We start from the raw sequence: 46,032 nt of genomic DNA, 5'->3' as shown, positions 1-46,032 counted from the left end.
TGCCGCAATCCTCAATGCTGCACACGTTCAAACGGACGAACCGCGCGGCGCGATCTTCCTGCAATAGGCCTTCCGGCCATCCAGTGGAGCATATATGCTATTGAACGAAACTCAGAGCGCGATCAGGGACGCGGTGCGGGCATTCGCACAGGACCGGATCAGGCCCAACAGCTTCGCATTCGAATCGGCCAAAGCCTATCCCGACAGCCTCTTTGAAGAAATGGCGACCCTGGGCCTGATGGGCATGACCGCGCCCGAAGCCGTGGGCGGGGCAGGGGCCGACTATATATCCTATGCACTGGCGCTGATGGAGATCGCTGCGGCTGACGGCGCTCTCTCGACCATCGTCAGCATCCAGAACAGCCTGATCGTCGCGGGTTTGCTGAAGGACGGCACGCCGGCGCAGCAGGCGCGCTTCCTTCCTGACTTGATCGCCGGCCGCCTGATCGGCGCATTTGCCCTCACGGAGACCGACGCGGGTTCCGATGCGTCGGCGATCCGGACGCGGGCCGTGAAGGTGGAGGGCGGCTATGTCCTCAACGGCGGGAAACAGTTCATCACGTCCGGCCGCATCGCCGGTATTGCCATGGTCTATGCCGTGACCGATCCGGCGGCAGGCAAGCGCGGCATCACCGCCTTCATCGTGCCTACGGACAGCAAGGGATATGCGGTCGACAAGGTCGAACATAAATTGGGCCAGGCCGCGTCCGATACATGCGCGATCCGCTTCGATGATCTGTTCGTGCCCGATGACCTGCGGCTGGGTGCGGAAGGCGCGGGCTATGGCATCGCGCTGGCCAATCTGGAAGCGGGCAGGATAGGGATTGCCGCGCAATGCATCGGCATGGCGCAGGCCGCTCTCGACATCGCGATCGGCTATGCCAAGGAACGCAAGAGTTTCGGCAAGCCGATCATAGATCATCAGGCCGTCGGTTTCAGGCTGGCCGACCTGGCCGCGAAGCTGGAGGCGGCCAGGCAGCTGGTCCTGCATGCCGCCTCGATGAAAGATGGACATCTGCCATGCCTTGCCGAGGCGTCGATGGCGAAGCTGGTCGCGTCGGAGACCGCCGAAACCGTCGTTTCCGGCGCGCTCCAGACCTTGGGCGGCTACGGCTATCTTGAGGAATTCGGCGTCGCAAAAATCTATCGCGATGTCCGCGTATGCCAGATTTACGAGGGAACGTCCGATATTCAGCGGATGGTCATCGCCCGCTCACTCTAGGAGGTACAAAACATGACCGACGACCCCGTCGTGATCCTTGGCTATGCGCGCACGCCGATGGGCGGCTTCCAGGGCGCGTTGTCCGGGATGAAGGCCACGGAACTGGGCGCTGCCGCGATCAGGGCTGCGGTCGAGCGATCCGGCATGGAACGCTCCATGATCGATCGGGTCTATATGGGCTGCGTCCTTCCCGCGGGCCTGGGGCAGGCTCCGGCGCGACAGGCGGCGCTTGGCGCCGGATTGCCCCAGTCAGCGGAGGCGACGACAGTCAACAAGATGTGCGGCTCAGGCATGCAGGCGGTCATCATGGCGGCGGAGGCGCTTGCCTCGGGCGCAGCGGCAGCGATCGTTGCGGGCGGCATGGAAAGCATGAGCAACGCGCCCTATGCGCTGCCAAAACATCGCGCCGGTGCACGCATCGGTCATGATCGCGTCATTGACACGATGATGATGGACGGCCTTGAGGACGCTTATGCGCCGGGCAAGCCCATGGGCGCCTTTGCGGAGGACGCCGTCCGCGAATATCAGTTTTCGCGTGCCGAGCAGGACGATTATGCGCTGCGTTCGCTCAGCCGCGCGACCGATGCCATCGCAAGCGGCGCTTTCGCGCATGAGATCGAGCCCGTCCGCGTGCCCGGCCGGGGCGGCGACGTCATTGTCGATACGGACGAACAGCCCGGCAAGGCCCGACCCGACAAGATTCCTTCACTAAAGCCGGCCTTTCTCGAAGGCGGCACGATCACCGCCGCCAATGCCTCGTCCATTTCCGACGGTGCGGCTGCCCTGTTGTTGACCCGTGCCAGCGTCGCGGTGAAGCACGGTCTGCCCGCCATCGCCAGGATCGTCGCGACCGCCGCACATGCCCACGATCCTGCAAAGTTCACCACGGCCCCGGTCCCGGCGATCCGCAAGCTGCTGGAGAAAACGGGCTGGTCCATCGGGGATGTCGATCTGTTCGAGATCAACGAAGCCTTCGCGGTCGTCGCCATGATCGCCGCCAGGGATCTTTCCATTCCCGCAGACAAGCTAAACGTGAACGGCGGCGCGACTGCCCTCGGCCATCCAATCGGCGCATCGGGTGCCCGCATATTGGCGACGCTGCTCGCAGCATTGCAGAATCGCGGGTTGAAGCGTGGCATAGCTTCATTGTGCATTGGTGGGGGTGAAGCTACCGCGATCGCCGTCGAACTGATGTGACCCGAAGCAGATTGAAGGAGTAGGAATATGGATCTCACGAACATGCCGGCGATTGTCACTGGCGGCGCTTCGGGCCTCGGCAATGCGACGGCCCGGATGCTGGCAGCAGCAGGCGCGAAGGTCGCCATTTTCGATCTGAATGAGGAGGTCGGCCAGAAAGCGGCGCAGGAACTGGGCGGCGCCTTCTTCAAGGTCAACGTGGCCGAGGACGAAAGCGTCGCCGAAGGGCTGCGCCGGGCTGCCGAGAGGCATGGCACGGCGCGCATCCTGGTCAATTGCGCGGGCATCGCGCCCGCGGTGAAGACCGTCGGCAAGGAAAATGTGCCGCACGCGCTGGATATCTATCGCCGGACGATCGAAGTGAACCTGATCGGCACCTTCAACATGATCTCGAAATTTGCCGCGCAGCTTGCCGCCGCGGAGGAAATCGAGGGCGAGCGCGGCGTGATCGTCAACACAGCGTCGGTCGCGGCCTTTGACGGGCAGATCGGGCAAGCCGCCTATTCGTCGTCCAAGGGCGGCGTGGTTGGCATGACGCTTCCGGTGGCGCGCGATCTCGCCCAGTTCAAGATCCGCGTGATGACGATTGCTCCCGGCATCTTCCTGACGCCAATGCTGGAATCCTTTCCGCAGAATGTCCAGGATGCCCTGGGCGCGCAGGTGCCCCATCCCAGCCGGCTCGGCAAACCTTCCGAATATGCGCAGCTCGTCGAAAGCATCATCCGCAATCCGATGCTCAATGGCGAAGTCATCCGGCTGGATGGCGCCATCCGCATGGCCCCGCGATGACCGAGACGCACAATGGCCTGCGGGTCGAGCGGGACGGCGCCGTCATGCGCCTCACGCTCGACCGGCCGGCGGTCGGCAACGCCATCGATATCCCGATGGCGCGCGCCTTCATGGATGCGGCCATCCTCTGTGATGAGGATGACGGCGTGCGGTGCGTTTTGATCAGCGGGGCAGGCCGGCTGTTCTGCGCCGGCGGCGATGTGGCCGCATTTCACGGGGCGGGCGATGCGCTGCCATCATTCCTGAAGGAAATTACCGCCTATCTGCATTCGGGCATCGCCCGGCTTGCACGCATGGACAAGCCGGTCGTGACCGCCATCAATGGTCCCGTGGCGGGTGCGGGCGTCGGCCTTGCCCTTCTGGGCGACATTGTCCTGGCGGAGCCCGCAGCGCACATCACCCTGGCCTACACCGCGATCGGCATGGTGCCCGACGGGGGCACGACCTGGCTTCTTCCTCGGCTGGTCGGCCTGCGAAAGGCGCAGGAAATGATGCTGCGCAACCCCAGGATCTCGGCGGAGAATGCCGCGGCCATGAACCTCATCACTCGCGTGGTCGCGGAAGGAACCCTGGCGACCGAGGCCGATGCCATTGCGCTGGAGCTGAGCAATGCCGCGACGGGCGCGATCGGCGCGACGCGCGCGCTGCTGCTCGATGCCTTCACGCGACCTCTGGAAACACAGATGGAACTGGAAAGCCGCGCGATCGCCGCCCGCGCCCGGACGTTCGAAGGCCGAGAAGGCATTGCCGCGTTCGTCGAAAAACGTCCGCCGAATTTCCATCAGGAGAATAGTAAATGACCGATGCCTTCATTGTCGCAGCGGCGCGAACCGCAGGAGGGCGCCGAAAGGGTGCCTTGGCGGGCGTGCATCCCGCCGATCTGGGCGGCATGGTGCTGGACGCGCTGGTGGAGCGGTCCGGCATTGATCCCGCCGCGATAGAGGATGTGATCGCCGGATGCGTCAGCCAGGCCGGCGAGCAGTCTTTCGCCCTCGGCCGCAACATGGTGCTGGCGTCCGGCCTGCCCGACAGCGTGCCTGCAGTCACGATCGACCGGCAATGCGGCTCCTCCCAACAGGCGCTGCATTTCGCGGCGCAGGCCGTGATGTCAGGCACGCAGGACCTGCTCATCGCCGCTGGTGTCGAGAGCATGACCCGCGTGCCGATGGGATCGAATTATACGCTGCATGCCCAGGCCGGAATGGGCCAGGGGCCCTGGAGCCGCCGGATACTGGACCGTTACGGCGTATCCGAATTCAGTCAGTTTCATGGGGCCCAGGCGATAGCCGACAAATATGGCTTCAGTCGGGAGGATATGGATCGCTACGCGCTGGAGAGCCACAGGCGGGCGGCAGACGCGATCAAGGCTGGTCTCTTCCGCGAAGAGATCGTGCCCGTGCATGTCGATGGCACGATTTTCGACACGGATGAAGGCGTGCGCTTCGATGCCTCGCCAGAGGGCATGGCCGGGGTGAAGCCGATCATCGAGGGCGGCGCCATCACGGCGGCGAACGCCAGCCAGATGACCGATGGCGCATCGGGGGTTCTGGTGGCGAGCGCGCAGGCGGTGAAGGACCATGGGTTGACCCCTATTGCGCGCATTCATTCCCTGGCGGTCACTGCCGGGGACCCGGTCATCATGCTGGAGGAACCCATTCCCGCGACGCGCAAGGCCCTGGCCAGGGCCGGCATGACGCTGGAGGATATCGATCTCTTTGAAGTGAACGAAGCATTTGCTTCCATTCCCATGGCCTGGCTCAAGGCGCTGGGCGCCGATCCCGCGAAACTCAATGCCAGGGGTGGCGCGATTGCGCTGGGCCATCCGCTTGGCGCCAGCGGTACCAAGCTCATGACGACGATGATCCACGCCCTGCGACAGCAGGGCAAGCGGTGGGGCCTTCAGACCATGTGCGAAGGCGGCGGCATGGCCAATGTCACCATCGTGGAGGCGTTGTGATCATGCCCCGCACTTATGAGACCATCCTGGTCGAACGACGCGACGCCGTGACGCTGCTGACATTGAACCGGCCCGATGCGCTGAATGCCCTCAACAGCCAGGTTCTGGCCGACTTCACGGATGCGTTCGCCGAATATGAACGGGATCCCGATCAGAGATGCCTGATCGTGACCGGCAGCGCGAAGGCGTTTGCCGCCGGCGCCGACATCAAGGAAATGGTCGAGAAATCCGGCGCCGATTTCTTCCTCCAGGATTTTTTCGCCGGGTGGCAAAATCATGTCGCCGCGGCGCGCAAGCCATGGTTTGCCGCTGTGGCCGGCTTCGCACTGGGCGGCGGATGCGAACTTGCGATGATGGCGGACTTTATCATTGCGGCCGACACGGCGAAATTCGGACAACCGGAAATCAAGCTGGCCGTGGCGCCTGGCATGGGCGGTTCACAGCGTCTGACACGCGCCGTGGGCAAGGCCAAGGCGATGGACATGTGCCTGACAGGCAGGATGATGGACGCGGCGGAAGCGGAAAGGGCGGGTCTGGTCACCCGTGTCGTGCCCGCCGACCAGCTCATCGACGAAGCGTTCAAGACTGCCGCGGCGATCGCGGCGATGCCGCCCATGGCCGCGATGATCAACAAGGAAATGGTCAATCTCGCCTTCGAGACGACCCTGTCCCAGGCGCTGATTACCGAGCGGCGACTTTTTCAGATCCTGACGGCGACCGAGGACAGGCTGGAAGGCATGCAGGCGTTCGTCGAAAAGCGTGCCGGCAAATGGCGCGGCCGCTGAACGGCAGGGGGTAGGGAGAATATATGCGTACACGTTTCACGGACCTGATCGGCGTTCAATATCCGATCGTGCAGGGCGGCATGATGTGGGTCGGGCGGGCCGAACTCGCCTCGGCGGTGTCGAATGCCGGTGGTTTGGGCATGCTGACGGCGCTGACGCAGCCCACGCCCGACGATCTGCGCCGCGAAATCGATCGGTGCCGGGCCATGACCGACAAGCCGTTCGGCGTGAACCTGACCATCCTGCCGTCCGTGTCCCCGCCCCCCTATGCCGAATATCGCAGGGCGATCATCGACAGCGGCGTGAAGATCGTCGAGACGGCAGGATATAAGCCGCAGGAGCATATAGACGATTTCAAGGGGAACGGGATCAAGGTCATCCACAAATGCACGGCCGTCCGTCACGCATTGTCGGCAGAACGCATGGGAGCGGACGTGATCTCGATCGACGGCTTCGAATGTGCCGGCCATCCGGGGGAGGACGACATTCCGGGCCTCATCCTGATCCCGGCCGCCGCCGACAAGGTCAGGATCCCGATGATCGCGAGCGGTGGTTTCGGCGACGGTCGCGGCCTTGTCGCCGCCCTGGCGCTCGGCGCGGAGGGGATCAACATGGGCACGCGTTTCTGCGCCACCGTGGAGGCGCCGATCCATCCGCGGATCAAGCAGTTCATCGTCGATAATGATGAGCGGTCCACCAATCTGATCTTTCGCAAATTCCACAACACCGGCCGCGTTGCAAAGAACAGCGTGTCCGACGAAGTGGTTTCGATCAGCACGCGCGAAGACGCGGTCTTTGAAGATATCCGTCCCTTGGTATCGGGCGCCAAGGGACGTACCGCACTGGAGACCGGAGACGTCGATGCCGGACTCGTCTGGGCCGGGCAGGTTCAGGGGCTGATCCGCGACATTCCGACCTGCGATGCTCTGATCGCCCGTATCGTCGCAGAGGCCGAAGCGATCATCAGGGACAGGCTCGCCGGTTATCTGCGGCCCTGACCGGCTCTGGCAGGGCGCAGAAGGGGGCGAAGAATCCGGATTGGCTTGGGTCCAATCCGGTTGCCCCTAGTCTCTCCCTAGGCGTCCTTCAGCAAGCCCGCGATCATCGGCGCGATCTTGCCGACGATGATGGTCACCCCGGCAGGATTGGGGTGGATCGAGTCGGCCTGCATCAGCTTCGGATCACCGATCACGCCATCCAGGAAGAAGGGGTAGAGCGGCAGGTCGTAATCCTTCGCCAGCCGGGGATAGATGGCATCGAACTTCGCGCCATAATCCTTGCCCATATTGGGCGCGGCCATCATACCGGTCAGCAGCACGGGAATATGCCGCTGCTTGAGCTGGTCCAATATGGCGCGCAGATTCTTCTCGCTGTCCTCCGGCGGCAAGCCGCGCAGCATGTCGTTGCCGCCCAGGTCGAGCAGCAGCAGGTCGGGCTTGCGCGGCAGCCCGTCCAGCGTGAAGGCAAGGCGCTGCATGCCGCCCAGGGATGTTTCACCGGACACGCCCGCATTGTGGACCTGAACCGCCAGCCCCCCGGCTTTCAGCGCCTGTTCGAGGCGGAAGGGAAAGCTCTCATTCTGGGCCACGCCATAGCCGGCATAGAGGCTGTCTCCGAAGGCGACGACCAGCTTGCCGTCGGCAACCGGGGCAGCGGTGTTCCGGACCTCCGCCGTCTGTGCCGTGCCTTGGTTTCCCGTGGGCTGGCCCGAACAGGCGGTGAGCAATTGCACAATCGCCATGGCGCCCACATATATCGACCATCTTCCCGCCTTCATGGGGTTCCTTTCGCTGATGCACGGCTCGTCCACCCATGTCCATATTGCGATTGAAGCGCGCAATGTCACCCTTTCGCTCGGCACCCGCGAAGCGCCGACCCTGATCTTGAAGGGCGTGGACCTGTCCATTCCCCAGGGCGAAAGCCTGGCGATCCTGGGACCGTCAGGGTCGGGCAAGTCGTCGTTGATGGCGATCCTGTCCGGGCTGGAGCGTGCCAGCGGCGGCGAGGTGCGGGTTGCCGGGATCGATTATGGTCCGCTGGATGAAGACGCGCTGGCGCGGGCAAGGCGCGGGCGCGTGGGCATCGTGTTGCAGAGCTTCCACCTGCTGCCGACGATGACGGCGGTGGAAAATGTCGCCGTGCCGCTGGAACTGGCGGGATTCACGAGCGCCTTCCCTCGCGCGGCGAGCGAATTGGAGGCTGTGGGGCTGGGGCACCGGCTGCATCACTATCCGGCCCAGCTTTCCGGCGGCGAGCAGCAGCGGGTGGCCATCGCCCGCGCCGTCGCGCCGGCGCCGGACATCATCTTCGCCGATGAACCGACCGGCAATCTGGATGGTGTGACCAGCGCCGCCATCGTCGACCTGCTGTTTGCCCGGCGGGCGGCGAACGGCGCCACGCTGGTGATCATCACCCATGATCCGGCGCTGGCGGAGCGGTGCGACCGCATCGTGGAGATGCGCGACGGGCGCATCGTCGCGGATCGGCGCCCATGACGGATTTGGGTTGGGGCGCCTGCTGGCGGATAGCGCGACGCGACCTGCATCGCGGTTTCCGGGGATTGCGGTTGCTGTTCGTCTGCCTGTTTCTGGGCGTGGCGACGCTGGCGACGATCGGCGGCCTGACCGCCGCGATCACCGGCGAGATCGCGAGCAAGGGACAGCTGCTGCTGGGCGGCGACATTGAGGTGGCGATGTCGCAACGCGAGGCGAGCAGGGCGGAGAAGGCGGCCTTCCGGCGTGACGGGGTGGTGAGCGAAACGATCAGGCTGCGCGCCATGGCGCAGCGCGCGGGAGCGCAACGGGCGGAAGGCGCGGGCCCGTCCGCCGTGCTGACCGAACTCAAGGGCGTGGACGCGGCCTATCCTCTTTACGGCGCGCTGATGCTGAAAGGCGGATGGGCCGGGCCGATGCGCGCCGGTGAACTGGTCATCGGACAGGCGCTGGCCGACCGGCTGGACGTTAGGCCGGGCGACCGCTTGCGCTATGGCACGGCGACCTTCCGCATCCGCGACATCATCTCGGACGAGCCGGACCGGGTGGGGGAGGGCTTCACCCTGGGGCCGGTCGCGCTGACGTCGATGGAGGGCATCAGGCGCACTGGACTGATCCAGCCGGGCAGCCTGTATGAGAGCAAATATCGCATCCGCATGGCGCCCGGCGTCGATGCCGGCGCCGCGGCCGACAGGTTGAAGCGCGTCTTTCCCTCTGCCGGGTTCGAGATCAAGGATCGCGACGGCGCAGCGCCGGGAACCAGCCGTTTCCTCGAACGGATGGGGCAATTCCTGTCGCTGATCGGACTTGCCGCGCTCGCCATAGCCGGGATCGGCGTCGGCAATGGTGTCGCGTCCTATCTGGCGATCAAACGGGACGGCATTGCAACGTTGAAAATCCTGGGCGCATCGTCCGCCGACATCGCCCGCATCTACCTGATGCAGGTGGGCGCGGTTGCGCTGCTTGCCATCGCGTGCGGACTGGCGACGGGCATTGTGCTGCCGCTGGCGCTGACAACGGCGATGCGGGACATATTGCCGGTGCAGCCCGGTTTTGCCGTAGCGCCCTGGCCTTTGATCAGCAGCGCGCTTTACGGGTTGCTGATCGCCTTCATCTTCACCGTTCCGCCGCTGGCGCGAGCGCGGACCCTGCCGGCTGCCGCCCTGTTCCGGGATGTGGTGGACCGGCGGCGCGGCCTGGATCGCGCGAGCATGGTTGCGGTTGGCGCGGCGGGGGCTGCGCTCGTTGCGCTGGCCCTCGGCACGGCGAAGGAGCCGTGGTTCGCGGCGGCGATGCTGGGCGCGGTCGCCGCCGTGCTGACGCTGCTGACAGGGATCGGGCTGCTGGTGCGGCGGATCGCCCGCCGCCTGCCCCCGCCACGCCGCCCGCTGGCACGGCTGGCCGTCGCCAATCTGCACAGGCCGGGCGCGCAGACTTCAGCGCTGGTGGTGGCGCTGGGCCTGGGCCTGACGCTGTTCGTGACGCTGGCGGCGATCCAGTCGAGCCTCAGCGCGGAGATACGCAACACCGTTCCCCGGACCGCGCCCGACCAGTTCGTGCTCGACATTCCGATAGCGGCCAGGGATCGGTTCCTGACGCTGGTCGGCAAGGAGGCGCCCGGCGCCAGGGTCAACATGGTGCCGACATTGAGAGGGACCATCGTCGCCTATGGCGGACGGCGGGTCGCGGACCTCAAGCAGTTGCCGGAGGGCGCCTGGTTCCTGCGCGGTGAGCGCGGCGTCACCTATAGCGAGACCTTGCCGGAGGGTTCAGAGCTGGTGAAGGGCGAATGGTGGCCGCGCGATTATGCCGGGCCGCCGCTTGTCTCGCTGGACCGTCAGGCGGCGGAGGTTATGGGCGTCGGCATTGGCGACATGCTCACCGTCTCGGTGCTGGGGCGCGAGATAGAGGCGCGCATCGCCTCCCTGCGGCAGGTCAATTGGCAGACGATGGGTTTCAATTACATCATGGTCTTCTCGCCCCATACACTGCAAAGCGCACCGCACAGCCTGTCCGCGACGATCACGATGAAGGGCGGATCGCAAGGCGTGATGACGCGCGCCTTGCTGGCGGCCTACCCCTCCATATCCATCATCGCGGTGAGCGAGGTGGTGACGCAGGTCACTCTCCTATTGGGACAGATGTCGGCGGCGATCGTGCTGGCGGGATCGGTCGCGATCCTGGCGGGGATCGCCGTGCTGATCGGCGCCATCGCGGCTTCGCGTCAGGCGCGCGCCTATGATGGCGTGATCTTGAAGACGCTGGGCGCGACGCGCTGGCAGATATTGGGCGCACAGGGGATCGAATATGCGCTGCTGGCCGGGACCGTGGCTCTGCTGGCCCTGGCGCTGGGCCTGGCGGCGGGGTGGTTCGTGATCGTGCGGGTATTCGACTTCCACTGGGCGCCGGACTGGTTGCTGATACTCTCCACGCTGGGCGCGGGCGCAATGCTGACGCTGGGCATCGGGTTGCTGGGATCGATCCCGCTGATGTCGGTGCGGCCGGCAAGAGCGCTGCGGGCGCTGTGAGCTTTGGGTCCGGGTACAGCCGCCGCTCCAGCCCCGTGATCGTTCCTCCCTGCCACGGGGTCTTCACAGGGTGGCGAGGCTCCGAGCCAGATCGACCTGCCTGAAGGGCTTGGTCAGCCGCGGCAGCCCTGGTGAGATGCCGGCATTCTCCGCATAGCCCGAAATCAGCAGGGCGCGGATTTCGGGCTTCAGCGCTCGCGCCTGTTCGATAAGGTCGGTGCCGGTGGTGCCCGGCATCAGATGGTCGGTGACCAGTATGTCGATGTCCGGATCGGTCTTCATGATCGCCAGCGCATGTTCGGCCGAACTCGCCTCGAGCACGTCATAGCCCAGTTCGCGCAGCATGTGCACGGTGCTTGCGCGCACCAGATCCTCGTCATCGACCACCAGAGCGGTCCCATGATCGAGCTTGACCGGATCGACGTCGGGACCGGCGATATTCCTGGTCGCCGCGCTCTCGCTGGTCGGCAGCCACAGGCTGACCGTCGTGCCCTGGCCAACGGTGCTGTCGATGGTCAGGCCGCCGCCCAGCTGCGCGGCGAGGCCGTGCACCATCGACAGGCCAAGGCCGGTCCCCTGGCCCACGCCCTTGGTCGTGAAAAAGGGTTCGATCGCCTTTTCGGCGGTCCGCTGATCCATGCCGACGCCGGTATCCTTCACCGACAGCCTGACATATCTTCCTTCCCGGAAGCGGCTGTCGGCGGCGATGCTTTCGCAGCTTACCTCTATACGAAGCTGCCCCCCATCGGGCATGGCGTCGCGCGCATTCACGGTAAGATTCAGCAAAGCCATCTCGATCTGGTTGGCGTCGGCATGGGCCGCCGGCAGATCGTCCGCCACCGCCAGTTCGACCTGCACGCGCGGGCCGGACGTGCTGACGATCAGGTCGCGCATGTCCCGCACCAGATCGCCTATGTCGATGGCGGTGGGCTGCAAAGGCTGCCGGCGCGCGAAGGCCAGCAGCCTTTGCACCAGCATCTTCGCCCGGTCGGCCGATTGCAGCGCCCCCTCGATCAGTCGCCGCTCCCGCTCCGTGCCCAGTCCTCGCCGGTGGAGCAGGTCGAGGCTGCCCACGATCGGCGTCAACAGATTGTTGAAGTCATGGGCGACTCCGCCGGTAAGCTGGCCCATGGATTCCAGCTTCTGCGACTGGCGCAGTGCCTCCTGCGCCAATTCCAGCTCATGCGAGCGCTGCTGCACGCGCTCTTCCAATGTCTCGTTGAGCGCGCGCAACCGCTCTTCGCTCCGCCGCACGGCGGCCTCCATGCGGCGCCGTTCGGTGATGTCGTTGAACAGCACGGCGACAACGGGTGCCTTGGGGTCGCCCACGCGGAATGCGTAGACATCGTACCAATAGCCCCCCAACGCGTCCGCCCCGTCCTCGAAACGTACGGCCTCTCCGGTGCGGGCGACCCGGCCGTAAATGTCGAACCAATGCTGTTCGTGATCGGGCACCAGCGAGCCCATCCTCTTGCCCACCGCGTCGTTTAGGCCGGTCTGGCGCGCAAAGGCGGGATTGGTTTCGATAAAGAGATAGTCGACGGGCTTTCCCGCCTCGTCGAAGATCATCTCTATGATGCAGAAGCCCGCTTCGATCGAATTGAAGAGGGAACGATATTTCTCCGCGCCGTGATGCAGTTCCTCCAGCCGCGCACGGGCATCATATTGCCGGCGCCGGCCGCGCAATGCCGATCGGGCCAGGCTGATCAGCGTGGTGGGGTGAAAGGGTCTCTCCAGGAAATTGACGTTGCCCAGCACCTCCAGATAGCGCGCCGCCGATGGGTTGCGCTCCAGCCCGCCGCCGCGGCGGGTCAGCAGGATGAACGGGAAATCCGACCATTTGGGCTGGTTCTGCAACCAGCCGACCAGGGGATGCAGGTCGCGATTGTGCAAGGCCTCCTCCGTCACCAGCGCGAAGCCGGCGCCATTGTCGATGCCGCTCAACAATGCGCAAAGATCCTGGCAGATCTGGGTCCGCAATCCCGCCTCGGCCAGCACCGAGGCCGCAATGTCGGCGTCACGCCCGACCGGAGCGAGAATGAGCGCCCGTTCGGACAGATGCGGTATCACGCCTTGTCGTCTTCCAGCAGCGCGGGCGCACTGCCGACGAAATGCGGAACCCCGCGCAGCACGCCCTGAAAGCCCACCAGCGGTTCGCCCAGACGGATGCCGTAGGAGCCGATGCGAAATTCGCGGATCGTGTCCTCATGCGACCCGGTGCGCTTCTTGATGATCGACATGGCGCGGCGCACACGTCCCAGCGCTTCGAAATAGCGCAGCAGGATGACCGTGTCGGCCAGATAGGTGACATCGACTGGCGTCTTCATGTCGCCCACCAGCCCGTGCTGCGCGACCGTCAGGAAGGTCGTCGCCCCCTGCCGGTTGAGATATTGCAACAGCTCGTGCATGTGCAGCACGAGCGCATTTTCCTCCGGCATGGCGGACTGATAGCCGTTCAGGCTGTCGAGGACGACGGTCATCACCCCATGTCGTTCCACGCAATTGCGCACGCGTTGGGAGAATTCGCCGGGGGACAGTTCAGCCGCGTCCACCTGCTCGACGATCAGGTCGCCGCTTTCGACCATGGACCGCATGTCGATGCCAAGGCCGAGCGCGCGGTCGAAGAGCAGGCTCAGCTCCTCGTCGAAGACGAACATCGCCGCCTTTTCCCCCCGCGCGACCGCTGCCGTGACGAAGGTGAGGGCGAGCAGCGACTTGCCCGTGCCCGCCGGGCCGAGGACGAGTACGCTCGAACCGCGCTCTATCCCGCCGCCCAGCAGGGCATCGAGCTCGCCGGAATCGCTTTTCAACATGTCCCGGCGGAAGCTGGTCTTGTGCTCAGCCGACACCAGCCGGGGAAAGACGCGGACGCCGCCCTGCGCAATGACGAAATCATGGAAGCCGCCGCGAAAATGCCGACCGCGATATTTGATGACGCGCAACCGACGGCGTTCCGGGCCATAGCCGGGGGACAGTTCCTCCAGCCGGATGACGCCATGGGCGACGCTGTGCACGGTCTTGTCGGAAACCTCCGCCGTCAGGTCGTCCAGCATCAGCACGGTCGCATTTTGCTTGGAGAAGAAATGCTTGAGCGCCAGGATCTGGCGGCGGTAGCGCAGCGAGCTTTGCGCCAGCAGCCGGATTTCCGACAGGCTGTCCAGCACGACGCGGTCGGGCCGGATCCGTTCGAACGCTTCGAAGATCCGGCGGGTCGTTTCGCCCAGTTCCAGGTCCGATGAATAGAGCAGGCTTTGCCGCTGCTGTTCATCCAGCAGGCTTTCGGGCGGCACCAGCTCGAACAGGTCCACCCCTTCCAACGTCCAGCCGTGGGATGCGGCGCTGTCGCGCATTTCATCCTCTGTTTCGGACAAGGTGATGTAAAGACAACGTTCGCCATGCCGCGCGCCTTCGATCATGAACTGCATCGCGATGGTGGTCTTGCCCGTACCTGGACTACCTTCCAGCAGGAAGACGCGCCCGCGGGTCAGTCCGCCCGAAAGGATGTCGTCAAAGCCATCCACGCCGGAAAGAGCCTGTTCGGTCGAATGGGTCTTCACGTCATCTCCTTTCAGATCAGGAGCATCGGCGATTATCACGGGACGCGGCGGCCCTGAATGCGTTGCAGATTGATTTCGATCAAGTCGATCCGTCCGAATCCTCTCATCCGCCGGGCGTGCCGCTCTTCATCTCGCCGATCTGTTCCCGCGCCTCCGATGCTGCGCGAATAAGTTCATGCCCCGTCTCGTCCGCGGCGTCGGGCGTCATGCTGATCGCGACCCCGTCGGGGCCGTCCAGCATCACCTGTCCTTCCTCGGCATAGGCCTTGCCGGATTCATCAAATACGCCGTCGCGGGGCATGCACCATCCTCTTCCTGTTCGGCAGTTCAGGACGCTTCGCAGGCGGATGTTGTTCCCTCAGCCGCCTATGAACAGATAGGATGGATCATAATCGCAAAGCCGCCGCAGCGCGGCGAGATCGAAGATCGTGACCTTGCCGCGTTGCATCTGGAGCAGCTTTCGTTCCCTCAATTCGCGCAGCATCCGGTTGATATGCACCGATGTCATGCCGCAGGCCTCACCCAGATCGGCCTGCGTCAGCGGCAGGGTGAACCGGCTGCCGTCGCTCAGGCCCACCGCGCGCAGCTTCGCTTCCATCTCGCAGAAGAAATGGCCGATCCGCGCCACGGCGTCGAGCCTGCCAAGGCGGAATATCCACTCCCTGTGCATGGCTGCGTCCAGCAGGGTGCTGAACCACAAAAGCTTGGTCAGATTGGGCCGTTCGGGCAGCAAGCGGTCGAGTGTTTCATGCGGCACCAGAGCGATCCTGCAGGCGCCGAGTGTCGCGACATCATGGTCGAGCCGCCTGAGCGGATAGCCATGCAGGTCGACGAAATCGCCGGGTACATGGACGGCGACGAGTTGGCGCAGGCCATTCCTGTCGTCCATATAGCGGCAGATGAAGCCGTCCATCAGATAGGTGCTGCAGGAGATCGGCTCGCCGGCCTGGGCGATGATCTGTCGCGCATGGGCTTTCCGGACCTGGCTCACGCTGGCCTCCAGCGCCGCGAGATCCTGGTCCGATAACTGCTCGCGGCGACGATTGCGAAGGAAGTCGGCGAAGATCATCCGGCATGTCCCAAGGCATGAGGTCGGCCTCAAGACTTAACAGCAGCCAATGTCGGCGGCCAGCTTCTTCTCTTGCGAACAATGGCTCGCTCTAGCAGCGCGCCGCGGCGTACCGCTATCGGTGAGGGAAGAAGGCGCTAGAGCGTTTTCACTATGAGCGGAAACGCTCTGGTCCTTTGATGCCGCATTTTCCGAACCGTCGACCGTAAAGGGTCAACTTTAAAATGCTCTAAAAAGGCTCGTTGAGCCGCTTCAGCGCGCCTTCGAGCATCTGCGCGTGAACCTGGGGATCGCCATGTTCAAGTTGCAGCTTGCCCAGGGCGATGCTGGTTTCGATCACATCGCGGCAACGATCGAACCGCCGTTCCTGATAGGCGTGGAGTGCGGTTTCGACATCGTCGGTCCGCGCCAGTTCCTCGGCCAGGACGATGCCGCTCTCCACCGCCATGCCCGCTCCCGATGCAAGGTGCGGCGTGGTGGCGTGGACAGCGTCCCCCACCAGCACAATGCGGCCGCTGAACCAGTCCCTGGGCTGCAATGCAGCGGCGAGCGGGCGGTAGTTGATCCAGTCGTCGCTGGTCATGTTGTCGCGGATCCACCCTGCATTGCCGCCGAAATCATGCAGCAGGCCGGTGAGCGTCACGAACAGTTCCTCTTTGTCCATGAACCTGTCCCGCTCCATATGGGGCGTCAGCATCCACATGTAGACGCGGTCGGGCGCGCAGGCTGTGATGCCGCAGGGATTGGCGTGGCCAAGGAAGAATTCGCCCATCTGCAGTTCGGGTGGTTTGCGGATCGAAATGCGCCAGCACCCCTGGCCGGTCATCTTGGCCGGTCCCATGTGCGGGAAGGCGATGTCTCGCACGGCGGAAAATATGCTGTCCGCGCCCACGACCAGATCATAGCGGCCCTCGCTCCCGTCGGAGAAGCGGACATTGACCCCACTGCCGTCGTTTTCAAGCGCCGTCACCGTCAGCCCGAGGCGGACCGGGATGCCAAGCTCACCCACGCGCTTTTGCATGATCTGGTGCAGCACCGGACGCATGATACCGCCGGTCGCGGGCAGCCCCTCCTCGATCACTGGTTCGTCGAGATCGAGGATATGCGTTCCGTCATAGCGGAACAGGCGCGTCTTGCTGGTGATCGCTCCCTTCTGCTTGATCTGGTCGAGCAGGCCGAGGCGCTTGTAGGCGCGCAATGTGGGGCCGGTGATCGTGATCCCCGCGCCATAGACGCGCCAGTCGGGATCCAGATCGATCAGCTCTGCCTTCACGCCGCGTTCGGCAAGGCTGATCGCGCTTGCCATTCCGCCGATACCCCCGCCCACGACAAGCGCCGTTGCGATGCTTTTGATTGCCGCTTCAGTCATGCCCTCTGCATGAACGGAGCATGGGCAACAGGCAAATTGGAACAATGGATAGGAACCCATCCACGCGAACGGTGCGATAGAGAGGACGAGGGTGCAAGGGCGCCCTTCTCCGCCACGGTCGGCAAATGACCCGCGTCCAATCCTACCAGGCGGTCGCCCCGGCATCGACCGAAAAGTCGGCCCCGGTGACGTAGCGCGCCTCGTTGCTGGCAAGCCAGGTGGCGCACCAGCCGATGTCGGAGGGCTCTCCGATCAACTTGAGCATGTTCTTGGACAGCACGATGTCGAGGAATTCGGGATGCGCGTCGAGATGGCGCCCGGTTGCTTCGGTCCGGATAAAACCGGGGGCGATGGTGTTGGCGCGGATGTTGTGTGGGGCGCCTTCCATCGCCAACTGGCGCGTCATGGCCAGGACTCCGCCCTTGCCGGCGCAATGGGCGAGGGCGGGCGAGCCTTCGAGTGCCTTCCACGCATTTGCGCTGGCGAAGTTGATCACGCTCGCCGCCCCGCTGGCCTTGAGCCATGGCCAGGCCGCACGGGTGGGAAGAAAGACGATGTCCAGTTCGGCGTCGAGCGTCTTCCTCCAGTCGGCATAGGTCAGGTCCTCGATCCAGGCGAAGACGGCAAAGGCCGCCGCGTTGAGGAGGATGTCCACCTTGCCGAACTCCGACCCGATATCGGCGAACAGCGCGTTGGTTGCCGCTTCGTCGAGAAGGTTGCAGGCGCGATCGGCATCTTTAAGATCGACGCCGATCACCGTCGCGCCTTCCGCGGCGAAGATTTCCGCGCAACCCTTGCCGATGCCGTTGCCGGCGCCCGTGACCACGGCCACCTTGCCTGCCAGACGGTTTGCCAATGTCCTCTCCCTCGATCTGTTCCGCGCCCGTGACGCCCTGATACCATCTGGGTAGCCTAATAGGCTGCAGCTCCGTGGGAAAATTCGAATTGTCGATGGAAAACCATCCATGCGCAAGGTTCGTGCAACCTTCGCCGTGCCGTTGCGGCGCATACATTCGAACCATGGATAGGAATGCATTGATACAAATGGCGGGAGTTTCGGCCTGAAAGCCTCTATCCCGTCTCCAAGCAAAATATCGTGAAAGGGGAGGGGAATCCTTATGCGCACAGCATTTCTGGTCACCACGGCAATGACGGCGATCGCCCTTGCTTCGCCCGCATTCGCCCAGGAGGCGCAATCGGCGGCATCGGACAATGGCGGCATCAGCGAGATCATCGTCACCGCGCAGCGCAAGGAAGAATCGCTGCAGAAGGCCGCTCTGGCGATCGACGCGGTCTCGGGCGACGATCTGGCCCAGCGCGGCATCGCCAGTGCGACCGACATCACCAAGGCTGTTCCGGCAATCTCCTTGCCATCGCCGGGCGGCAACATCTCGTCCATCTTCATTCGCGGCGTCGGCAATGTCACGACCAGCAGCTATAATGATCCGGCAGTGACGCCGAGCTATGACGGCGTGGTGCTGGGTCGCGGCGCCGGCGTTTTCGGCGCGGCCTTCTATGATCTTGCGCGGGTCGAGGTGCTCAAGGGGCCGCAAGGCATTCTCTATGGCCGCAATGCCACCGGCGGCGCGGTGAACATCATCCCGAACCGGCCGGTCATAGGCCGCAATGGCGCCGGGTTCAACGTGAGCGCTGGCAACTACGATGCGGTCGATGCCGATGCCTATGTGAACCTTGGCGTCAGCGATATCAGCGCGCTGCGCCTGGGCGCGGCTTATGCGGTGCGCGACGGTTACAATCGCGATGGAACCGATGACCTGCGCCGCGGATCGCTGCGCGCGCAATTCCTCATCGAGCCTTCCAACGATCTCTCGCTTCGCATCGGTGCGGATTATACGCATCTGGGCGGCAGGGGCGTGGGCGGATCCTATGTCGGCGGCTATGCGCCCGACGGCGCGGGCGGCTATGCCTTCTTCCCGTCGGGTCTGGATGCCAGCGAAGGGTTCAATACGCCCGCCGCCAATGCCTTCCGCAACCAGAATCTTGGCGCCCCGGCATTTGCCTTCCTCAGCGCGATGAACAGCGACCAGCGGCAGGACAGCACCTATTGGGGCGTGAATGCAGAGCTCAACTGGACGACTGGCATCGGCAAGGTCACGATCATCCCCGCCTATCGCGAGAGTGAGGACCACTCGCTGTTCTACGGTCCTGCCTTCAATACGGCGATGACGAACGAAAAAATCCGCCAGACCAGCCTGGAGGCGCGGCTCGCCGGCAAGACCGGCATGTTCGACTATGTGGTGGGCGGGTTCTTCTTCAATGAGAAGATCGATGCCAACAACCAGTATAATCAGGAGTTCGTTCTCCCGATCGTCAATTATCGGCACAAGACCGACAGCTATGCCGGATTTGGCCAGCTGACCGCCAATATATCAGACCGCTTCCGGTTGATCGGCGGCGCGCGCTATACGCATGACAAGAAGTCGATCAATGGCCTGATCAACAACTTCATCACCTTCTGCGGCGGTCCGCCCCCGGCGTTGGTGACGCCGCCTGCCTCCTTCGGCATCGGCTGCGCCACGCCCGGCAACATGCCCTATTATCCGAACTTCCTGAACACCACGGATACGATAAACTGGCTGAGGACCAACAACTGGATCGCGTCGGGCAGCACGGATCAGGCGGGCTATCAGGTCTTCCCGTTGCTGACGGGCGCGGGCGCCATTTTGAAGACCTACAATCCAGTGGTGGACAGCAAGGGTTTCTCGCGCGTGACCTGGAAGGGTTCGGCCGAGTTCGACCTCAGCCCACAGAATCTGCTCTATGCAACGGTCGAGAGCGGCTACCGTGCCGGCGGCCTGCAGATGACGGAAAGCAAGACCAGCTACAAGCCGGAGTTCATCACCGCCTACACGATCGGTTCGAAGAACAGGTTCTTTGACAATCACGTCCAGCTCAACCTCGAAGGCTTCATCTGGAAATATCGTGATCAGCAGATCACCTATTTCACCGTCGATACTTCGGGCACGCTGATCAATTCGAACGAAAACGCCGGTCGGGCCACGATCAAGGGCTTCGACGTGGATCTACTCATAAAGCCGACGGGTCGCACCACACTTAATGCCAAGGTACAGTATCTCGATAGCAGATATGATGACCTTCACCTCTACACTGCCGCGCCGCGTGACAACTTCAATTGCCCGTACACCTTCACCGGCGGCACGGCCGGCGGCGCGCCGGTCAAGGACTTCAACTGTTCGGGCAACCCTCTGCTGTTCTCGCCCAAATGGACGGTCAATCTTGGCGCGGAACAGATCGTGCCGCTGGGCGAAAAACTGGAACTGGTCGCCAATGTCGATACGGCATGGCGCGACCGCCAGTGGGGAGGATTTGAATATCTCGCGTTCGAGAATATTCCCGCCTACTGGACGACGGATGCAGCGCTGACCCTGCGTGATCCCAGCGGTGGATGGTCGCTGACGGCATATGTCCGCAATCTCGAGGACAAGCGCCGCAACCTCGCTCCGCAGGCGTCCCCTCTGGGCATGGCGGTCGGCCACTTCTCGGCACCGCGCACCTACGGCCTGCGTCTTTCCGGCAATTTCTAGGGGCATGCCGACGTGAATATCCTGCTGACCGGGGCCGGCGGATTTGTCGGGCGGGAACTTGGCCGCCTGCTGGTGGGCGCCGATCACGCGCTTGTCGGGATCGACACGGATGCCGGGGGGATTCCCGCCGGCATCCGTGCCGTTGAGGGGGATCTTGCCGATCCTGCGGTTCGGGCCGAAGCGCTCGGCACCGGCTGCGACGCGCTGATCCACCTGGCCACGGTGCCGGGCGGCGCGGCGGAGGCCGACCCGTCCGCTTCGCGCCGCATCAATGTCGACGCGATGTACGACCTGCTGGTCGAGGCTTCGGCGCTGAAGCCCGGTCTTCGCGTGGTCTATGCCAGCTCCATCGCGGTGTTCGGCGATCCCCTGCCAGCCCAGGTCGATGATGCCACGCCGCTTTCACCCAGGATGATCTATGGCGGGCACAAGGCGATGATGGAACATGCCGTGGCCATGTTTTCCAATCGAGGCCTGATCGATGGGGTGACCGTGCGACTGCCCGGTATTCTCGCCCGGCCAAAGGGGCCGTCGGGCATGAAGTCGGCCTTCATGTCGGACCTGTTCCATGCGCTGCGGGCGGGGGAGGGGTATACTTGTCCCGTTTCCGCCGCTGGCAGCATCTGGGCGCAGTCGGTGCGGCAATGCGCGCGCAACTTCCTTCATGCGCTGACGCTGGATTCCGGGCTGATGCCGCCGACCCGCGCGGTAACGCTGCCTGCTCTGCGCATCAGCATGGCGGACCTTGTCGCGGAAATCGCGCGGCAATGCGCCGTGTCGCCGGACCTTGTGCGCTATGCGCCGGACGCGGCACTTGAAGCGGCTTTTGCCGCGCAGCCGCCGCTCGCCACGCCTGCGGCCGAGCGCGCCGGCTTTGCGCATGACGGAGACCTTGCTACACTTGTCTCCAACGCCCTCGCAACGATCTGAGGGCGATTGGAGATGGCGATGCGATTCGGACGGCTCGACCTCAACCTGCTGGTGGCGCTCGACGCGTTGCTGACCGAGCGCAGCGTCAGCCTGGCGGCAGATCGCCTGTGCCTGTCGCAGTCGGCCACGTCCAGCGCGCTTGGGCGATTGCGCGAATATTTCGGCGACGAACTGCTGGTGGTCAAGGGACGCAACATGATCCTGACGGCCCGCGCGGAGGAGTTGATCGACCCCGTTCGCGCCGTGCTGGAACAAATCCGGACCACGGTTGCGGTCGCGCCGCCCTTCGACCCGATGACGACGGACCGCATGATCCGCATCATGGCCTCGGATTATTCGACCGAGGTGCTGTTGGCCGGCGCTCTGGCCGAGCTGGAGAAGGAAGCGCCGCAGATGCGTTTCGAAATTCAGCCGATGAACGACAGTCCGATAGAGGCGATCGAGCGGGGCTATGTCGATCTGCTGCTGACGATCGACTATGCCATTTCGCCCGACCATCCCAGCCAGCTATTGTTCGAGGACGATTATGTCGTGGTCGGTGATCGCAGCAATCCGGCGATGAACGAACCGATGACGCGCGATCTCTATTTCCGGCTTGGCCATGTTTCGCCCCGCTTCGGCAAACAACGGGTTCCGGCATTTGAGGACTGGTTCGTGCGTCGCCAGAAGCAGCAGCGCCGTATCGAGGTGATCGCGCCCACTTTCCTCTCGCTGCCCGGCCTGATCGTCGGCACCAACCGCATCGCGACGATGCATCGGCGCATGGCGGATATCGTCGTGCGGTCGAGGCCGCTGGTCATGCGCGAAATCCCATTTGCCATCCCACCGATCCGCGAAAGCGTGCAGTGGAACATCGCAAACAGCAACGACCGCGCCCTGCGCTGGGTTACCGAGCGGCTTCAGGCCGCGGCAATGCGAGAGGTGCCGGCGCCGGAGGGCAATGTCGTGACGCTCAATGCCGTCAATGAGATTGACCTCAACGAGATCGAGGCCGAATACCGCATGAACCACCCCCAGCGTTAAGCCCGTACGGACTTCCGCGCTGATCCATCTGTAACGTCGATAGCTTGGGTCCGGAAACTTGCGTTTCCGGACTTGCCTCCGCTTGGGCATGGATATGTCCTGAAACAAATTCGGGAGAAACCATGTCCCATCATCTTACCCCCGCAGTGCTAGGTGTCGAAGCCGTCGTCTTCGGTGTCGCCGATCTTGCCGAACACACCCGCTTCTGGACCGATTTCGGCCTGCCATTGGAATCGGCAAGCGAAAGCGAGACCGTGTTCCGACTGCAGTCGGGCAGCCGCATCATCCTGTTGCAGCATGGCGATGAGCGGCTGCCGTCACCTGATCCGTTCCCCGGCGATGGCGTGAAGGAGACCGTGTGGGGAGTGGACACGGCCGAGAATCTCGATCGGATCGCGGCGAGCCTTGCCAGCGAGGTGACGGTCACGCGCGATCCGGACGGCACGGTCCGTTGCGTCTGCCCCGACGGCCAGCCGATCGCGCTGCGCCCGTGGGACAAGCGTCCCGTGGTATCGGAGGCGAGCCCCGTCAACACGCCCTCCAACTGGCCGCGCTTCAACCAGCACCGTATATGGCGCAAACGCGCGATCCCAAAGACCATCAACCATGTCGTGTTCTTCAGCCCGGACTATGTGGGCAGCTTTGAATTCTACGAACGGCACCTGGGCTTCCGCTATGTCGACCATTCGAAGGGGACCGGCATCTTTGCGCGCGCGGGCGGCACGTTCGAGCATCACTCGATCTTCTGGGTCAATTGCGACCTGCCGATCGCGCCGGATCATTTCAGGTTCATGCACATCGCCTTCGGTTGCGACGACATTGACGAGGTCATGCTGGGCGCCAACATCATGGACAACAAGGGCTGGAAGAACACCACGATGAACACCTCCGGCGGTATTTCGCGCCATCGGATTTCCAGCGCCATCTATTATTATTGCGAGATGCCCGGCCATGCGGGCGAGGCTGAATATCATGCCGACACCGACTATCTCGACGACAACTGGGTACCGCGGGCGTGGGACTTCAAGTTCGGTTCGCTGCTGTGGTCGCATAATGCGCCGGCCATTTTCCGCGGCGACAACATTCCCTGGGACATGACCTTCGATGCCGATCGCAGCAGCTTCGAACCGTTTCGCCGTGCACGGCAGGGCAAGCAGCCAATCGAGGGGGATCTCTCCCGCCTCACGGCCGATGACGAGCACGCGATCTGAATGGCAGGAGGGCAACAGCGGCGATCAGCGCCGCCGTTGCCCTCCTGCTTGTGGACCTCAATCCGCTTGTCCTGACCGGCAATCGGTACCGAGCCAGGAAATAGCTCCCGTCTTTTGATGCCGCATTTTCCGAGCCGTTGACCGTAAACGGTCAAGTTGGAAAATGCCCTAGCGCATCTCGGCGAAAGTCTGCGCACACCAGTCGGCGATATAGTCGCGCATGCCGGTGCCGTTGTCGGCGCCGCAATGCTCCACCTCGAAATCATCCTTGGTGAATATCCGCAATGTTCGCTTGGGGCTGTTCACCGCCTGATCGTAGCTCATCTCAGCATTGTAGGCCGGAATCTGCCGGTCGTTTTCGCCATGGGTGATCAGGAACGGAACCTTGATCTTCGCAACCTGCCCATCCAGCGTGATCTGGTCGGCATATTCCAGGAAGGCATCGCGATCATCGATGCCGAATACCCACATCACATGATCCCAATAATGCGGCACCGGGTTCTCGCCCTCATTGGCGACGCGTTCGCGCTGGCGCTGGCCCCAGACATGGTTCGCGCCCATGACCGCGCACAGGGCATAGCGTGGGTCGTTGGCGGCGATGCGCGGCGCGTGATAACCGCCGAAGGACAGGCCGAAAATGCCGATCCTTGAATGGATCACATCGTCGCGGGTCAGCAGATAGTCGAAGGCGGGGCTGCCCCAGCGTTCGGCATCGTAGACGGCGGCCAGATTCCGCTTGCGGATCGCCTCGCCTGTGCCCGGCTGGTCCACGAACAAGGTGTTCATTCCGCGTGCGAGATTGACCGCGCCGTGGCCAGCCATATTGACCTGCTCCTTCATGGAGTCCAGGCCATTGACCGAAACCAGCGCCGGACGTGGCGTGCCCGATCCATCGTGCACGAAGATCGCCGGATAGCTTGTTCCCTCATAGGGGATTTCGACCTTGTCGACATGCAGGCCGCTGAGCGCGCTGCCCCTGTGATAGAGCTCAAGGCCCTTGTTATAGGCTGCCCAGCGTGGGGCATAATCGCGGCTCTGCAGGCGCTCGGCGCCAAGATAATAGCCGGACGCGCGCAGATATTTGGCCCCTGCGGAAAGCAGGAAGCCCTCGGCCTCGTCCCTTTCGGCATTGCGCGCAACCTGATCGGCCACGGCGATCCAACTGTCGAAAAGTTGGGACGATCCGGCATCGGCCCCGGCCTTTGCCGCCTCCCGCACGGGACGGCATACTTCGTCCAGTTCGCCGTGATTGCCCCCGGCGATCAGGGCAAGGTTGATGCCAAGGTTCCAGATGTAATTTCCGGGAAAGGGTTCGAACATTGCGATAAGTCCTGTGCTGTGCTCAGACGGCGGGGGCTAGGATGGCGGTTCCGGTCATCCGGCATGACAACGCCGGTAATCCTGGTGATCGGGCGGCATGTTCACTGAGCTGCGGCAGCATCGGCCGCTTCGCCAGATCGCCATGAATCTCCCCGCGCGGTTGTTTGCAATCATGCTGCCCTTGCAACAGGTCACGGCGCGCGACCATCGCATTATATCGATGGCAGGCTATCGACCAAATGCCTTTGTCCTGTGCACGCAGGCTGCATGACGGTGGTGTTCAGCATCATGTTCCGTCGCTGATCAATGTCCCGCCATCCACCACCAGATTCTGTCCGGTGACGAAAGCGCCGGCGGCCGAAGCCAGGAAAAGGGCTGCCCCGGCAACCTCATGAACTTCCCCCGGTCGGCGCAGCGGGGTCATGGCCATGCGCCGCTGCATGAAGGCAGCGTCGGCCAGCAGCGGCGCCGACAATTCGGTGCGGATGAAGCCCGGTGAGATTGCGTTGACGCGTACGTTGCGCGGCCCCCACTCGACCGCAAGATTGCGGGCCAGTTGCGCCACACCCGCCTTGGCGAGCGCATAGGCGTTGATGGCGCTGTTACCGCGCAGGCTCGAGAGGCTAGAAATAAGGATGGTGCTGCCGCCGCCCCGCGCCGCAATATGAGGCAAGGCAAGGTTGCACAGCGTCACCTGGCTCCGCAGGTTTATCGCCATGACCTGATCGAAATCGTCCATGTCGACCGTGGCGAAAGGGCCGGGGCGACCCGTGATCCCCGCGTTGCAGACCAGAATGTCGATTCCGCCATGATGATCGGCCGTGCCATGGACCAGCTTCTCAAGCTGCCTTGCATCGGTGACATCGGCGGGAATGGCCAGCGTGCCCATCTCCTGGCCGACACGGTCGCAATCGTCCGCATTTTCGCTGGAGATCACCACCTTCGCGCCTTGATCCTGAAGGGCGCGGGCTATCGCCAGGCCAATGCCGCGCGTTGACCCGGTGATGATCGCGACCTTGCCGTGCAGGTCGAACAGGTTCAATGCGCCGCTTCCGGCTTGTCTTCCGGCAAAGGCCGGCCGTCATGAAGATAGGCGGGCGCCTCGATCAGGACGAAAGCGATCCGGCACGGCTTGTCCGAAACGTTGCGCCAAAGATGATTGGTCCCGCGCTGGATGATGATGCCACCTTCGCCTATGCGCGTTTTCCGGCCGTCATCCAGTTCCAGCTCGACCTCGCCCGACATGACGATGCCATAGTCGATGCTGTTGGTGCGATGCATGGGGGACTGCTTTCCGGGCAGCATGTCGACGATGCGGATCACCGACCCCCTGTTCAATGTCAGGCCAGCATCGCGTTCGCGGCCGTCCGTCTCGTCATTATTGTCGGCCGGGACTGTTTCGGTCGTCCAGAGCAGGAGGAAGGCTGCGTCGCCCGATGGAATCATCCGCGTCGGGGTCATGTCCTCGGACTTGAAGATGGCGCGCCCCTGCGCATCATGGCCCGTGACGACGCGTTGCACCAGGGGCAGGCCGGAGTCGCTCAATTCAGTCATCGGGGCTTCTCTTCCTTGTGCCATGCGGCAAGCGATGGGGCAGGTGGACCGTGATGGTCAAAGCCAATATATGGATAGTCGGCCTCCATAAATTCGATTTGACCTGCACGTCGGCAACCTCAGCCGACAACGGCCTCCTTGCGTCCGGCCTGGCGCATCGGACCCTTCGCGCGTCCCGTTCGTATAGTGGGTTCCATAATCAGGAGATGATCATGACCGATGCGCAGAAGCTGAAGGAACATCTGTGGGCCCGCATGTCGGACAGCCCGTTCATGATGATGGGCCTGACGGGCGGCGGGCAGCATAGCGAGCCGCTCACCGTTCAGTTGGACAGGGATCAGGTGGACACGCTCTGGTTCTTCATCGGCAAGGATAACCGTCTTGCCGGCGGCGGCGCGGCCATGAGCCAGTTCGTGTCCAAGGGGCACGATTTCTTCGCCTGCCTTGCTGGACGCGCGCGTATCGACAATGACCCGGCGATGATCGACAAGCTGTGGTCGACGACGGTGGAAGCCTGGTTCCCCGGTGGCAAGTCCGATCCCAATCTTGCCCTGTTGCGTTTTGACATTGACGAGGCTGAGCTGTGGGAAGCGGATGTGTCGCTGACCGGAAAGCTGAAGATGCTGTTCGGCGGCAAGATCCGCCCGAGCGAGGAGGGCAGCCACGCCCGCGTCGAGACGACAGCGACCTGAATTTCGCCCCGGTGGGCCGTGGCGATATTCGGCAGGGCGGTTCTCCCGACGTGCTCGAAGGAGGGACGCGACCAGGGAGTCGCGGCCCTCCTTTGCTTCATGCTGGCCTCATGCTGCGTCCACCAGGACAATCTCGCTGTCCTCGATGGCGGTGACGCGGATGACGTCCATATCGCTGATGGCCGCGCCGTCGCGGGCGTTGATCCGGACATCGTCGATCTGGATCGCGCCGGTCGCCGGCACTAGATAAGCCTTGCGATCACGACCGATCGGATAATCCGCGCTCTCCCCGGCCTTCAGCGTCGCGGCAACCACCCGCGCATCCGTGCGGATCGGAAGGGCATCATGATCATTGTCATAGCCTGAAGCCAGCGTCACGAACTGACCGGTGCGATCGCCCTTGGGAAAGGGCCGGGCGCCCCAGCTTGGCGCTTCGCCGTTGCGGGTGGGCATGATCCAGATCTGGAAAATCCGGGTCGTCACATCCTCCAGATTATATTCCGAATGACGGATGCCCGTACCGGCGCTCATCACCTGCACGTCGCCCGCTTCGGTGCGGCCCTTGTTGCCAAGGCTGTCCTGATGCGTGATCGCGCCTTCCCGGACATAGGTGATGATTTCCATGTCGCGGTGCGGATGCGGCGGAAAGCCGGTCTGGGGGGCGATGGTGTCGTCGTTCCAGACGCGCAGATTGCCCCAGTGCATGCGGGCCGGATCATGATAGTCGGCGAAGGAAAAATGGTGCTTGGCGTTCAGCCAGCCGTGATTGGCGCTGCCGAGGCTGTCGAAAGGACGCAGTTCGATCATGTCTTGTCTCCTGATCGGGTGGGGACCGGAAATGGCCTCGCCCTGTTGAACATCTCTTTACAGCGGACCGGCTTTCCCGTTCAGTGGGATAAATTGCATCAAACCGTTCGAGAAAATGGAAGATTTGATCAGGCTCCTGCGTTGGCGATCCGGATTGAAATCCAGCCATTGCGGCTGACGCTTCAGGATGAGGGGAGTGATTTTCCGCCTGCACGAACGCCATCACCTCCTCCGGCGTCATTTGCGGGCCGGTGCGGTAACCGACATTGGCCGGATCACGACGGTCCCTTGACCGGGACCGGGCTGAGCGGCTTGACCTCGCGAATGATCACCAGCGTCTTGAACGTGCGGATGCCGTCATTGGCGGCGAACAGGCGCTGCGCGAGATTGTCATAGCCCTCCATGTCGCGGGCCACGATACGTAGCGCAAAGTCATGATCCCCCGTGACGTTCCAGGCCTCCAGTATCTCAGGCTCGTTGCGAAATATCTCCATCATCTCGTTCATCGTGCGCGCGCTTTCGCGTTCCAGCGAGACGAGGACGATCATCGACAGGGGCCAGCCCAGATTTCGCGGGCGTACGATGGCGACCTCGCGTTCGATGATGCCGATTGCGCGAAGGCGGCGTATGCGCCGGTAACAGGCGGGAGGCGACAGGCCGACGGATTCCGCCAGTGCGGAGACCGGCCGCTGCGCATCGGCCTGCAACAATTCGATCAGCTTTCTGTCGAACGAATCAAGGGGATCATTTTTCATCGCTCGTGCAGGATATGCGATAAATTTTATCGAAAAAGGGACAAAAAAGAACGCACTTATCCGGCCCCTTGCGCTAGCAGGCTGGCAATCGTCCACAAATTTCGAGTGCTGCATGTCCTGTGTTGCTGCGCCGCGGCCCACCACCGCGCGCGTCGATCCCGTCGCGCTGGGAGCGCTTTCTCTATCCCTTCTGTCGGTGACCTGCGGCGCCTCCTTGGCCAAGCGGCTGTTTCCGCTGGTCGGGCCCGAAGGCGCGACGACGCTGCGCCTCATCGTGGGTGCGGTCATCCTTTCGCTGGTGTTCAGGCCGTGGCGGCTGGACTGGCGCGCGGGTTGGCGCCCCCTGCTGGCTTATGGCGTGGTGCTGGGCGTCATGAATCTGTCCTTCTACAATGCCCTGGCCCATATTCCGCTGGGCCTTGCCATAGCGATCGAATTCACAGGCCCCCTGGCCGTGGCCTTGCTCACCTCGCGGCGGAAGCTGGACTTTCTCTGGATCAGTCTTGCGGTGGCGGGCCTGGCCAGCCTGCTGCCGCTATGGGGCGCATCGTCCCGGATGGACGGGCGTGGTATCGCTCTGGCGCTTCTGGCCGGGGCATGCTGGGCCGGCTATATATTGATCGGGCGGCATGCCGGGCGCATCCATGGCGCGGCGGCCTCGGCCGGAGGCATGATCGTTGCAGCCCTGCTGATCGCGCCGGTCGGGCTGGTCCATGCCGGTTCTGCGCTGTTGAGGCCGGAGGTGCTTCTGCTTGGCGTAGCCGTGGGCATCGTCTCCAGCGCCATTCCCTATTCGCTGGAGATGGTCGCGCTACCCCGGCTACCCGCCAACACATTCGGTATTTTGATGAGCGCCGAGCCCGCCGTCGGCGCCATCATGGCGCTGGTCCTGCTGGGCGAGGTACTGACGCTGTCCCAATGGATGGCGATCGGCCTCATCATCTGCGCTTCCATCGGCACTGCCGTCACCGGCCGATCGGGTGAGGTGATGGAACAGCCCTGATACCCTGCGGATCGGCCGCGAAGGTCCATCACACACATGGTGTTTTGGCGCGAAGGGGCGGTTGGATTGACCGGCCGACGTCTTTCTGGAACCCCATTGCCCCAAACGGCCATGATGCCGGGGAGAACCGATGATGGGCGAGAGGAATGAAGGCGCCGTGCTGCCAAAGATAGGGGTGGCGGCTTTGCTGGCCTGCGGCCTGTTTCCAACCATCGGCCTGTTTTCGCCCGGCCTGGTGCTGCCGCAGATTGAGCACGCGTTCATCGACACGCCCAATGTGAAGCTGTTGACCGAACTGGTCGGGACGCTGGCCGGCTTCGCCTTCGCCATAGGCGCGCCGATAGCAGGCGCACTGATCGCGCGCCTTGGCTGTCGGCGTGTTCTCTTGCCCGCCCTGTTGCTGTTTGCCGTTGCGGGTGCCGCCCCGGCGCTGCTGCAGGATCTTTGGGGCATATTGGCCGCCCGTCTCGTGCTTGGTTTTGCCTTGTCCGGAGTCTTCACCAGTGCATTGGCCGGCATCGGCGCCTTGCCGGAGGGTCTGAAGATGCGGCTGTTCGGCTTGTTTTCCGTGGTCGGCGGGGCGACGGCGATCATCCTGTTCCCGTTGATCGGCGCGATCGGCCATTTCGGCTGGCAGCCGGCCTTTCTGGTGAACCTTATGGCTCTGGCGGCCGTGCCCCTGGCGATGACATTGCCCCGGACGCTCGGCATGGCGGCGCCGCAGGACGCGGCCATCCGGCTGGACGCGGCGCGGGATCGCGGTCTGCTCAATGCGGCGATGATCGGCCTTCTCGTCCTGGCGGCCATGGCGGGCATGGGCATGTTGATCGGGCCGATCTATGCGCCGCTCTATCTGGTGCAACTGGGGATCAGCGATACCCGGTTGTTCGCCGTCCCGGCGACATGTGGTTCGATCGCCGCTGTCTGCGCATCGGCCCTCTATGGCCGGATGCACGCCGTGCTGGGCATTCGCGGCCTATGGGCGGTCGCCATGCTTGCGATGGGGGCCGCGCTGGTCTTGGCCGGCATCAGCACCAACATGACGCTGTTCACTGTCGCCGTTGTCGCCAACAGCGCGATGGTTGCGCTCATGGCGCCCAATGTCAGCGCCTCGGCCGTCGCATTCAGTCCGCCTCATCTCGCCGCACAGGCCATCGGCCTCGCCAATGGCGTGATGTTCGGCGCGCAACTGGCCTTTCCGTTACTGGCGGCATGGCTGCGATCCGTGGCTGGTCTGGGCGGCGTGTTCCTGCTGTTCGGCGCGCTTGTCGGGTTGATCGGGGCCGGCATCGCGTTCGGAATGGTGCTGGCTCGCCGGCAGGTGGCGGAGCCGGTTTCGTCCTGACTTGCGGCACCACGCATGATCCGAAGTGCTCGCGAGTGAAGGCCGGTATCAAGCGAAGCCTCCACTCGCGATCGGACCTCAGAATTCGAACCGTGCGGAAACCCCATACATGCGCGGATCACCGCGAAGGCCCGTGGCATATCCGCTGGAAGCCGTCAGGTTGGTCGCGTAGGCGAAATAGGCCTTGTTGAACAGATTGTTGACATAGGCCGACAGGCCGATCCCGCTGCCGCCGATATTATTGTAATCCAGGCGTAGATTGACCAGATCCCACCCATTGATATAGCCTCCCACGGGTACGACAACATCCGCTGAATAATAGCGGCTTTGATATCTGTATCCCGCCGTACCGACAATTTCGCCACCCTTGTCATCGGCTGGCAAGGTATAGCTGACCTGGGCGTTCGCCGTATATTTGGGAATATAACCGAAGGGCGTGATGGCCGCGACGTCGACGCCATTATTGATGAAGCTCTTATATTTCGGGTCGGTATAGCTGAAACTACCCGACAGGCTGAGACCCGTCACTGGCTGGAGCGTCGCCTCTACTTCCACACCACGGATGCGGGACCGCGCCGCATTGAAGATGGAGGACACCAATGTGCCGCTGGTCGGCGAAACGAAGCTGACCTGTCGCTGGATATCCTTGTACCAGGCCTCATAAGCCGCCACGTTGAACCGCAGCTTTGCTCCGCCGCCCAGGTCGGTGTCCAACTTCAGGCCAAGTTCGACGTCGTTGACCTTCTCAGGGTCATAGGGGATCGCCGCTGCCTCCGTAGTGGCGCGGGACTGCAATCCGCCGGCGCGATAACCGTGACGGTGCGCGGCATAGATCATCAGTTCGTCGTTGAACTTGTAGTTGAGACTGGCAAGCCAGCTCGGTTCGTTGAACGAAACTTCCTGATGGAACAGGCAGGGGGGTGCGATGACCGTCCCGTCGAGCAGCCTGAAAGTGCAGTTGCTGCCGGTCATCTGCAGGCCGTCGCTGGCTTTCTTGTCATGGGTGTAGCGAAGGCCGAGGTTGAGCGAAAGCCCCGTTTCGCCAAAGCGGTATGTGCCCGACGCAAAGGCCGAGTAGCTGATATTCTTCGCATAGACACCGGATGGGCGATCGACGGTCGGCGCAGATGGAAGATTGCTGGTGGCGATGTCGCTGCCTTTCTCGTTGAAATAGAACAAGCCGACAATCCAGTCGAAGGCGCGGCTGTTGCCCTGCAACTGCAATTCATCGCTAAATTGCCGAATGTGCGATTCACCCTTGAACCGCAGCAGAAACAGGGATGATCCGTCAATATCCCATTTCGAGAAGGTATTGATCTTCCGATAACCCGCAACATTCTTGAGAGTCAGGGAATCCGATAGATTGATGGTCGAGATGTTGGAGAAGTCATAGGTTTTGGCGGTTTCCATCGGGGCGTCATTATTGTTGAAGCTCCACGGATCCGCCTTGTTTGCCGCCACCTGCGCATTCAGCGTCGGGAGAACGGGGGCCAGCGACGCAATGGCAGGATTGACGGCATAGATGACGTTGGCCGTGCCATGATCCTTGGACTGGAAATAATTGGCGTAGAAGGTGCTGGTAACGCCTGCCGCCGGTTCCAGCTTCAGCGTGGCCCGCACCGCCTTGTAGTTCTGGCTATTGGCATCAAATCCGGTCTGCCGATCGTGCATGAACCCGTCGCGCGTGCGGATCGTCCCGGCGATACGGAGCGCGGCGCCCTCGGCAAGCGGGATGTTGAAAGCACCCTTGGCGTCGAGCAGCCCCAGATTGCCCATCGTTGTTTCGAAATTGCCTTCCATTGCATTGCTGGGCTGGACGGTCGTCACCAGCACCGCACCGCCCGTTGTATTTCGGCCGAACAGCGTTCCCTGCGGCCCGCGCAGCACCTGCACCGACTGGATGTCGAACAGCGCCGCATTCAAACCCTGAGGCCGCATGAAGGGGACCTCGTTGAAATAATTGACGACCACGGGATCCAGCACCAGCGAGGTGTCGATCACGCGTTGACCGCGCATGGTAAAGCTGGGCGTGTTGGACCCGCGCGGCGACTGGGAGACAGTAAGCGATGGGGCGACACGCCCAAGATCCAGCAGCGTCTGCACCCCTTCCGCGCGCAGAGCGTCGCCGCTTTTGGCGGTCACGGCCACCGGGACGTCGATCAGCCGCTCCTCCTTCCGGCGGGCCGTCACCACTATGTCTTCCGAACCGTCAGGCGCCTGGGCGGCTGAAATGGGTTGATTTTGCGCCCAGGCCGGCGTCGCGGCGGACAAGGCGATCCCGCTCGCAGCCTGCAGTAATATGGATGCCGATATCTTCATCATCTTCCTCCCCTTTTTGATGTTCAGATTATATTTCGGTGGATGCATGCCCTGGGCGCCACCAACCCGGCGCCGCGAAAGTCAAGGCGAAGGACAGCGCCAGCAGCGCGGCGAACATCATCCATACCGGCGCATAGTCACCCGTCGCATCGGAAATCAGTCCGGCGAATATCGGGCAGACCATGCTGATGGGGGCCATCGCCGCGCGCGTCCATCCCAGTGCGCGTCCATAGCTGCCCAGGCCAAAGATCTTCGCGACGATCCCGCCCCAGACTGGCAGCATCGCGCCAAGGCCAAAGCCGAACAGCATCGCGCCCCCGAACAGCATCGGGTAGAGCAGGCCGGTCGCAAGGACGATCAGACCGGATGCCATGAGAGCCAGGCCGATGCGCAGCGCAATGACGGGCGACAATCTGTCAGCGGCAATGCCGAATACCAGCTTTCCCGCCACCGACGTTGCGCCGATCACGGACAGCAGGGCTGAACCTTCCAGGCTGCTGAAGCCGCGCGATACGGCAAAGGCGACGATCGAAACCATGGTCCCCGTATTGGCCCCGATCATGGCCCCGATCGTCAGCGTGACGATCCAGAAGGCAGGGGAACGGAACATTTCACTAAGGCTGATGGGCGGGCCGCCGGGCCGGCGAAGGGCGAGGGGAAGCCGCTCATGCTCGGCTATGTTGTCGGGCAGTCGCGCCAGGAACCAGATCGGCGGTATCAACACCAGCATCAGGACCGCGTAGATCAGGAAAGTCGCGCGCCAGCCGAAGCGCGAAAACAGAATGTCCGTCAGTGGTGGAAAGATGACGGCGGCAACTGCGGTCCCGATCACGGAGAGGCCGATCGCCAGGCCGCGACGTCTTTCGAACCAGTGCGACACCAGGATGTTCGTGACCACGGTACCGATGCAGATGTCCGCCAGGGCGATAAGCGTGCTGAACACCAGCAGGACCTGCAGGATCGAGGACGCGGTCGACACCAGTGCGAAACCGGCGGCGGTGCCCAGCACGCCCAAAAGCGCAACGCCCTTGATCGGCCAACGCTCGGCCATCATCCCCACGGGGGCCGAGCCGAGATTGCCCAGCAGCAGCACCATCGTGTAGCCGATGTTGATGGTGGCCCGATCCGCGTTGAAGCTTTGGGCGAAAGCCAGGGCGTAATTGCCGTAGGCATAATAGACAGGCCCGGCGCCCAGCATCAGCATGGCGAAGCAAAGTGCGACGACGGCCCAGCCACGATATATGCCGGCGGACCCCCCAGCGCTTTGGCTGGTCGTCCCATATGAAGATGGGCGCCTTGTCACGATCCTGCTCCTCCCGCGCAGCCCTTGTATTTTATGGCCTTGGGTTGCCGGGCGAGATTCCATACAACTTGTATGGTGGTCAATGACAAGCTTGCCAGTCGGGGCGGCTTGCGGCCATAATCGTCAAAACATCACATGGGCGTAGGATATGGGCGTAGGATGACATTGGCGGCAGAATCGACCTGTGGTGCGCCGGTTGTCAGCACTGCGGCGGCGCGTCGGCGGGCAAGCGGGCCGCGAGGACAATCGCAGGGGGACGTGCGAACTCGCCTTGTCATGGCGGCGACGCGCCTGTTTGTCGAGCGCGGGTTCCTCCAGACAAGTGTCGAGGATCTGCTGGGTGCGGCCCGGATCAGCCGCGCCAGCTTCTACACCTATTTTGAGAACAAGATCGCCTTGCTTGCTGCGCTGGCCGATGACCATATCGAACGCAGGATGCGCCATTTCCATGATCTGGCGCAACTCGGCCGGCCCGATGTGGAGCAAGTTGCCCTGTGGTTCAGAAAAGTGGGCGAAACGAGCCAGGAGCAAGCCGGTATCGTCCGGCTCATGCGTCTGGCTGTCGCACTGGATCCTGATCTGATGCGGCGGTTCGTCAGGGCTCGCGATAAATATGCGGAGATCCTGGGGCAGAATTTCCGTCGACTGGACCTTGCGATCAGCAATCGCGAGGAACGGGAAGAACGTCGCGCGGCGGCCCATCTCCTGATAATTCAGGTGGAACAATTCGCATCCAGTTCGGCCGACGGCACCTGGTATCTGGATGTAGACATTACTTCGCGAACTTTCGCGCGCTCATTGATGCAATATGCTTGAAGACGCTCGGGTGAATGCGGTCGACGCCTGATCTTTCGTCCATTGCTTCCCGATGGGATGAACCGGGCTGATCCACAACATGGCGGCGATGAGGCGGGTCATGCCCGTCGGCGACAGAGCGGAACCAGGGCGCTTGTTGCGGCGTCACGCCAAACGCCCATCCCTCAAACCAATGGAATGCGTGCCGAGGCTTCCGGTCCGATCAGGGCGGCCAGCAGCCGGATGCCCTTTTCAAGCCGATCCCGCGTCAGCGCTCCACCGATCGAGATGCGCAGTGCCGGCGCCGCCGCCGACCTATCGACGGCAAAAGCCTCGCCGCCCACGACCGACAGCCCATGCGGTCGCAACGCCTCCATCACCGCGGCGCCATTGATGTCGGCAGGAAGCGGCACCCAAAGATGATAGCCTGTTTCATGGGCCCGGAAGCTGCCTTCATGGAGCCATTTCCGTACGAGAAGTTGCCTTGCGGCAGCCTCGCTGCGAATTTCGGCGACAAGGCGCTCGAACAGGCCGTCCCCGACCCATCTCGCCACTATTGCGGCATTGAGCGGCGGGGCCATGATGGCGGTGTCATGGACATCGGCCGCCAGCCGCCAGGCATCGGCCACGCCGGGCGCGCAAAGCCAGGCGACGCGAAGACCCGGGGACAGGATCTTGGACGTGCTCGCAATGTGCCAGCTCTGCTCTGGTGCAAAGGAAGCGATGGGTGGCAGCGGGTCTTTCGGCAACAGGCCATAGGCGTCATCCTCGATCACGATCAGCCCATGGCGTCGCGCAACGGCGGCGATCGCCTTGCGACGGCTTACCGACATCGTCGCCGTTGTCGGATTGTCGTTGGTCGGAACGACATAGACTCCCCTGAGCTCGACGGTCCGGCAAAGGGCGTCGAGCGCATCGGGATCAATGCCTTCGCTGTCGGAGCCGATCGCGACCAGCCGGATGTCGAAGCGGCGAGCGAGCGCGAGCACTCCCGGATAGACATTGCCGGCCACTGCCAGCACGTCTCCCGCCCGCAACTCGGCACTGAATATCGCGTGGAGCGCATGTTGGCCGCCGGCTGTGACCAGCACAGTGTCGTCCAGGCAGGGTATGCCGCGCTTCTGCAGCAATTGGGCGCCGGCTTCTCGCGTAGCCGGCATTCCGCCTCGCGGCGGATAGGAGAGGGAAAGTGACTCATGATCGCCGAGCAAGGCTTCGGCGGTGCGCCTATATTCTCTCGACAGCAGGCTGCCAGCCTGTTCGGGCGGTGCGTTCATACCCGCGTCGCCCAGCCTGGCGCGCGCATATTTCGGTGTTTCGACCCTTTGTTCCCGTACGAAGCTGCCGCGACGGCCATCGCTTTCGATAAGGCCCAGTCGCTGCGCTTCACCATAGGCGCGGGTCACGGTCGTCAGGTCAATGTCCAGCGCATCGGCAAGGACGCGTTGCGGGGGCAGGCGCACGCCCGCAGTCAGCCTGCCTGCCTTGATATCCAGCATCATTGCATGGGCAATCGCGAGATATTTCGGCCCTGCCACTCCATCTATGTCGGGCATCCAGTTTTGCATGGATCAATCCTTGAACTGCATGCCTTCACAATCCAGACAAAAGGCCGTCAATCGTCAAAGGCCTTGCCGGAGCCGTTGCCATAGAGATGCGCCCAGACCTTTTCCGTGCCCGCTTCCTGTGCCCTGTTCACATATTGCGACGCGACAAGCCAGCCTTTGATCGGTCGCAAAGGCAGCAGGCAACCCAGGATCATGAGTGGAGCCGAGACCAGCATATGGACCCACCATGGCGGCGTGAAGGCGACCTGCAACCACACCACCATGAAGGTGAGCGGAAAGGCGATGATGCAGAGCGAGAAAAAGGCCGGACCGTCGTCTGGACTGGCGAATCGATAGTCCAGGCCGCAGCGGTCGCAGGTCTGCGCGATCTTGAGCCAGGATGCGAACATCCGCCCCTCGCCGCAGCGCGGGCAGTCGCCATGCCACCCTTTGCTGAGGATCCATTGGAATTTGTCGCTACCGTTGGCCATGGGTCTGTTCCGAATCGTCATTGCTGATGCCGACATAGAATATTATGTATGGAAAATATAGCGGTATATGTATGGATATACGAGCCTATCGCCGCCGCGATCCCAAGATTGCGGCGGGCGTCTTCAATTACCTGGGCCACCTTGTCCGGCATCCCGATCAATGGGGTCCACCATCACATCGAAGCCGCTGAGAATGGGCATGGCATTGATGGTCTGGCGGCCTTGGATCAGGCTGGTCAGGCTGTTCACATTGGCGCCTCGCCCGTCGCCCCAACCGTGCGGCATGGTCACGACGCCTGAACGCAGATTGCGGTCCGGGGCCACCGTGACGCGCAGCTCACCATGTGCCGAGCGCACGCGAGCAAGGGCACCAGGGACGAGTCCCCGGGAAGCCATGTCGTCGGGATGCATGCTGAGCGGGTTTTCGGGCATGCGCCGCGCGATCGATGGCAGGTCATGGTACATGCTGTTCTGCACATGTCGCACCCGTCCGCAGACAAGGCGTAGCGCAGAGGTTTGACGACGGACCCCGGCCAGTGTCTCAAGTTCAGCCAGGACGTCGCTCGGCGCCACCTGGAAGCGGGGCGGGCAGGGCTCGGCGGGTTTGACGCACATGGGATCCCCGCGCAACACGACCCCCCGCTTTTCCGCCAGCAGATCCTCCGCCGGGAAGGCCGAATGGCGCAGGAGGATGCGGAACAGGTCCTCGGTCTCAGGGCGGGTCTCCATGGAGATCGGCACGTCGTCGAAAATGATCTTGTGGCCGGTGCGCTTTGCGAGTTCCCAGAAGACCTGCCAATCCTCGATCAGTTCGCTGTTCTCAGGCGGCCGGGCAACCATTTGCGCGAACTGGTGGAAGGGTTCGTGCAGGGTGTAGCTCTCCCAGTCGCGGCTGCGTATATCGGCCCGTTCCAGCATCATCGGCGGCGGCAGGATGAAATGGGCGAGCCGCGACGTCTCGTTGAGGAAAGGGTCGATCGATACCAGCAACTGCAAATTGCCGAAGGCCGCTGCTGTTTCGGCGGTTTCCGCCAGCGCATTGACGGGATTGCCGCCATCCACCACGAGCGCGCGAACAGCGCCTGTCCCGGTTCCCAGGATCGCCTGCGGAAGGATGGCACTCATGCGCTCACCCATCAGAAGGCCGTATCCCCACCCGTCACGCCAACCGCTTTCCCAGCCGCGCGTTGGCGCAATCGCCTGCGCGCGGCGCGGCCAGCGAGCCCCCAGCACACCCGGATTGCCGATCGCATCGCCCTCTCGCGCGAACCGGCCGCACAGCACATTGAGACATTCGACAAGATGTTCCGTGAGATTGGAAAAGGCGCCCATGTTCGCCCCGGTGCCCGATGCTGCAGCGCCCCGCTTGCGCCGCCCGTCAGGATGCGGTTCGGCAAAGTCGCGGGTGATCGCGACCAGGTCTTCGGCCGCGATGTTGCAACGCTGCGCCACATGGTCGACAGTGAAAGGTGCAAGGGCGTCCCGCAGCGCTTCCACGCCCTCCACATTATGTTCGCAAAACTCCCTGTCGGCCCAATTCTCCTCCAATATCAGGCGCAACATGCCCGCGACCAACGCCGCATCTTCGTCCGGCAGCGGCTGCAGCAATCGGTCGGCAAAGGCGGCCGTCTCCGTCCGGCGGGGATCGATCACCAGCAGGCGCGTGCCGCGTGCCTTGGCTTCTTTCAGGGCCTTGACCGGGTTCTGCATCACCATGGTGAAAGTGGATAGCGACACCAATGGATTGGCGCCGATGACCAGCAGGACTTCAGCGTTTTCATAGGGGTCCTTGCCAGCCTCCCACACGCCCAGCCGGTCTGCGGTTATCCACTTGGCGGACTGGTCTATGGTCATGGTCGAAAAGAAGCTGTGTGATCCCATCGCCGCCAGCCAGGCCGGCAACATATGCGCTGCCAGGCTGTTGGTGTAGTTCATGGTGCCGCGAAAGCCGGCGACCGCATCCGGGCCATGCTCGGCCAGGATCTTCCCCAACCGTTCGGCGATCTCGTCCAGCGCTTCGTTCATCCCCACCTGGACGAAGCGGCCATCGTCGGTGCGCCGCAAAGGGTGCAGGATGCGATTGGGGCTGCTGTGCGCCTCGCCGAGCGTCAGCCCCTTGATGCAGGCATAGCCCCTTGTAAGCGGATTATCGGGATCGCCCCGGACGCGATCGACGCGGCCCGCCGCATCGAGCTCCACGATGATGCCGCATTGGCCGGCGCAGATCCGGCATGTCGTGATGCGGCTGATATCAGTTTCATGGGGTGCCGCCTTCTTCATGCCACTCTCCCGGTCGAAGATGTCGCCATGTCCATTCCATTATGCCAGAATGGGAAACGCCCTGCACCGCATTGGTCCCGCCCGGACCTGCTGTCGAGGAGCGATCGTCGCGGGAGGGTGGCAGCGCATTCACGGGATGCGCGAAGGGAAGGTGGACATGGCACAATCATGGATAATAAGGGGCGGACATATTTGGTCCGGCGAGACCGGCGATGTTCGCGAGCGGGCGGACGTGCTGGTGACGGGCGACCGAATTGCAGCTACGCAGCTGCCTGGCACGCCTGCGCCGGCCGGCGCGCAAGAGGTGGACGCAAGCGGCGCGACAGTGATTCCCGGCTTGATCGATGCGCATGGTCATCTCAGCTTTCCGACAGTCACCTATGCTTACGAGATAGAGGACACCCCGCCTGAAGAAACTGTTCTTATCACGATGCACAATGCGCGGATCATGCTGGATGCGGGTTTCACAGGTGTGATCGGTGCGGGATCGCCCAAGCTGCGATCGGAGATCGTGATCCGCAACGAAATCGAGGCGGGGCGCATTCCGGGGCCGCGCCTGCTGGCCTCGACGCCCACCCTGACTGCGACCGGCGGGCTTAACGACACGGCGCAACTGCATCAGCGGCGCGATGTTGCGGCGGCTGTCGTCGATGGCGCGGAAGCATGCCGCAAGATGGTGCGGCTGGGTTTTCGCGAGGGGGTCGACGTGGTGAAGGTCAACATGTCGGGCGATGATTTCTTTCCGCGCCCGACCGGCCGAACCACGACCCTGGCAGAGGACGAAGCGCAGGCGATCGGAGAGGCGGCGAGGGAACTTGGTCTGCTGGTCAGCGTTCATGCGCGCTCGGCGGAATCGATCAAGCGGGCGCTGCGCGCCGGGGCCACGCTCATCAATCATGCCGACTTCGCCGACGATGAAGCGCTGGACATGCTGGAGGCTGCCAAGGATCGCATCTTTGTCGCGCCGACAATAGGATATTACCACAGTCTGCTGCATGACAGCCCGTTTGACCGCGCGACAATTGATCGCATGGGTGTTGAACCTGCGATGGAAAGCAACATTGCAGTGCATAGTGAATTACGGCGCCGGGGCGTCCGCGCGGTGATTGGCGGCGATTATGGCATGCCCTGGCAGCCCAATGGCGCCAATGCCCGTGACGTGCAGCATTTCGTGAGCTACCTCGGCTATACGCCGGCTGAAGCGCTGTACGCCGCGACCGCCAATGGAGGCGAACTGATGGGCAAGGGCGCCGGGCGGATTGCTCCGGGCATGTTGGCTGACATGCTGCTGATCGACGGCGATCCCATTGCTGATCCGCGGCTCCTCGCCGATGCCAGGGCGCTCCGGGCGGTGATGAAGGGGGGGCAATGGCACAAGGCGCCCGCCCCGATCAGCCGTTCGGTGGAGGAGGCTGCCTGACCTTGATGATCCAGGGACAGCCGCTGGAGCGTCGCGTGGGTTTCCGGGAATGGAGCGCCGGCGCGGGAAGCAGCGGATCGGCTGGAGCCGCAATGACAAGCCAATTACATAGGAGAAAATGATGCCAGCCGACACGCCGCCTTATCCAGGTTTCTTCCAGGTCGCCTATGTCACCCGCGATATCGACAGGGCGCAGGCGCAGTTCGCCGGCACCCATGGCATAGCGCGCTTTCTGGAGATGCGCGACATACGCTACCCCACGGGGCCGGGCCGCGAAGCGCATTGCCATGTTTCCCTGGCCTATGTCGGCGCGACGGAAATCGAGATCATTCAACCGATCGACGGGGACGTGGCCATTTACGTGGAGGGCCTGCCCCAGGCTGAAGGCCCTGTCGTTCGGTTCCATCATCTTTGCCGGCGCTTTGCGACGCGAGAGGCATTCGATGCGGAACTGGACCAGCTCCAGGCATCGGGCCGGACGCTGCCGATCCGCGGTGATGTCGACGGGGTGGGCAGCTATTATTATTGCGACATGCGAAACCTGTTGGGCCACTTTGTCGAAGGCATCGTGTTTGACGATGGAGCGAGCGACTGGCTCGCCTCCATTCCCCGCTTCTGATGGATCACGCCTGTTGCCTGTCGGGCATCAACGGGCTGAATGCCGATCCGTCCCGGGACTTGCCATTTGAGGGGTGGGCAAGGTCCGTTCGGGCGGCGGCATCAGCTCCCTGATCATGTCTCGGGCTCGGGCGGGCGGCCGGGGCCAAGGCCGCGACAAACGGCCAGCCGACCTCTCTCTGTGCGGCAGATCGCACATGCGTCGGTGGCCGATTCATCGCCGCCTATGATTGCACAGGGCGCAGCAGCAGCAGTGCGCCCGCCGCCGTCAGCGATCCCAGCGCCATGGCGAGCGCGACGATGGGCAGGCCGAAATTCAGGCTGAAGAGGAAACCGGCGATGATCGGCCCCAGCGCGGCGCCGCCCCGGCCCAAGCCGATCACTACCCCGGTGCCGCCGCCGCGCACGGAGGTCGGAAAGGATTGCGCGATGATCGCATAAAGGCCCACCACGCCCGCATTGGTGAAGAAGCCGGCCGCCGCCGCCACACCGGCAAGGCCTGAGAGGCTGGATTGCCCCTGGCCGAAGATCGTGACCATGACCGTGGAAGCCAGCATCGCGGCGATGACCAGCGCCCGAATGCTAATCCGCCAGCTCAGCAAGCTCAACAGCATCGCTCCGGCCAGGCCGCCGACATTGGCCCAGACCAGCACTCCGCCCGCGGCGGACGCGGCATATCCCATGTCGACCACGATCTTGGGCACCCATTTCAGGATGAAATAGAAGGTCATGATATGCGCGAAATAGGCGGCCGTCAGCAGGATGGTGACGCGAGCCAGCCCAGGCGCGAACAGCGCCGCGACCGATGCCCTGGGCGCGATCCCGTCGGGTGGAGGCAGGGCGCTCACCGGCTGATGCCGGTAGCGGACGAGCAGCGCGTTGACGCGCCCTAGCGCGCCCTCGGGCCGCCTTTGGAGCAGGAAGCCGATCGATTCAGGCAGCAACATATAGGCGAGAGGCAGGAAGAAGCCCGTCATGATGGCGCCGAACAGGAACACGTTGCGCCATTCGCCCGAAACCAGGATCAGGGAGGCGATGGAACCGCCGGCGATCGCGCCGATCGGATATCCGGCCGCCATGACCGCCACCGCCAGACTGCGGGATCGGGCATTGGAGAGTTCCGCCACCATCGCATTGGTGGACGCAAGCATCCCGCCGATCCCAAGGCCCGTCGCCAGGCGGATGGCGGACAGGGAAAATATGCTGAAAGCCTGCGTGGCGGCCAGCATGCCGCCTGCCATGATGACCAGGCATAGGAGGATCGTCGGGCGCCGGCCCACGCGATCGGCAAGCCCGCCCAGCAGTACCGATCCCGCCGCCATGCCGATCAGCTCCATCGACAGCACCAGCCCGAGCGCGGCGCGGTCCACGCGCCATTCGGCCGCAATGCCGGGCGCGGCGAAGCTGATCGCCAGCACGTCGAAACCGTCCAGCGCGTTGAGCAGAACGCACAGGACGATCGCCGCGATCTGCGGGCGCGCCATCGGCGCCTCATCCAGCAGGCGTCTGATGTCCCCCTTTTCTCCCGTCATCCTCGTCCTGCCTTCTTTTTTCAATCGACCGCGAATATATCCAGCCGCACATGGTCGCGATAGCGTGCAGCCGTGCAAAGGAAGATGGTGCGCCCAAGCCAGCCGTGAACACTGTCCTGGGCGACCTTGAACCGCGGTGTGGTGCGGAAATAATAGAGCGCCGGATCGACATCCTCGCCTGCGGCGATCCGCGCCAGCACGGCGGCGGGCCCATGGCGATAGCCGGGATTGACGATGGAGATGATCGTCCCGTCCTTTGCTTCAATCGTATAGCGGGCAAATATGTCGGCGGTGCCGTCTGCGCGGATCGATTGCCAGTCCGCACCGCCGGCAAGCACCTTGCCCTCAAGCCGTGGCCCCTCGACAGTGCCGCCGGTGATCGGAATGATCCGCTTGCGTACGCCATCGACCATGCCCAACTCCCGCGGCTCGCCGATCAGTACGCGCAGGCGCATCGCCAGGCTCAGCGCGGGCACCGCCAGCGCGGGTTCTGCGGCCTTTGTCGCGGGGGCGATCGTCCCGCCCAGCGCCATGCCGGGCATGGCCTTCAGCAGCGCGCGGCGGCCGACTTCGTCGGTCATTCCGGCAATTCCGGGCCGAACAGCAGCCTCATCGCGTTCTGCTTCACGATCGGCGCCCGGACTTCCGGCTTGAACCCGGCCTCGTCAAAGGCGGCGATCCACTTGTCCGGCGGGATCAGCGGGAAATCGGAGCCGAACAGGAATTTATGCCCAAGCTGCCCATTGGCGTAGCGGACGATCTGGTCAGGAAAATAGCGCGGGCTCCATCCCGACAGATCGATGAAGATATTGGGCTTGTGCAGCGCCATGGAGAGGGACTCGTCGGTCCAGGGCCAGCCGGGATGCGCAAGGATGATCTTCATGCCCGGAAAATCGACCGCAACGTCATCCACCAATATGGGCTGGCCATATTTCAGGCGAATGCCGCCCCCGCCCGCCATTCCCGATCCCATGCCGCTATGGCCGGTGTGAAAGATGACCGGCAGTTGATGATCGTTGATCACCTCATAGAGCGGCCAGGCCATGCGGTCGCCGGGATCGAAATTCTGCAGCGGCGGATGGAATTTGAAGCCGCGCACGCCATGATCCTCGATCAGCCGCCGTGCCTCTATCGCGCCCCGTTTGCCCTTGTGCGGATCGATGGAGGCGAAGGCGATCATGATATCGCTGTTTTCTGCCGCCGCTTCCACGATTTCCTCGTTCCGGATGCGCTGGATGCCGGTGCCCGCCTCCATGTCCACGGTGAACATGACGAAGCCGATCTGCCGCTCGCGATAATAGGCAAGGGTTTCCGGGATGGTCGGCCGGCGGCGAGGCGCCTTGAAATAGCGGGTGGCCGCATCGGCAAATTCACCGAAGATCGGGTCTTCGGGGTCATGGCAGCTGACCTCCGCATGCACGTGCATGTCGATGGCCCCGAGTTTGGCGAAATCCGCGCGCGTGGCTGCCATGATTCCCTCCGTTCGGCCTTTTCAGCCCGCCCTGGGGGCCGTCAGCATCAATGCGTCCAGCGCCACCGCTCCCTTGCCTTCGGGGTAGACGATCACCGGGTTGAGGTCGATCTCGCGAATGGACGGTTCGGCCAGCAGCACGCGGCCCAGCGTCGCGATGATCTGCGCCACGGCCTCCACGTCAAGTGCCGGCGATCCGCGAAAACCGCGAAGCAGGACGGCTTGCTTGAGCTGATGCAGTTCGCGCACGATCGCGTCCACCGGCAGGTCGGGCGTGAAAAGGCGCACATCCTGGAGGATCTCCGCCGTGACGCCGCCGAAACCGGCCAGGATCACCGGGCCCCAATCGGGATCGCCCTTCGCGCCGATGATCAGTTCCACGCCGCGCTCGCCCATGCCCTCCAGCAGGGCGCCGTCCAGCGTCAGTGCCGGGTCATGAGCCGCGACATTGGCGTACAGGCGCGCCCAGCCCGCACGCAACTCGTCCGCATCGCGCAGGTTGAGCACCACGCCCCCCGCGTCGCTCTTGTGGCTGAGGTCGGCCGACTGCGCCTTGAGAGCGACCGGATAGCCGATCGTTTCGGCAGCGGACGTTGCCTGTTCGACGCTGGTGCAGAAAGCGCCCTGGGGAAAGGGGATGCCGAACCGCGCCAATATCGCCTTCGCCCGATATTCGGGAATGACGCCGCCCTGGTCGGGCAGGGCGGCAGCGGCGAGCGGGCTGGTGTCGCCTTCGCTGAAGTCACGGCGGGCATGGTCGTTGAGGCGCTTCAATGCCCGCATCGCGCGTTCGGTCGAAGGGAAATAGGGGATGCCGAAGGCGCGAAGCTGATCGATATAGTCCTGCGCCACGTCGGCGCCCTCGTCCAGCCCGGCGAAGATCACCGGCTTGGCAGGCCGCAGTTCGCCAACGGCACGCAGGATCGGAGGCAGCTTGATGCCGATGGTCACGGGATCGGTCTGGATGATCCCCGCGACGATGCTGCCGAACCGGTCGTCGTCGAACAGGGCGGCGAGCGTACGGTAATAGAGGTCGGGATCGACCAGCCCCTGGGCCGTCAGGTCGAGCGGGTTGGAGACGCCGA

At 63.4% G+C, this 46,032-nt stretch carries 41 protein-coding genes (1 of these 41 only partly in view); 20 read left to right on the top strand and 21 right to left on the bottom strand.

Translation table 11 applies throughout. The features are described from left to right. The first annotated feature begins 94 nt into the window (after window positions 1-94). From ACN9MX_RS21530 to ACN9MX_RS21500, 7 genes are read left to right on the top strand one after another with little or no spacing between them, the layout of a single operon-like run. Complete coding sequence (locus tag ACN9MX_RS21530; RefSeq protein WP_363829124.1) at window positions 95-1,222, top strand: acyl-CoA dehydrogenase family protein; 1,128 nt, start codon at window positions 95-97, stop codon at window positions 1,220-1,222. A gap of 12 nt (window positions 1,223-1,234) precedes the next feature. Next, window positions 1,235-2,419, top strand: coding sequence for an acetyl-CoA C-acyltransferase (locus ACN9MX_RS21525; protein WP_363829121.1), 1,185 nt, complete (start codon window positions 1,235-1,237; stop codon window positions 2,417-2,419). 27 nt (window positions 2,420-2,446) lie between these two features. Next, entirely contained in the window at window positions 2,447-3,208 is a 762-nt protein-coding gene (locus ACN9MX_RS21520) for a 3-hydroxyacyl-CoA dehydrogenase (RefSeq protein ID WP_363829118.1), read from the top strand. Then, window positions 3,205-4,008 carry an enoyl-CoA hydratase/isomerase family protein gene (locus ACN9MX_RS21515; RefSeq protein WP_363829115.1) on the top strand — a complete coding sequence of 268 codons (804 nt, stop codon included), beginning with the start codon at window positions 3,205-3,207 and terminating at the stop codon, window positions 4,006-4,008. Before ACN9MX_RS21520 ends, ACN9MX_RS21515 begins: the two co-directional genes overlap by 4 nt. Further along, window positions 4,005-5,165: an acetyl-CoA C-acetyltransferase gene (locus tag ACN9MX_RS21510; RefSeq protein WP_363829112.1), complete on the top strand. Its 1,161-nt coding sequence runs from the start codon at window positions 4,005-4,007 to the stop codon at window positions 5,163-5,165. Before ACN9MX_RS21515 ends, ACN9MX_RS21510 begins: the two co-directional genes overlap by 4 nt. 2 nt (window positions 5,166-5,167) lie before the next feature. Further along, window positions 5,168-5,950 (top strand): enoyl-CoA hydratase-related protein, encoded by a 783-nt coding sequence (locus tag ACN9MX_RS21505; RefSeq protein ID WP_363829109.1) that lies wholly within the window; start codon window positions 5,168-5,170, stop codon window positions 5,948-5,950. Between the two features lie 23 nt (window positions 5,951-5,973). After that, window positions 5,974-6,948: an NAD(P)H-dependent flavin oxidoreductase gene (locus ACN9MX_RS21500; RefSeq protein WP_363736400.1), complete on the top strand. Its 975-nt coding sequence runs from the start codon at window positions 5,974-5,976 to the stop codon at window positions 6,946-6,948. Window positions 6,949-7,025: 77 nt separating this feature from the next. Here the strand turns inward: ACN9MX_RS21500 and ACN9MX_RS21495 are convergent, their stop codons facing one another. Next, entirely contained in the window at window positions 7,026-7,727 is a 702-nt protein-coding gene (locus tag ACN9MX_RS21495) for an arylesterase (protein ID WP_363829106.1), read from the bottom strand. Between ACN9MX_RS21495 and ACN9MX_RS21490 the strand changes: the two genes are divergently transcribed. Both ACN9MX_RS21490 and ACN9MX_RS21485 read left to right on the top strand, forming a co-directional pair. After that, window positions 7,726-8,445 (top strand): ABC transporter ATP-binding protein, encoded by a 720-nt coding sequence (locus ACN9MX_RS21490; RefSeq protein ID WP_414714646.1) that lies wholly within the window; start codon window positions 7,726-7,728, stop codon window positions 8,443-8,445. The two genes, ACN9MX_RS21495 and ACN9MX_RS21490, sit on opposite strands and share 2 nt — an antisense overlap. Further along, window positions 8,442-10,970 (top strand): ABC transporter permease, encoded by a 2,529-nt coding sequence (locus ACN9MX_RS21485; RefSeq protein ID WP_363829104.1) that lies wholly within the window; start codon window positions 8,442-8,444, stop codon window positions 10,968-10,970. The genes ACN9MX_RS21490 and ACN9MX_RS21485 overlap by 4 nt, the downstream gene beginning before the upstream one ends. Before the next feature lie 63 nt (window positions 10,971-11,033). Here ACN9MX_RS21485 and ACN9MX_RS21480 read toward each other — a convergent pair whose 3' ends face one another. The 6 genes from ACN9MX_RS21480 to ACN9MX_RS21455 form a co-directional block, all read right to left on the bottom strand. Beyond that, on the bottom strand, window positions 11,034-13,040 hold the full coding sequence (locus tag ACN9MX_RS21480) for a hybrid sensor histidine kinase/response regulator (protein ID WP_363829101.1): 2,007 nt from the start codon (window positions 13,038-13,040) through the stop codon (window positions 11,034-11,036). Further along, window positions 13,037-14,527 (bottom strand): ATPase domain-containing protein, encoded by a 1,491-nt coding sequence (locus tag ACN9MX_RS21475; RefSeq protein ID WP_363736395.1) that lies wholly within the window; start codon window positions 14,525-14,527, stop codon window positions 13,037-13,039. The genes ACN9MX_RS21480 and ACN9MX_RS21475 overlap by 4 nt, the downstream gene beginning before the upstream one ends. Before the next feature lie 103 nt (window positions 14,528-14,630). Continuing rightward, window positions 14,631-14,828 (bottom strand): hypothetical protein, encoded by a 198-nt coding sequence (locus ACN9MX_RS21470; protein ID WP_363736393.1) that lies wholly within the window; start codon window positions 14,826-14,828, stop codon window positions 14,631-14,633. Window positions 14,829-14,885: 57 nt separating this feature from the next. After that, entirely contained in the window at window positions 14,886-15,596 is a 711-nt protein-coding gene (locus tag ACN9MX_RS21465) for a Crp/Fnr family transcriptional regulator (protein ID WP_363829098.1), read from the bottom strand. Between the two features lie 229 nt (window positions 15,597-15,825). Then, window positions 15,826-16,965, bottom strand: coding sequence for an FAD-dependent monooxygenase (locus ACN9MX_RS21460; protein WP_363736390.1), 1,140 nt, complete (start codon window positions 16,963-16,965; stop codon window positions 15,826-15,828). Between the two features lie 142 nt (window positions 16,966-17,107). Next, window positions 17,108-17,821 (bottom strand): SDR family NAD(P)-dependent oxidoreductase, encoded by a 714-nt coding sequence (locus tag ACN9MX_RS21455; protein ID WP_363736389.1) that lies wholly within the window; start codon window positions 17,819-17,821, stop codon window positions 17,108-17,110. A gap of 262 nt (window positions 17,822-18,083) precedes the next feature. Here ACN9MX_RS21455 and ACN9MX_RS21450 point away from each other — a divergent pair, with 262 nt between their 5' ends. The 4 genes from ACN9MX_RS21450 to ACN9MX_RS21435 all read left to right on the top strand — a co-directional run bounded on the left by ACN9MX_RS21450 (window position 18,084) and on the right by ACN9MX_RS21435 (window position 23,695). Further along, window positions 18,084-20,531: a TonB-dependent receptor gene (locus ACN9MX_RS21450; protein WP_363829095.1), complete on the top strand. Its 2,448-nt coding sequence runs from the start codon at window positions 18,084-18,086 to the stop codon at window positions 20,529-20,531. 12 nt (window positions 20,532-20,543) lie between these two features. After that, window positions 20,544-21,461 (top strand): NAD-dependent epimerase/dehydratase family protein, encoded by a 918-nt coding sequence (locus ACN9MX_RS21445; protein WP_363829092.1) that lies wholly within the window; start codon window positions 20,544-20,546, stop codon window positions 21,459-21,461. A gap of 12 nt (window positions 21,462-21,473) precedes the next feature. Then, entirely contained in the window at window positions 21,474-22,484 is a 1,011-nt protein-coding gene (locus ACN9MX_RS21440) for a LysR family transcriptional regulator (protein WP_363736385.1), read from the top strand. Window positions 22,485-22,606: 122 nt separating this feature from the next. Beyond that, a complete protein-coding gene (locus ACN9MX_RS21435) occupies window positions 22,607-23,695 on the top strand; it encodes a VOC family protein (protein ID WP_363829089.1) in 1,089 nt (362 codons plus the stop codon). A 168-nt stretch (window positions 23,696-23,863) separates the two neighbouring features. On the opposite strand, the gene ACN9MX_RS21430 is transcribed toward ACN9MX_RS21435, so the two are convergent. Then, window positions 23,864-25,015, bottom strand: coding sequence for an alpha/beta hydrolase family protein (locus tag ACN9MX_RS21430; protein ID WP_363829086.1), 1,152 nt, complete (start codon window positions 25,013-25,015; stop codon window positions 23,864-23,866). Between the two features lie 97 nt (window positions 25,016-25,112). Between ACN9MX_RS21430 and ACN9MX_RS21425 the strand changes: the two genes are divergently transcribed. Next, the gene (locus ACN9MX_RS21425; protein WP_363752331.1) at window positions 25,113-25,286 is read left to right on the top strand and encodes a hypothetical protein; all 174 of its coding nucleotides are present in this window, start codon (window positions 25,113-25,115) and stop codon (window positions 25,284-25,286) included. Window positions 25,287-25,301: 15 nt separating this feature from the next. On the opposite strand, the gene ACN9MX_RS21420 is transcribed toward ACN9MX_RS21425, so the two are convergent. Both ACN9MX_RS21420 and ACN9MX_RS21415 read right to left on the bottom strand, forming a co-directional pair. Then, entirely contained in the window at window positions 25,302-26,057 is a 756-nt protein-coding gene (locus ACN9MX_RS21420) for an SDR family NAD(P)-dependent oxidoreductase (RefSeq protein WP_363829083.1), read from the bottom strand. Next, window positions 26,054-26,569, bottom strand: coding sequence for a cupin domain-containing protein (locus tag ACN9MX_RS21415; protein ID WP_363736380.1), 516 nt, complete (start codon window positions 26,567-26,569; stop codon window positions 26,054-26,056). The genes ACN9MX_RS21420 and ACN9MX_RS21415 overlap by 4 nt, the downstream gene beginning before the upstream one ends. Before the next feature lie 212 nt (window positions 26,570-26,781). Between ACN9MX_RS21415 and ACN9MX_RS21410 the strand changes: the two genes are divergently transcribed. Then, window positions 26,782-27,261 carry a pyridoxamine 5'-phosphate oxidase family protein gene (locus ACN9MX_RS21410; protein ID WP_363829080.1) on the top strand — a complete coding sequence of 160 codons (480 nt, stop codon included), beginning with the start codon at window positions 26,782-26,784 and terminating at the stop codon, window positions 27,259-27,261. Between the two features lie 108 nt (window positions 27,262-27,369). On the opposite strand, the gene ACN9MX_RS21405 is transcribed toward ACN9MX_RS21410, so the two are convergent. Next, a complete protein-coding gene (locus tag ACN9MX_RS21405; protein ID WP_363736377.1) occupies window positions 27,370-28,068 on the bottom strand; it encodes a pirin family protein in 699 nt (232 codons plus the stop codon). Between the two features lie 275 nt (window positions 28,069-28,343). After that, on the bottom strand, window positions 28,344-28,823 hold the full coding sequence (locus ACN9MX_RS21400) for an Lrp/AsnC family transcriptional regulator (RefSeq protein WP_133651393.1): 480 nt from the start codon (window positions 28,821-28,823) through the stop codon (window positions 28,344-28,346). A 112-nt stretch (window positions 28,824-28,935) separates the two neighbouring features. On the opposite strand from ACN9MX_RS21400, the gene ACN9MX_RS21395 reads away from it, so the two are divergent. Continuing rightward, window positions 28,936-29,826 carry an EamA family transporter gene (locus tag ACN9MX_RS21395; RefSeq protein ID WP_363829074.1) on the top strand — a complete coding sequence of 297 codons (891 nt, stop codon included), beginning with the start codon at window positions 28,936-28,938 and terminating at the stop codon, window positions 29,824-29,826. 130 nt (window positions 29,827-29,956) lie between these two features. Then, complete coding sequence (locus ACN9MX_RS21390; RefSeq protein ID WP_363829071.1) at window positions 29,957-31,171, top strand: MFS transporter; 1,215 nt, start codon at window positions 29,957-29,959, stop codon at window positions 31,169-31,171. 78 nt (window positions 31,172-31,249) lie between these two features. On the opposite strand, the gene ACN9MX_RS21385 is transcribed toward ACN9MX_RS21390, so the two are convergent. Together ACN9MX_RS21385 and ACN9MX_RS21380 are read right to left on the bottom strand one after the other, a co-directional pair. Next, window positions 31,250-33,493, bottom strand: a complete 2,244-nt coding sequence (locus ACN9MX_RS21385; protein WP_363829068.1) for a TonB-dependent receptor — start codon at window positions 33,491-33,493, stop codon at window positions 31,250-31,252. A gap of 25 nt (window positions 33,494-33,518) precedes the next feature. Beyond that, a complete protein-coding gene (locus ACN9MX_RS21380; protein WP_363829065.1) occupies window positions 33,519-34,793 on the bottom strand; it encodes an MFS transporter in 1,275 nt (424 codons plus the stop codon). 258 nt (window positions 34,794-35,051) lie between these two features. Here ACN9MX_RS21380 and ACN9MX_RS21375 point away from each other — a divergent pair, with 258 nt between their 5' ends. Then, window positions 35,052-35,609, top strand: coding sequence for a TetR/AcrR family transcriptional regulator (locus ACN9MX_RS21375; RefSeq protein ID WP_363752316.1), 558 nt, complete (start codon window positions 35,052-35,054; stop codon window positions 35,607-35,609). 164 nt (window positions 35,610-35,773) lie between these two features. Here the strand turns inward: ACN9MX_RS21375 and ACN9MX_RS21370 are convergent, their stop codons facing one another. From ACN9MX_RS21370 to ACN9MX_RS21360, 3 genes are all read right to left on the bottom strand, one after another. Continuing rightward, window positions 35,774-37,156 carry a PLP-dependent aminotransferase family protein gene (locus tag ACN9MX_RS21370; RefSeq protein WP_363829062.1) on the bottom strand — a complete coding sequence of 461 codons (1,383 nt, stop codon included), beginning with the start codon at window positions 37,154-37,156 and terminating at the stop codon, window positions 35,774-35,776. A gap of 47 nt (window positions 37,157-37,203) precedes the next feature. Then, window positions 37,204-37,626, bottom strand: a complete 423-nt coding sequence (locus tag ACN9MX_RS21365) for a DUF983 domain-containing protein (RefSeq protein WP_133651386.1) — start codon at window positions 37,624-37,626, stop codon at window positions 37,204-37,206. Between the two features lie 123 nt (window positions 37,627-37,749). Then, window positions 37,750-39,906: a molybdopterin-containing oxidoreductase family protein gene (locus tag ACN9MX_RS21360; protein WP_363829059.1), complete on the bottom strand. Its 2,157-nt coding sequence runs from the start codon at window positions 39,904-39,906 to the stop codon at window positions 37,750-37,752. 157 nt (window positions 39,907-40,063) lie between these two features. Between ACN9MX_RS21360 and ACN9MX_RS21355 the strand changes: the two genes are divergently transcribed. Beyond that, entirely contained in the window at window positions 40,064-41,326 is a 1,263-nt protein-coding gene (locus ACN9MX_RS21355) for an amidohydrolase family protein (protein ID WP_363829056.1), read from the top strand. 118 nt (window positions 41,327-41,444) lie between these two features. Then, window positions 41,445-41,945 (top strand): VOC family protein, encoded by a 501-nt coding sequence (locus ACN9MX_RS21350; protein ID WP_363736365.1) that lies wholly within the window; start codon window positions 41,445-41,447, stop codon window positions 41,943-41,945. Window positions 41,946-42,168: 223 nt separating this feature from the next. On the opposite strand, the gene ACN9MX_RS21345 is transcribed toward ACN9MX_RS21350, so the two are convergent. The 4 genes in view from ACN9MX_RS21345 to ACN9MX_RS21330 are tightly spaced (at most 21 nt apart) and all read right to left on the bottom strand, a layout consistent with a single transcriptional unit that may run on beyond the window. After that, on the bottom strand, window positions 42,169-43,476 hold the full coding sequence (locus ACN9MX_RS21345; protein ID WP_363829054.1) for an MFS transporter: 1,308 nt from the start codon (window positions 43,474-43,476) through the stop codon (window positions 42,169-42,171). A 20-nt stretch (window positions 43,477-43,496) separates the two neighbouring features. Beyond that, a complete protein-coding gene (locus tag ACN9MX_RS21340; protein WP_363829052.1) occupies window positions 43,497-44,057 on the bottom strand; it encodes a DUF3237 domain-containing protein in 561 nt (186 codons plus the stop codon). Continuing rightward, window positions 44,054-44,947, bottom strand: coding sequence for an amidohydrolase family protein (locus tag ACN9MX_RS21335; protein ID WP_363829049.1), 894 nt, complete (start codon window positions 44,945-44,947; stop codon window positions 44,054-44,056). The genes ACN9MX_RS21340 and ACN9MX_RS21335 overlap by 4 nt, the downstream gene beginning before the upstream one ends. A gap of 21 nt (window positions 44,948-44,968) precedes the next feature. Next, window positions 44,969-46,032, bottom strand: partial view of an acetate--CoA ligase family protein gene (locus tag ACN9MX_RS21330; protein ID WP_363829046.1) — the end only. Its footprint extends 1,081 nt past the window's final position; only the last 1,064 of its 2,145 coding nucleotides appear in the window; its start codon lies beyond the right edge, outside the window — the gene reads right to left on this strand; its stop codon occupies window positions 44,969-44,971.

The sequence above is a fragment of the Sphingobium sp. R-21 genome, assembly GCF_049913335.1.
Taxonomy (GTDB): domain Bacteria; phylum Pseudomonadota; class Alphaproteobacteria; order Sphingomonadales; family Sphingomonadaceae; genus Sphingobium.
The sequence above is the reverse complement of the archived record's forward strand: the minus strand, read 5'-3'. Positions and strand labels throughout refer to the sequence as shown.

Excerpts from the sequence above, each read along its gene's own strand:
- ACN9MX_RS21530 (WP_363829124.1), top strand. The coding sequence starts at position 95 with ATGCTATTGAACGAAACTCAGAGCGCGATCAGGGACGCGGTGCGGGCA.
- ACN9MX_RS21525 (WP_363829121.1), top strand. The coding sequence starts at position 1,235 with ATGACCGACGACCCCGTCGTGATCCTTGGCTATGCGCGCACGCCGATG.
- ACN9MX_RS21520 (WP_363829118.1), top strand. The coding sequence starts at position 2,447 with ATGGATCTCACGAACATGCCGGCGATTGTCACTGGCGGCGCTTCGGGC.
- ACN9MX_RS21515 (WP_363829115.1), top strand. The coding sequence starts at position 3,205 with ATGACCGAGACGCACAATGGCCTGCGGGTCGAGCGGGACGGCGCCGTC.
- ACN9MX_RS21510 (WP_363829112.1), top strand. The coding sequence starts at position 4,005 with ATGACCGATGCCTTCATTGTCGCAGCGGCGCGAACCGCAGGAGGGCGC.
- ACN9MX_RS21505 (WP_363829109.1), top strand. The coding sequence starts at position 5,168 with ATGCCCCGCACTTATGAGACCATCCTGGTCGAACGACGCGACGCCGTG.
- ACN9MX_RS21500 (WP_363736400.1), top strand. The coding sequence starts at position 5,974 with ATGCGTACACGTTTCACGGACCTGATCGGCGTTCAATATCCGATCGTG.
- ACN9MX_RS21490 (WP_414714646.1), top strand. The coding sequence starts at position 7,726 with ATGGGGTTCCTTTCGCTGATGCACGGCTCGTCCACCCATGTCCATATT.
- ACN9MX_RS21495 (WP_363829106.1), bottom strand. The coding sequence starts at position 7,727 with ATGAAGGCGGGAAGATGGTCGATATATGTGGGCGCCATGGCGATTGTG.
- ACN9MX_RS21485 (WP_363829104.1), top strand. The coding sequence starts at position 8,442 with ATGACGGATTTGGGTTGGGGCGCCTGCTGGCGGATAGCGCGACGCGAC.
- ACN9MX_RS21470 (WP_363736393.1), bottom strand. The coding sequence starts at position 14,828 with ATGCCCCGCGACGGCGTATTTGATGAATCCGGCAAGGCCTATGCCGAG.
- ACN9MX_RS21465 (WP_363829098.1), bottom strand. The coding sequence starts at position 15,596 with ATGATCTTCGCCGACTTCCTTCGCAATCGTCGCCGCGAGCAGTTATCG.
- ACN9MX_RS21460 (WP_363736390.1), bottom strand. The coding sequence starts at position 16,965 with ATGACTGAAGCGGCAATCAAAAGCATCGCAACGGCGCTTGTCGTGGGC.
- ACN9MX_RS21450 (WP_363829095.1), top strand. The coding sequence starts at position 18,084 with ATGCGCACAGCATTTCTGGTCACCACGGCAATGACGGCGATCGCCCTT.
- ACN9MX_RS21440 (WP_363736385.1), top strand. The coding sequence starts at position 21,474 with ATGGCGATGCGATTCGGACGGCTCGACCTCAACCTGCTGGTGGCGCTC.
- ACN9MX_RS21435 (WP_363829089.1), top strand. The coding sequence starts at position 22,607 with ATGTCCCATCATCTTACCCCCGCAGTGCTAGGTGTCGAAGCCGTCGTC.
- ACN9MX_RS21430 (WP_363829086.1), bottom strand. The coding sequence starts at position 25,015 with ATGTTCGAACCCTTTCCCGGAAATTACATCTGGAACCTTGGCATCAAC.
- ACN9MX_RS21425 (WP_363752331.1), top strand. The coding sequence starts at position 25,113 with ATGTTCACTGAGCTGCGGCAGCATCGGCCGCTTCGCCAGATCGCCATG.
- ACN9MX_RS21415 (WP_363736380.1), bottom strand. The coding sequence starts at position 26,569 with ATGACTGAATTGAGCGACTCCGGCCTGCCCCTGGTGCAACGCGTCGTC.
- ACN9MX_RS21410 (WP_363829080.1), top strand. The coding sequence starts at position 26,782 with ATGACCGATGCGCAGAAGCTGAAGGAACATCTGTGGGCCCGCATGTCG.
- ACN9MX_RS21405 (WP_363736377.1), bottom strand. The coding sequence starts at position 28,068 with ATGATCGAACTGCGTCCTTTCGACAGCCTCGGCAGCGCCAATCACGGC.
- ACN9MX_RS21400 (WP_133651393.1), bottom strand. The coding sequence starts at position 28,823 with ATGAAAAATGATCCCCTTGATTCGTTCGACAGAAAGCTGATCGAATTG.
- ACN9MX_RS21395 (WP_363829074.1), top strand. The coding sequence starts at position 28,936 with ATGTCCTGTGTTGCTGCGCCGCGGCCCACCACCGCGCGCGTCGATCCC.
- ACN9MX_RS21390 (WP_363829071.1), top strand. The coding sequence starts at position 29,957 with ATGATGGGCGAGAGGAATGAAGGCGCCGTGCTGCCAAAGATAGGGGTG.
- ACN9MX_RS21385 (WP_363829068.1), bottom strand. The coding sequence starts at position 33,493 with ATGATGAAGATATCGGCATCCATATTACTGCAGGCTGCGAGCGGGATC.
- ACN9MX_RS21370 (WP_363829062.1), bottom strand. The coding sequence starts at position 37,156 with ATGCAAAACTGGATGCCCGACATAGATGGAGTGGCAGGGCCGAAATAT.
- ACN9MX_RS21365 (WP_133651386.1), bottom strand. The coding sequence starts at position 37,626 with ATGGCCAACGGTAGCGACAAATTCCAATGGATCCTCAGCAAAGGGTGG.
- ACN9MX_RS21360 (WP_363829059.1), bottom strand. The coding sequence starts at position 39,906 with ATGAAGAAGGCGGCACCCCATGAAACTGATATCAGCCGCATCACGACA.
- ACN9MX_RS21355 (WP_363829056.1), top strand. The coding sequence starts at position 40,064 with ATGGCACAATCATGGATAATAAGGGGCGGACATATTTGGTCCGGCGAG.
- ACN9MX_RS21350 (WP_363736365.1), top strand. The coding sequence starts at position 41,445 with ATGATGCCAGCCGACACGCCGCCTTATCCAGGTTTCTTCCAGGTCGCC.
- ACN9MX_RS21345 (WP_363829054.1), bottom strand. The coding sequence starts at position 43,476 with ATGACGGGAGAAAAGGGGGACATCAGACGCCTGCTGGATGAGGCGCCG.
- ACN9MX_RS21340 (WP_363829052.1), bottom strand. The coding sequence starts at position 44,057 with ATGACCGACGAAGTCGGCCGCCGCGCGCTGCTGAAGGCCATGCCCGGC.
- ACN9MX_RS21335 (WP_363829049.1), bottom strand. The coding sequence starts at position 44,947 with ATGGCAGCCACGCGCGCGGATTTCGCCAAACTCGGGGCCATCGACATG.